Annotated in this window: 53 protein-coding genes and 1 pseudogene (1 of these 54 only partly in view); 16 read left to right on the top strand and 38 right to left on the bottom strand. The window is 44.9% G+C overall.

All coding sequences use genetic code 11. From position 1 onward, the window contains the following. The 6 genes and pseudogenes from ACX0G9_RS15555 to ACX0G9_RS15580 all read right to left on the bottom strand — a co-directional run. Positions 1-182, bottom strand: the 5' portion of a protein-coding gene (locus ACX0G9_RS15555; RefSeq protein ID WP_459065850.1) for a YeiH family protein. Its footprint begins 1,213 nt before the window's first position; 182 of the gene's 1,395 nt are visible here — the first part of the coding sequence; the start codon lies at positions 180-182; the stop codon falls past the left edge of the window. A 329-nt stretch (positions 183-511) separates the two neighbouring features. Further along, the gene (locus ACX0G9_RS15560) at positions 512-1,108 is read right to left on the bottom strand and encodes an energy transducer TonB (protein WP_459065851.1); all 597 of its coding nucleotides are present in this window, start codon (positions 1,106-1,108) and stop codon (positions 512-514) included. 130 nt (positions 1,109-1,238) lie between these two features. Beyond that, the gene (locus ACX0G9_RS15565) at positions 1,239-4,865 is read right to left on the bottom strand and encodes a gliding motility-associated C-terminal domain-containing protein (RefSeq protein WP_459065852.1); all 3,627 of its coding nucleotides are present in this window, start codon (positions 4,863-4,865) and stop codon (positions 1,239-1,241) included. A 382-nt stretch (positions 4,866-5,247) separates the two neighbouring features. Beyond that, positions 5,248-5,406, bottom strand: coding sequence for a hypothetical protein (locus ACX0G9_RS15570; RefSeq protein ID WP_459065853.1), 159 nt, complete (start codon positions 5,404-5,406; stop codon positions 5,248-5,250). Positions 5,407-5,418: 12 nt separating this feature from the next. Next, positions 5,419-6,306 (bottom strand): annotated as a pseudogene (locus ACX0G9_RS15575) (IS3 family transposase); the annotation flags it as partial. A 120-nt stretch (positions 6,307-6,426) separates the two neighbouring features. Next, positions 6,427-6,588 carry a transposase gene (locus tag ACX0G9_RS15580; RefSeq protein WP_459065854.1) on the bottom strand — a complete coding sequence of 54 codons (162 nt, stop codon included), beginning with the start codon at positions 6,586-6,588 and terminating at the stop codon, positions 6,427-6,429. A gap of 352 nt (positions 6,589-6,940) precedes the next feature. Here ACX0G9_RS15580 and ACX0G9_RS15585 point away from each other — a divergent pair, with 352 nt between their 5' ends. The 4 genes from ACX0G9_RS15585 to ACX0G9_RS15600 all read left to right on the top strand — a co-directional run bounded on the left by ACX0G9_RS15585 (position 6,941) and on the right by ACX0G9_RS15600 (position 14,216). Continuing rightward, positions 6,941-7,552, top strand: coding sequence for an RNA polymerase sigma factor (locus ACX0G9_RS15585; protein WP_459065855.1), 612 nt, complete (start codon positions 6,941-6,943; stop codon positions 7,550-7,552). A 162-nt stretch (positions 7,553-7,714) separates the two neighbouring features. Beyond that, a complete protein-coding gene (locus ACX0G9_RS15590) occupies positions 7,715-8,911 on the top strand; it encodes a FecR family protein (protein WP_459065856.1) in 1,197 nt (398 codons plus the stop codon). A 209-nt stretch (positions 8,912-9,120) separates the two neighbouring features. Then, positions 9,121-12,501, top strand: a complete 3,381-nt coding sequence (locus ACX0G9_RS15595) for a TonB-dependent receptor (RefSeq protein WP_459065857.1) — start codon at positions 9,121-9,123, stop codon at positions 12,499-12,501. A 14-nt stretch (positions 12,502-12,515) separates the two neighbouring features. Next, complete coding sequence (locus tag ACX0G9_RS15600) at positions 12,516-14,216, top strand: RagB/SusD family nutrient uptake outer membrane protein (protein ID WP_459065858.1); 1,701 nt, start codon at positions 12,516-12,518, stop codon at positions 14,214-14,216. Between the two features lie 98 nt (positions 14,217-14,314). Here the strand turns inward: ACX0G9_RS15600 and ACX0G9_RS15605 are convergent, their stop codons facing one another. The 3 genes from ACX0G9_RS15605 to ACX0G9_RS15615 form a co-directional block, all read right to left on the bottom strand. Next, entirely contained in the window at positions 14,315-14,524 is a 210-nt protein-coding gene (locus ACX0G9_RS15605; protein ID WP_459065859.1) for a hypothetical protein, read from the bottom strand. Positions 14,525-14,531: 7 nt separating this feature from the next. Next, a complete protein-coding gene (locus ACX0G9_RS15610; RefSeq protein WP_459065860.1) occupies positions 14,532-15,197 on the bottom strand; it encodes a peroxiredoxin in 666 nt (221 codons plus the stop codon). Between the two features lie 104 nt (positions 15,198-15,301). Beyond that, positions 15,302-15,946, bottom strand: a complete 645-nt coding sequence (locus ACX0G9_RS15615; RefSeq protein ID WP_459065861.1) for a Crp/Fnr family transcriptional regulator — start codon at positions 15,944-15,946, stop codon at positions 15,302-15,304. Positions 15,947-16,408: 462 nt separating this feature from the next. Here ACX0G9_RS15615 and ACX0G9_RS15620 point away from each other — a divergent pair, with 462 nt between their 5' ends. The 4 genes from ACX0G9_RS15620 to ACX0G9_RS15635 all read left to right on the top strand — a co-directional run bounded on the left by ACX0G9_RS15620 (position 16,409) and on the right by ACX0G9_RS15635 (position 21,888). Continuing rightward, on the top strand, positions 16,409-17,149 hold the full coding sequence (locus ACX0G9_RS15620) for a DUF6597 domain-containing transcriptional factor (protein ID WP_459065862.1): 741 nt from the start codon (positions 16,409-16,411) through the stop codon (positions 17,147-17,149). A 58-nt stretch (positions 17,150-17,207) separates the two neighbouring features. Further along, positions 17,208-17,714, top strand: a complete 507-nt coding sequence (locus ACX0G9_RS15625; protein WP_459065863.1) for a VOC family protein — start codon at positions 17,208-17,210, stop codon at positions 17,712-17,714. Between the two features lie 110 nt (positions 17,715-17,824). Then, on the top strand, positions 17,825-18,991 hold the full coding sequence (locus tag ACX0G9_RS15630) for a carboxypeptidase-like regulatory domain-containing protein (protein WP_459065864.1): 1,167 nt from the start codon (positions 17,825-17,827) through the stop codon (positions 18,989-18,991). Positions 18,992-19,515: 524 nt separating this feature from the next. Then, positions 19,516-21,888 (top strand): ABC transporter permease, encoded by a 2,373-nt coding sequence (locus tag ACX0G9_RS15635; protein ID WP_459065865.1) that lies wholly within the window; start codon positions 19,516-19,518, stop codon positions 21,886-21,888. A gap of 30 nt (positions 21,889-21,918) precedes the next feature. Here the strand turns inward: ACX0G9_RS15635 and ACX0G9_RS15640 are convergent, their stop codons facing one another. After that, the gene (locus tag ACX0G9_RS15640; protein WP_459065866.1) at positions 21,919-22,677 is read right to left on the bottom strand and encodes a T9SS type A sorting domain-containing protein; all 759 of its coding nucleotides are present in this window, start codon (positions 22,675-22,677) and stop codon (positions 21,919-21,921) included. A gap of 261 nt (positions 22,678-22,938) precedes the next feature. Here ACX0G9_RS15640 and ACX0G9_RS15645 point away from each other — a divergent pair, with 261 nt between their 5' ends. Beyond that, positions 22,939-23,466: a YcxB family protein gene (locus ACX0G9_RS15645; RefSeq protein ID WP_459065867.1), complete on the top strand. Its 528-nt coding sequence runs from the start codon at positions 22,939-22,941 to the stop codon at positions 23,464-23,466. 126 nt (positions 23,467-23,592) lie between these two features. Continuing rightward, positions 23,593-24,747, top strand: a complete 1,155-nt coding sequence (locus tag ACX0G9_RS15650) for a DUF1624 domain-containing protein (protein WP_459065868.1) — start codon at positions 23,593-23,595, stop codon at positions 24,745-24,747. Positions 24,748-24,800: 53 nt separating this feature from the next. On the opposite strand, the gene ACX0G9_RS15655 is transcribed toward ACX0G9_RS15650, so the two are convergent. Then, positions 24,801-25,178, bottom strand: a complete 378-nt coding sequence (locus ACX0G9_RS15655; RefSeq protein ID WP_459065869.1) for a winged helix-turn-helix transcriptional regulator — start codon at positions 25,176-25,178, stop codon at positions 24,801-24,803. 95 nt (positions 25,179-25,273) lie between these two features. Here ACX0G9_RS15655 and ACX0G9_RS15660 point away from each other — a divergent pair, with 95 nt between their 5' ends. The 5 genes from ACX0G9_RS15660 (at position 25,274) to ACX0G9_RS15680 (ending at position 28,774) form a co-directional block, all read left to right on the top strand. Further along, positions 25,274-26,284, top strand: a complete 1,011-nt coding sequence (locus ACX0G9_RS15660) for a zinc-binding dehydrogenase (RefSeq protein WP_459065870.1) — start codon at positions 25,274-25,276, stop codon at positions 26,282-26,284. A gap of 144 nt (positions 26,285-26,428) precedes the next feature. After that, positions 26,429-26,683 (top strand): VOC family protein, encoded by a 255-nt coding sequence (locus tag ACX0G9_RS15665; RefSeq protein ID WP_459065871.1) that lies wholly within the window; start codon positions 26,429-26,431, stop codon positions 26,681-26,683. A 239-nt stretch (positions 26,684-26,922) separates the two neighbouring features. Further along, complete coding sequence (locus ACX0G9_RS15670; RefSeq protein ID WP_459065872.1) at positions 26,923-27,186, top strand: hypothetical protein; 264 nt, start codon at positions 26,923-26,925, stop codon at positions 27,184-27,186. A 77-nt stretch (positions 27,187-27,263) separates the two neighbouring features. Next, positions 27,264-27,389 (top strand): hypothetical protein, encoded by a 126-nt coding sequence (locus ACX0G9_RS15675; RefSeq protein WP_459065873.1) that lies wholly within the window; start codon positions 27,264-27,266, stop codon positions 27,387-27,389. Positions 27,390-28,024: 635 nt separating this feature from the next. After that, the gene (locus ACX0G9_RS15680) at positions 28,025-28,774 is read left to right on the top strand and encodes a hypothetical protein (protein WP_459065874.1); all 750 of its coding nucleotides are present in this window, start codon (positions 28,025-28,027) and stop codon (positions 28,772-28,774) included. A 150-nt stretch (positions 28,775-28,924) separates the two neighbouring features. Here the strand turns inward: ACX0G9_RS15680 and rhuM are convergent, their stop codons facing one another. From rhuM to ACX0G9_RS15710, 6 genes are all read right to left on the bottom strand, one after another. Beyond that, complete coding sequence (gene rhuM / locus ACX0G9_RS15685) at positions 28,925-29,905, bottom strand: RhuM family protein (RefSeq protein ID WP_459065875.1); 981 nt, start codon at positions 29,903-29,905, stop codon at positions 28,925-28,927. 355 nt (positions 29,906-30,260) lie between these two features. Further along, positions 30,261-30,467: a hypothetical protein gene (locus ACX0G9_RS15690; RefSeq protein ID WP_459065876.1), complete on the bottom strand. Its 207-nt coding sequence runs from the start codon at positions 30,465-30,467 to the stop codon at positions 30,261-30,263. A 184-nt stretch (positions 30,468-30,651) separates the two neighbouring features. Then, complete coding sequence (locus ACX0G9_RS15695) at positions 30,652-32,295, bottom strand: hypothetical protein (RefSeq protein ID WP_459065877.1); 1,644 nt, start codon at positions 32,293-32,295, stop codon at positions 30,652-30,654. 392 nt (positions 32,296-32,687) lie between these two features. Further along, complete coding sequence (locus ACX0G9_RS15700; protein WP_459065878.1) at positions 32,688-32,990, bottom strand: type II toxin-antitoxin system RelE/ParE family toxin; 303 nt, start codon at positions 32,988-32,990, stop codon at positions 32,688-32,690. Beyond that, a complete protein-coding gene (locus ACX0G9_RS15705) occupies positions 32,987-33,253 on the bottom strand; it encodes a hypothetical protein (RefSeq protein WP_459065879.1) in 267 nt (88 codons plus the stop codon). The genes ACX0G9_RS15700 and ACX0G9_RS15705 overlap by 4 nt, the downstream gene beginning before the upstream one ends. A 338-nt stretch (positions 33,254-33,591) precedes the next feature. After that, on the bottom strand, positions 33,592-34,062 hold the full coding sequence (locus ACX0G9_RS15710; protein WP_459065880.1) for a hypothetical protein: 471 nt from the start codon (positions 34,060-34,062) through the stop codon (positions 33,592-33,594). 78 nt (positions 34,063-34,140) lie between these two features. Here ACX0G9_RS15710 and ACX0G9_RS15715 point away from each other — a divergent pair, with 78 nt between their 5' ends. Beyond that, positions 34,141-35,499, top strand: coding sequence for a hypothetical protein (locus tag ACX0G9_RS15715; RefSeq protein WP_459065881.1), 1,359 nt, complete (start codon positions 34,141-34,143; stop codon positions 35,497-35,499). Between the two features lie 27 nt (positions 35,500-35,526). On the opposite strand, the gene ACX0G9_RS15720 is transcribed toward ACX0G9_RS15715, so the two are convergent. From ACX0G9_RS15720 to ACX0G9_RS15820, 21 genes are all read right to left on the bottom strand, one after another. Further along, positions 35,527-35,904 carry a S26 family signal peptidase gene (locus tag ACX0G9_RS15720; protein ID WP_459065882.1) on the bottom strand — a complete coding sequence of 126 codons (378 nt, stop codon included), beginning with the start codon at positions 35,902-35,904 and terminating at the stop codon, positions 35,527-35,529. Positions 35,905-36,005: 101 nt separating this feature from the next. Next, positions 36,006-36,650 (bottom strand): S26 family signal peptidase, encoded by a 645-nt coding sequence (locus ACX0G9_RS15725; RefSeq protein ID WP_459065883.1) that lies wholly within the window; start codon positions 36,648-36,650, stop codon positions 36,006-36,008. Between the two features lie 91 nt (positions 36,651-36,741). Beyond that, positions 36,742-37,302 carry a plasmid pRiA4b ORF-3 family protein gene (locus tag ACX0G9_RS15730; RefSeq protein WP_459065884.1) on the bottom strand — a complete coding sequence of 187 codons (561 nt, stop codon included), beginning with the start codon at positions 37,300-37,302 and terminating at the stop codon, positions 36,742-36,744. A 78-nt stretch (positions 37,303-37,380) separates the two neighbouring features. After that, entirely contained in the window at positions 37,381-38,865 is a 1,485-nt protein-coding gene (gene mnmE, locus ACX0G9_RS15735; RefSeq protein ID WP_459065885.1) for a tRNA uridine-5-carboxymethylaminomethyl(34) synthesis GTPase MnmE, read from the bottom strand. Positions 38,866-38,926: 61 nt separating this feature from the next. Next, on the bottom strand, positions 38,927-39,751 hold the full coding sequence (locus ACX0G9_RS15740) for an energy transducer TonB (protein ID WP_459065886.1): 825 nt from the start codon (positions 39,749-39,751) through the stop codon (positions 38,927-38,929). A 285-nt stretch (positions 39,752-40,036) separates the two neighbouring features. After that, the gene (locus tag ACX0G9_RS15745; protein ID WP_459065887.1) at positions 40,037-40,861 is read right to left on the bottom strand and encodes an energy transducer TonB; all 825 of its coding nucleotides are present in this window, start codon (positions 40,859-40,861) and stop codon (positions 40,037-40,039) included. Positions 40,862-41,023: 162 nt separating this feature from the next. Next, positions 41,024-41,557, bottom strand: a complete 534-nt coding sequence (locus tag ACX0G9_RS15750; protein ID WP_459065888.1) for an ExbD/TolR family protein — start codon at positions 41,555-41,557, stop codon at positions 41,024-41,026. A gap of 83 nt (positions 41,558-41,640) precedes the next feature. Beyond that, the gene (locus ACX0G9_RS15755) at positions 41,641-42,312 is read right to left on the bottom strand and encodes an ExbD/TolR family protein (protein WP_459065889.1); all 672 of its coding nucleotides are present in this window, start codon (positions 42,310-42,312) and stop codon (positions 41,641-41,643) included. 189 nt (positions 42,313-42,501) lie between these two features. Continuing rightward, positions 42,502-43,365, bottom strand: a complete 864-nt coding sequence (locus ACX0G9_RS15760) for a MotA/TolQ/ExbB proton channel family protein (protein WP_459065890.1) — start codon at positions 43,363-43,365, stop codon at positions 42,502-42,504. Between the two features lie 856 nt (positions 43,366-44,221). Continuing rightward, the gene (locus tag ACX0G9_RS15765) at positions 44,222-45,499 is read right to left on the bottom strand and encodes an ABC transporter permease (RefSeq protein WP_459065891.1); all 1,278 of its coding nucleotides are present in this window, start codon (positions 45,497-45,499) and stop codon (positions 44,222-44,224) included. 558 nt (positions 45,500-46,057) lie between these two features. Then, a complete protein-coding gene (locus ACX0G9_RS15770; protein ID WP_459065892.1) occupies positions 46,058-47,452 on the bottom strand; it encodes an NADH-quinone oxidoreductase subunit N in 1,395 nt (464 codons plus the stop codon). Between the two features lie 145 nt (positions 47,453-47,597). Then, positions 47,598-49,067, bottom strand: a complete 1,470-nt coding sequence (locus tag ACX0G9_RS15775; protein ID WP_459065893.1) for a complex I subunit 4 family protein — start codon at positions 49,065-49,067, stop codon at positions 47,598-47,600. An 89-nt stretch (positions 49,068-49,156) separates the two neighbouring features. After that, positions 49,157-51,067 carry an NADH-quinone oxidoreductase subunit L gene (gene nuoL, locus ACX0G9_RS15780; RefSeq protein WP_459065894.1) on the bottom strand — a complete coding sequence of 637 codons (1,911 nt, stop codon included), beginning with the start codon at positions 51,065-51,067 and terminating at the stop codon, positions 49,157-49,159. 210 nt (positions 51,068-51,277) lie between these two features. Continuing rightward, on the bottom strand, positions 51,278-51,607 hold the full coding sequence (gene nuoK / locus ACX0G9_RS15785; RefSeq protein WP_459065895.1) for an NADH-quinone oxidoreductase subunit NuoK: 330 nt from the start codon (positions 51,605-51,607) through the stop codon (positions 51,278-51,280). A gap of 163 nt (positions 51,608-51,770) precedes the next feature. Further along, positions 51,771-52,283 (bottom strand): NADH-quinone oxidoreductase subunit J family protein, encoded by a 513-nt coding sequence (locus ACX0G9_RS15790; RefSeq protein ID WP_459065896.1) that lies wholly within the window; start codon positions 52,281-52,283, stop codon positions 51,771-51,773. A gap of 86 nt (positions 52,284-52,369) precedes the next feature. Beyond that, positions 52,370-52,915, bottom strand: coding sequence for a NuoI/complex I 23 kDa subunit family protein (locus tag ACX0G9_RS15795; RefSeq protein WP_459065897.1), 546 nt, complete (start codon positions 52,913-52,915; stop codon positions 52,370-52,372). A gap of 143 nt (positions 52,916-53,058) precedes the next feature. Then, positions 53,059-54,132 (bottom strand): NADH-quinone oxidoreductase subunit NuoH, encoded by a 1,074-nt coding sequence (gene nuoH / locus ACX0G9_RS15800; RefSeq protein WP_459065898.1) that lies wholly within the window; start codon positions 54,130-54,132, stop codon positions 53,059-53,061. 108 nt (positions 54,133-54,240) lie between these two features. Beyond that, positions 54,241-55,326: an NADH-quinone oxidoreductase subunit G gene (locus tag ACX0G9_RS15805; RefSeq protein ID WP_459065899.1), complete on the bottom strand. Its 1,086-nt coding sequence runs from the start codon at positions 55,324-55,326 to the stop codon at positions 54,241-54,243. 162 nt (positions 55,327-55,488) lie between these two features. Further along, entirely contained in the window at positions 55,489-56,841 is a 1,353-nt protein-coding gene (gene nuoF, locus ACX0G9_RS15810) for an NADH-quinone oxidoreductase subunit NuoF (protein ID WP_459065900.1), read from the bottom strand. Between the two features lie 39 nt (positions 56,842-56,880). Next, positions 56,881-57,096, bottom strand: coding sequence for a hypothetical protein (locus ACX0G9_RS15815; protein WP_459065901.1), 216 nt, complete (start codon positions 57,094-57,096; stop codon positions 56,881-56,883). Positions 57,097-57,117: 21 nt separating this feature from the next. Beyond that, on the bottom strand, positions 57,118-57,618 hold the full coding sequence (locus tag ACX0G9_RS15820; protein ID WP_459065902.1) for an NADH-quinone oxidoreductase subunit NuoE family protein: 501 nt from the start codon (positions 57,616-57,618) through the stop codon (positions 57,118-57,120). Between the last annotated feature and the right edge of the window lie 53 nt (positions 57,619-57,671).

A 57,671-nucleotide genomic window follows, 5' to 3' on the forward strand; every position in this document is an offset into this window, starting at 1 on the left:
GTTGACCATTTGGCCGGAGCCACCGCAATCCAGGAAATGCTGGAGCCGGCAAGATAAAAGACATAGGCCAAAATAATAATCCCCAGGCCAAACCAAACGGCCCACCAGTCTTCTTTCGACCAGAATTTCTGCCAGCCGGAGGGTTGATCTACGCTTGTTATTTCATCCTTATTTGTAATCATATGAGTGGTAAATTATGCTTTTTGCTTTGCAGAAGGAAAACTGATCCAATATAATAAATCATACCGGAACCGGGATTTACTTAAGGCGCAAAGTGAAAATAAAGCAATAAAATTAATCCACCAAGTAGGTAGACTTTAAAACAGGCTGGTTTTAGCGCTGGTTTTGGAGGAATTCGTAATAGAAAACTAACAGATTATTTCAAGCGAAAACGAATGGGCTGTAATTTGTAGGCTTTAACAATCCTACCGTTCTGAAAGGAGGGGATCCATTTTCCTGATTGCCGGATGATCCTAAGGGATTCTTCGTCCAAAGAATATTCAATAGATCGTTAATAAGGCTGTTCGACGCCGCCATCCTTATTAACGATAAACCATATCCGAACTTCGCCGTCAATATTCCAACTAATGGCTCTTTCCGGGTATTTTAAATTTTTATTTAAATACCGGAGCCATTTCCCTGCTCCTCCCGGATATTCAGATTCCTTTTCATCTTTATATCTGACTGCCGAATCTTTGTTGGGCTTGTTGCAATCCACCACTTCGATGAGCGAATCATCCCGGTACACGTACCTGGTTTGCCATTTCAAACTGTCTCCGCTCATCTTCACAAAATCACCATTTTTTTTACCTCTTTTATAGGATGAGGTAGAATCCAGCCACCCATTTTCATTGTAATGATAAGAAACTCCATCGAATTCCTTTGCGTCCTTATCCCGGTATTGTTCGGTTCTGAGCAAAGGGCCGCTAAAATTATAATAATCCCATCGCCAGCAGGTGTCATTCATTTGGTGAACATGGAGAAGGAAATGGGCAGAATCTATTTTTGTGGGTTTCCAATCGGCGTCGAAGACGTAAAAGGATTCTTGATTTTGCGCGATAGCCGATACCGATAAAGATAGCAGTAAAAATAGGAAAGGTGTTTTCATGAAGCCAAAATAGAAAAAATATTCAAAAAAGGAAGATAGTCGTGAAAATATATTTATATGATGTCTCAAAACTACAATGCCACCATTCCAGCTTTTGAATATATTATATTTTTGGGGCTTTCACACCTTCCTAGCGGATCAATAACACAGTTCCTTTCCCGGTCTCGTTAACATGGTGGCTGTCGGTGAGCGATATATACCAGATGTAAGTGCCGGCAGGTTGCGGAGCGCCTTTCAAGGTCCCATTCCACCCCTCATTGATATTTTGTGTATGAAAAACCTGTTGCCCCCAACGGTTGTAAATGATCATATTGAACTGACTGACTGTAAAAGGATATTTCACCCTGAACAGGTCATTCTTTCCATCCTGGTTTGGCGTAAAAGCAGAAGGCATTACCAACCTGCAAAGACCTGGCGCTACATATATGGCCGCGGTACCCTGACCGCAAATATTGGCTGCCGAAAGGCTATACCGGCCGGTGTCCCTGATGATAAAATAATCCTGGCTGCTGCCATCCTGCCACTTATAACTTACGGGGTAGGGAAATAAAGGATGAAGGACAAATTCCTGCCCTTCACACAGGACAGTATCCTTTCCAAAAGAAAATTCCGGTACTCCGGTATACTTAATAGAAATAGTATCGTTTCCCGTACAACCGTTTAGGGTCACGTCTACGAAATACATTCCTGCCCGTGAGACAATATAATCGGAAGATTTACTACCATCCTGCCAGCTATAGGTAGCATTTGCATTACTGTTGGAAGCCTCAAGCAATAAAGTCTTCCCTGTACACATCGTGGTGTCAGCGCCCAGGTTGAACTTTGGCGCCGGTTTAATGAACACCGTAATAGCGTGGCTGCTGCTGCAATTATATGGACTGACCACCGTCAATCCATAGGTTCCTGCCTGACCGATCATCCTCCCAGAGGACAGATTTCCATCACTCCATTGGTATTGGTTGCCATTGCGGGGAAAGTCATACATCAGGGGCTGGTTATCACAGATCGTAGTGTCCTGACCCTTTCCCAGGGAGAATTCCGGCAATGGGTACACGTCCGTAATTGTCAGGGTGTCATAGGATTTACATCCATTGGCAGCCGTGGCTTTTATGGTATAAATTCCTGGTTTTTCCGCGATGATCCATTCTGCTAACTGTCCGGTGCTCCATAAATAGGATTCAAAATTTCCCCCAGCATCCAATTTCTTGTATCCGCCAAAGCAGAAACTGGTATCCTTCCCAAGGTCTATACCCGGAGAATGGTCCACCTTTACCTGAACAGTGGAATGAACAAGGCAACCGACCCATTTTTCCGCCTGGACGTTGTAGTCGGTATTCTGATCAGGATTGACATGGACAATACTATCTGCCGGTCCTGTCTCATCAAAAGAAGATGATGACCATCGATAATTTGAAAAACCACCTGTAGCTTTCAACTCAACCGTATCATTATTGCATTTGGTAATTGTCGGGCCAAGGGTAAATGGAAAATCGGCCTTAACCACCCTGATGGAGGAATTAGACCTGTTTCCGCAATAATCGGTCGCGGTTACCGAATAGGTTGCCGCTGTACTGACTGTGTAATTGGAGTCCGTTGAGCCATCCTGCCAGAGGTAGGCAGCAAAAGCAGGGCCTGCATGCAATATGATAGAATTGCCTGTGCAAATGCTGGTGTCCGGGCCGAGATTGACTGCCTTCGGAACACTGATGATATGCATTCCAAGAGAATCCGATATAGGTGTCTGACAACTTCCTGCCTGCAGGTTCGCGTATAGTTTTCCCTGCCAGTTGATATTTTTGAAGGCTATGGATACTGTAGAATCGTTCACAACGGTCAGCTTACCAACAACGGCAGTATCGATATTCCATTGCACCGTTGCACCACATCCGGCATTTCTAATGGCTGTAAATAATTGAGGCTGGGTTATCCCGCATAATACCGGTTGACCCTGAATCTGAACCAGTTCGCAATAACTTTTTTCCAGGCAAGGATTGAACACGGCATGACCGATCCCCACTGTAGAGATCATATAACTCAGCGGTTCTACTTTTCCGGTAACCGGCTTGTCCAGGTAATAATAATCCGGTTTCTCTATCATTCGCAAGGGTAGTTTCATGGCGAATAAGGTATCCTTACCCAGGCAGTATGAAGAAGTATCCGTATCATGCATTTTCTTCATCGAAAAATAAGAACCCCTGGCAGGATCGTAATAACTATCGCCAAGGAAATAGGAACCATCGTCTAAGAAACAGACGCGGGTAAGGTAGCCGGTGCCAATGCCATTGCCAATATGTGCAACCCGCTGTCTTACGAATTGATCATTCCTGACAGAAGCAAAGAAGATATCCTCGGATGAAGGGCCAGCAGCATTTGGTATGGAAAAAAATCCGATAGCGTTTTTATCAAAATAAACCGTGTTATTATAATAAATAGTATGAAGCAGAGAGCTTATTGTATAAGAATTGACAAGCGAATAATTGGCATCGAATTCGAGCACCCCGATATAGTCTATTGTATCCGTGTTCATCATGAAAGCCGAAAAGAGAATGCCGTATACCAAAAAATGCCCGTTTGTCAGGCGAATAGCGGAACTGTTATAATAGGTAAATTCTTTACTGAACTGGTCGGCAGCGTTCGCATAATCGTTGGTAAAAAAACGCTTACCCAGAACATTTCCGGTAGCATAATCTAGCGTAATAAAATTAATGGCATTAGGTGCGGACAGGCTGCTACCATGCGAAACCCCGATGGCAATAATATTGTTACCGCCATCCAGGTATGCGTTCAGACCCTCAGCGCCTAAGTTGTAATTTCCATAATTCGTAAAATCTACGTCCCATAAATACTTACCGGTCGCATCCATCCGGATCACCGTTTCCGCTTGAGCTCCGGAATTCACCCCGATACTTGTACCTGAAAGGATAAGATCACCATTAAGCCCCTCATTTATTCCGTTGATATTGACATAAACCCACTGGCTGAAAGTCTGATTGGCCAGCAGGTTTGATTTCAGCTCACTATGCCATGTTATATTTCCCTGTGGGGTGAGATGATAAATGGTCGTAACCGGATGTTCACCGCCTTGTTGGGTCGTGTCCATATAAGCCGCAGCAATCAGGTCCCCGTTCTGAAGCTCCTTTATTTTGTAAATATTTATATAATAGATCCGATCGGCATTTTGATCTTCAAAAAGGGTGGACCAAAGTATATTGCCATCTTTATCCGACTTAACGAGAAATCCGTTATCATTCCAGCTGGGATGAGCACTTGTACTGTCATAAAACAGGCCTGAAATAAGTACCCCATCATCCGATGTCTGAGTAATACTACCCACATAGATTACACTGTTCGTAAGGCCCACAGTTTTAAAAAAGGACGTGTTACTGCAGCCAGTTGTAAGAGGTCCCGGATGACTGGATACAATCGCCCGTGGCTTCAATGAATTTGGATGTTTAAGCGTCGTCTCTCCCCCTGTTTTTATCTGTTGTCGTATGTAACCGGATAATTTTCCAGGATTCGCAAAGACAGCGGCATCCAGCCTGGTTCCATGCAGGGCTTGACTGCCAGGCAGGGTGCGTGTACCGGTAAGCGGTTTTTGATGTCCTGGATCAAGGGTAATGGTTTGAAGACGATTTCTTTTAATTATTTCATGTACATCAGGATTATTGGAGCCGGGCGGCGTTTTTGCTTCATTCTTTTGGGCCAGAGCAATGATAAAAAATAAATTATATATAATAAGCAGTAATAATACACGCATGAAAGCTTTTATAGGGGACAAATTAAACACTTCATCGAAATAATGCAAATGCAATGCAAAAATGAACTTTTATCGATGCGATCACCCTTCCCAAAATAATTTCATTTCTATTGGCATAGGCTGCCGGTTTGATCCTTTCCACTTCGATTAGGATAATTGAGGTGTGATGATCTTGCCGGACAGTGAAGTTGATAAGGGGATTAAATTATAGTTTATTACATGCATTGATGCAAATACCTCTGCAAACCTAATAAAAAAGATTCATGGGCGAAGCCCATTCCTTTGTTTCTTTTTTTGGTTCTTTTTTTCTTAAAAAATAACCCCAGACAAAATCTGCCACAGCCCTTTTCTGTACTGCATTTCATTGACTTGATCATTTGTTTTATTTGATCGGTTTCGCTACATTTGTTTTGCCGGAAAGAAGCGGAAGCAGGCTCTGCTGAGGAGCAACCTGCGAGGAATATTTCCGGCCATCGGTGCATGATGGTTCTTTGACATGTTTATGTTTCAGGCTCTTTGGAGGACTGTTCACTGTGTTCATATTACTATCGATTTATTTATTTTCAAAATCAGTTGGCGACATATATCCTATTGAGGAATGAAGCCGTTTGGTATTGTAGTACATCTCGATGTATTCGAATATTTCACTGCGGGCATCTTCTGCTGTCTGGAAAGCGCCACCTTCCAGCATTTCAGCTTTGAAGCGGGAAAAGAAGGATTCCATGTAAGCGTTGTCATAGGGGTTATCTGCATCGCTCATGCTCTGCAGAATATTATGCTTCGCCAGCTTTTTACGAAAGTCATTCCCTGCATATTGGCCTCCACGATCAGAATGTAGCAACAATCGCTGGATCAATCTTCGGACATGTAATGCCTTTTGAAGCGATTCGATCACCAGCGATTCTCGCATATGATCCTGGAGATCCCAGCCAACAATTTTCCGGGAATAAAGGTCCATCCACACCGACAGATACAAAAAGCTACCATTCACCATAGGGATATAAGTGATATCTCCAACCCACACCTCATTGCGGCTGCCTGGAGCTTTTCTTTCCTTCAAGAGGTTGGGGCTAATGCGATAGGTATGCCGGCTATCAGTCGTTTTGGGAACAAATGACCTTGGCTGGATCGCTCTTAACCCATTACGGGAAAGCAATTTCCTGGCTTTATATTGACCTATAGCAACCCCTCTGTGAGAAAGCTCCTTAACTATCCTCCTGGAACCATAGCGACGCTTATGCTCCTTAAAAACGGAGATCACTTCGTTTTCTATCACTTTGTCCGTATTTTTTATCTGATAGGTTTGGCCTGCTTTCCAGGCGTAATAACAGCTTCGCCGTATTCTTAATACCGAACAAAGCAATTGAATGGGATACTCAGTTCGCAGCTCATCTATGAAGCAATAGGTCGTCGTTAAGTCCCACGGCTGAAGACGACCAAGGCTTTTTTTAAGATATCACGCTCCTGCTCAGCTCGGCGAAGCTCCGCTCTGAGCCGGTCAATCTCTGCGGCAGCATCGGCATTATACCCACTTGGTAATCCGCTTCCAGTCAATGTACCCTTAATGGGCCTTCTTTTTCCAGGTATATATTAAATTTTCGCTGATACCTAAGGCCTCGGATACCTCAGACACCGGCCGGCCTGACATAATCATTTTCAAGACGTCCTCTTTAAACGAATCATCGTACTTGCGGCGTGTTTTTTTCGTACTCTTTCCAGTCATTGTTACTCAAATTTAAGCAACTTGACTGTCCGGATAAATTAATACATCTCAAATTTCCTAACTAACTAATAACCAGCTATTACGCTGATTCTTTTGCTTTGAACCATGGTTATTTTGTGCGGTTAACTATAAAATGACGCAACCGTTTGCGTACCATTTTTTGGCAATCATTTAATACCTTTTAACGAAATTTCATGTTGTTAATCCTGGCTCAAGTCATATTTTGAAGATAAAGTTATATCCCTGGGAGGGAATGGAAAAAAATATGATCGGAGCGAAACTCAGGTAGGGCCAATGTGCCGGGTTCATAAAGGACTCGGCCCGGTAATGAAGTAGAAAAAATTTGTTAGCCTTGGTTGACGCACTTATTAGGAACGAAAACGAACTGCTTATAGAGATCTCAAGGGGGAACGAACAATCCTTTAAGGACTTGTTCTATGCCTTTAAGAGTAAACTCTATACTTATGCATTAAGGCTAACCGAATCAAAAGAGGTGGCCGAAGATATCGTGCATGACGTTTTCTTCAAAGTATGGCTCAATAAAGAGAAACTTCCGGAAATTGATAATATAAATGCCTATTTGTTTAAAGCCACCCATAACCTGGCGCTCAACGGATTCCGGCGGAAAGCCAAAGAAACACTTGTCCTGGCAGAATTAGAAAAAAAACTCTCCATTCAAATAGATAATACAGATAATAAGCTCGTATTGCGGGAAGTTAAAGAGTTTATCCATTCGGCAATGGGACACTTAACACCGCAGCAAAGGCAGGTTTTTAAATTAAGCAGAGAAGAAGGCCTTAAACAGGAAGAAATAGCCCAACAGCTGAATATCTCCCTTTTTACCGTAAAGAAACATCTAACCAACGCCCTCAATTGTCTGCGAAGCGAAATGGTCAAATCCTATCAGGTTCAAGTCGTAATCGCCTTAATCGTGGTTGCTTCGATTCTTATTTTGCACTTATAAACAATCCTCCAATCTCTTTCACCAGGGGCCTATTAATTTATTTTTAAGAAATTTCACTTTTCTACTACTACCTTTTTCTTCCCCATGTGTCATACCTGCATACTTATCATTTAAGTTGGCCTTTAAGTTAGCTTATTGCAACATCAATGGAATCTTATAAATATGGATGGCAAGACCCCAAGATTGAGTTATTTATTGGACAGATATCTATCTAAAACATGTACCGAAGCGGAAAAACAAGAACTAGCCTACATAGCCCTGGATTCGAAACATAATGAGGAAATCAATATCCTCCTGGAAGACTATTATCACAGCCTTTTACCGTCTGATGATTTGTCTGATCAAAAATCATTGTCCATGCTGAGTTCTATATTGGATTCGAGCCAGCCCCTTGAAACCCGGGGAACCGAAACGGCTGCAAAACAACGACAATTGTTTGCCTGGAAATTTTTGGCAATCGCTGCGTCCGTTATTTTGATCCTGATCACGGGCGGTTATTTTATATTTTTTAAAAAAACCATAGAAGGAAGAATTAAGGAAGATTTTGCCAATGTACAAGACGTAAAGGCCCCTGAAATCAACAAAGCAATGATTGTCCTGGACAATGGGCAGAAGGTAGCTCTGGATAGTATGCAAAGGTCAACATTGTCCTTGCAGGGCAATGTAATCGTAACGCGGTCCAAAGACGGACAAGTGTCATACAAAGGGAATTCGGATAAATTGGTCTACAATACCCTTGTAAACCCAAGAGGAAGTAAAGTCGTCCATCTAACCCTGCAAGATGGGACCAGGGTTTGGCTCGATTGTGAAAGTTCATTAAAATATCCGATTTCATTCGGAGATAAGGACAGGAACGTGGAAGTCAAGGGGGAAGCTTATTTTGAAGTCGCGAAAAACCCTTTTCAAAAATTTACGGTTTTAGCGGGTGGCGTCAAAACCGAAGTCATAGGCACCCATTTTAATGTTGATGCCTATAATAAAGCCGGACACGTCAATGTAACGTTGCTGGAAGGTAGCGTCAAAATATCAAACAGCGCATCTTCTTCCGTTCTGAAGCCTGGTCAACAGGCACAATTAACTGCAGCAAGCGACATTAACATTGAGCAGGATATTGACGCCGGGGAGATTGTTGCCTGGAAGGACGGGGTATTCAATTTCAACAGTCTTTCCCTGCACAGCATCATGGATCAAATAGAAAGATGGTATGATGTTCAGGTCGTTTACGATGGTGTAAACACCGAAAAACATTTCTCGGGAATATTCAGCAGAACGGACAATGTCTCTGAAATCTTAAAAATGATAGAATTGGCAGGCGTAAAATTTGAAATAGAAGGAAAAAAGATTATCGTGAAAAAATAATAAATAAAAATAAATAAAAAGGGAAGCCCCCAAAGAAAAACCGCCCCGTGTACGAGACGAGACGGCAAAAATCTGGGCCAAACTTTATTGGAAAATGCTTTTTTGAACATTTATTCATTGACCCAAAACTAAGTAAAGTTATGGATTTAAATCCTCATTGCACCTATCCGTCAAGGATAAGGTCGAGAATCGCCAAACTACTGTTAATCATGAAGTTGACCTTCTTTTTATTTCTTGCTGCCGGTCTGCAGGTATCGGCAAGTGGACTTGGTCAAACAGTTACACTGACCGAAAAAAGTGCTTCGTTAAAGAAGATTTTCAAGTCCATTAACCAACAGACGGGATACAAATTCTTCTATGAAGATGAGTTGCTGAAAAAAGCCGGTAAGATTACGATCAATGTTAGGAATACACCTATGGAAGAGGCATTGAAAATTTGCTTCAGGAATCTCCCTTTTGGTTATACCATCTCCAAAAACACGATCGTTGTCACAGAAACGCCCGCTCCCGGCGCCGTCGGCGGTGCCAATGGGTCGGCAGCCGAAGCTCCGGCTCCGATTGTAATCAAAGGAAAAGTAGTAGACGAAGATGGGAGGCCCCTTCCCGGCGCGAGTGTCTTCATAAAAGGAACCCAAACGGGCACTACGACCGACGACAAAGGGGAATTTACGTTAAATGTCGAAGACAAAACCGGTTCCTTGACCATATCGTTCACGGGTATGGTAACCAAAGAAGTTTCCCTAAAAGGGATTACTTATGTGTCGGTAGGTTTAAAACCATCTTTCCAGGACAGCAAGGAAGTAGTCGTTGTCGCTTTTGGTTCCAAACTAAAATCAACCCTGATTGAGTCTGTCACCAAAGTGGATGACAATATCGTGAAGGGCAAACCAGTTAATAATGCCCTCTCCGCCCTGCAGGGACAGGTTGCCGGCGTAAACATCACTTCCAGTTCGGGTCAACCCGGTATCTCCCCCTCGATCAATATCCGTGGCGTAGGGTCCCTGCTTAGCGGGACGAGCCCGCTGATGATCATCGACGGAGTACCAGGGTCCATTAGTTTGGTCGATCCGAATGATATAGAATCCATATCCGTATTAAAGGACGCTGCGGCCTCATCCATCTATGGGGCGAGGGCGGCAAACGGCGTAATCATTTTAACGACCAAAAGAGCGAAGGCAGGTAAAATGGCGGTATCCTATTCCGGATATGTAGGCTGGCAGAAACCAACAGAATTATTTCAGGAGGCCGATGCCTACAACTATGCCAATGCTTTTAATCAGGCTACCATGTACGACCTGATCAAGACCTCCAACACGAACTTCGATTCTACTAAAATTATATTTACTCCCACTAAGCTTAACGGCTGGAAATCCGGCCAGGTAGCCAGCACGGATTGGAGAAAATCACTCTTTAATGGCAACAATGGCCTTACGCAATCCCATTATGTAAGCATGGCCGGCGGACTGAGCAACGGAGACGTTACGTTCAGAACCATCTTTTCATTCGGCTATTTACAGCAACACGGAAATGTTGCCAATACCAATTACCAGCGCTATTCCATCCGTTCCAATAACCAATTGAAATGGGGCAAGTTCGATGCGAATTTATCAGTAGGCCTGATCCACGACAGCAGACATGAGCCTTCTTCCAAGGCTGTAGGCGATCTGGGATCCATCATCAGCGCCATCAACAGACAACGGCCTGTCGATTCCATCCAGCGGTATGACGGCAGCTGGAATATCACCTCCACGAATGATACCCGAAATCCTGTTCGCCAGGCAGCAGAAGGCGGATACAATACCCCTGAGAACTACAATATCCTGCTCAATCTGAATCTCGCTTACAGCATTTTAAAAGACCTTACCATCAAATACACCACGGGTCTCAGCTACAATTTCAACAACGGCAACCTTTTCCAGAACACATTGGCCTGGTATAATGGTACGACAACCGGACCGAACTATTCCAGGATGTCCAACTCCCTGGATGCCCATAATATGCAGCAATTGGACCTCTCCTATTCCAAGGATATCCAACAGCATCATTTTAGTGCCATCGTAGGTGGCCAGCAGGAAATACACTCCTATACTGCTGATACAAGCTCGAGAAGCAATTTTATTAACAATAGTTCCAATAGTTTGCAATTGGGTGATCCTTCCTCCCAGACCAATACCAGCACCAACTATACATGGGCCTTGTTAGGTGTGTTTGGCCGGTTCAACTATGACTACGACCGGAAGTACCTGTTTGAATTCAACGCCAGGAAGGACGGTTCTTCCAGACTCAGCCCGAATAACAGATGGGGTTTCTTCCCCTCCGTTTCGGCCGGATGGCGTGCATCCGAAGAATCATTCTGGAAACCGTTGAAGAGCACCTTACCTGAATTCAAACTCAGGGCAAGCTATGGTACCCTCGGAAACTCGAATCTGCCAGGATCCGACAACAATACGCTCTACTACCGTGATAAATCCATTGTAGGCAATATTTATGCGCCGAATTTAGGTCTCAACTACGCGTCTGTTTTCGATGGCACCATATATAGTGCCCTTTCCATCATCCAAACGCCCAATAATATCACCACCTGGGAAAAAACGGCTATAACGGATGTGGCTATTGAAGGATCTGTGCTGGATCCACGCTTTACCTACAGCATCAATTATTTTAATAAGACGACCAGTAAAATGTTGATGACACAGCAAGTGTCAGACGTCAATGGCGGAGCGAACTATGTAGCCAATATCGGTAAATTAAGAAATCGTGGTATTGAGGTCTCACTGGGCTATTCGCATCAGAACAGCAAAGGCTTCTCCTATTCTGTGAATGGCAACTATACCTACCTCGTCAACAAAATTCTTGATTTAGGCGGTCAAAACCTACCCTCATTCAGTGGTGTGTACAAAAATACCGTGGGCTCTCCCTTGAATGCCTATTATCTTTATCTCAATGATGGGTTCCTGACCCAATCCGAGTATACTACTCAAAAATCGAAAGATCCTATCTTACCGGGTCAAAAATGGGGAGACCAAAGAATAAAGGATATCTCTGGTGATGGAGTAATCAAGGCTTCCGATGAGGTCACGATCAACAAAAGCAGCACACCTAAACAATTATTTGGTTTGAACCTGGACTTTAACTACAAAGGTTTTGGTATTGCAGGCTTCCTGCAAGGCGCCGCTAATTTCTACAAATATTTGGGGGCAAGCGTCGGATATGGTTTCAACAGCGGATATGGAATCACCAAATGGACGATTGACCATTCTTACAATCCGACAGTTGATCCCAACAATTATAACACCCGCCTGCCCCGAGTGTCCATCTCCAACACCATCAATAATACCTATCCATCCGACCTTTTCCTGTTTAACAGCTCCTATGTCCGGTTAAAAAACCTTCAATTTTATTATGACTTGCAAAGAGCCGCTGCCAGCAAATTACATGTGAAAAATCTGAGGGTATACGTATCAGGCCAAAATCTGTTTACACTTTCTGCCTTGCCAAAATCACTGGGCATCGATCCAGAGATCGGCAGTGCAACGGGCGGCTATCCTTTGCTGAAAATATACACGATGGGCATAAATGTTTCATTCTAAAAACTTCGAGAATAATGAAAAAGATATATATATACATTGGGTTGCTCACATTGATCGTATCTTCTTGTACCAAGAAGCTGGAGCAGAACCCTGTCGATGCTTATTCCTCCAAAACCTTCTTCACCTCCCAGGCAGCTGCCTTCAGCAACCTGTCAGCATGTTATGCCCTGACCAATATGGGCGGTCAGTTTGAAGGAGGTAATAATTTCTTTATCGATGACATTACGGACAATGCCTATTGCGGTTTCACCAACCAATTGACTTTTTTCATTGCCTTGGGTACCGCAACGCCTTCCTTAACCGGAAAATATGCGGATTTATATCGCAATTATTTCCCTTATAAGGCCATTCAAAGCTATAATTTTTTCCTGGCCAACATTGATAATGTCACTATGGACAATACGCTGAAAGCACAATGGAAAGCGGAAATCCGCTTCTTAAGAGCGTTTGACTATACCCGCAAATACATGTTCTGGGGCGGCGTTCCCCTCGTTACCACGGTACTCAATTATGGCGATGAGTTAAAAATCCCCAGAAGTTCCGGGGACTCCGTTGTCGCCTTTTGTCTGAGTGAATTGGCCGATGTTGCGAGTATTCTCCCCAACACCGTTGACAATACGGATGCAGCGCGTGCAACCAAGGGAGCAGCCTTATTGTTAAAAGCACGTTTGGAGCTATTTTATGCCAGTGTCAAATCTAACGGTTTGACAGACGGCGTCACCGAAAAAGGCGGTGCCGATGCAGGTGCTGCAGCGACCTACTACGGCGCCGCAGCCGCAGATGCACAGGCCATTATTACCGGTGGTCAATATGGGCTGTCACCTGACTACGAAGGTTTATTCTGGGAAAAAAACCAGGGAACCGCCAACAGGCAGAAGGAAGTAATGTTGGAAGTAGCCTATTCCTATCCCAATTATGGTTCCGATCTGAGCGCCCTATATACCCTGAATGAAGGCGGCTGGAACTCCGTGAGTCCTACACAGGACCTGGTAGACGAGTTTGAAACAACCAATGGTCTGATGATTAATAACGACCCCTCCTATGATCCGAACAACCCCTATGCCAACAGGGACCCCCGCTTATCCAATTCGATCATCTATCCGGGCATGAGCTGGAATGGCCGGTTTTTCAATTCCATTTCCTCCGCAGGCGGTGACGAATTCTATAATTCCAGCAATGGCAACAGATCCAAGACAGGCTATTGCCTGCGCAAATACTGCGCTCCGTTGGCCGACCTGCTGCATGATCCGGGAAGCGACGTGCAAGGCCTGAATTTTATAGTCATGCGCTATCCCGAGGTATTGCTTACCCGAGCAGAAGCGTTGATCGAATTAAACCAGAATTTAGGGGAAGCAGCCAGTCTGATCAACCAGGTAAGGCAAAGACCGGGCGTTAACATGCCTCCTATCACTGCCACGGACCAAACCACTATGCGTAACCAGGTTCGTCATGAACGCCGCGTTGAATTGGCTTTCGAAGGTCTCAGATGGTATGATTTGAAACGCTGGAAAACAACGGAAAACAAAATGAACGGCTCCGTATACGGTGTCCGCCCGGGAAGTGTTGATCCCAATACAGGTGCATTAACCTTCACAGGCAGCAATATCACCGTCGGCGACCTGCGCGTTTTCAAAGCCAACAGAGATTATTATTTCCCCATCCCTCAGAGCGATATCGACGTAAGCCCGATATTGAAGCAGAATTTGAACTGGTAGAAGGAAGAAAAGGTTAGACTTTTTAAAATTTGATAAAAAGGCTTGAGCTCGGTATTCCACCCGTCTCAAGCCTTTTAGTTTAAGTATTCTTAAGATTGTTATTTGAAGTCCTTCTTATTCTTACCTGGGAAAATTTTAAAAAGAAGCATTTGGCTTGGGCAAACCCCACTGATGCCTGCAAAGACAAGACCTGCGGCAGGCAAATAAACCAGCCAGTTTACCTTTGAAAAACCGGTAAAATAAATGCCTGCCCATAAAATGGCCCCCATAATGGCGAACCATAACCGCATTGATGCAGAGGCTTTCATAAATAATTTATTTTTTAGTGGGCTGAGGAATAAGGCGGAGATAAGGTTTGATTCTTTTCCAGCCTTCAGGGTATTTTTCTTTTGCCTCGGCATCAGAAACTGACGGGACAATAATTACCTCTTCACCATCCTTCCAATTCACGGGGGTAGCTACTTTATGAGCAGCAGTCAACTGAATAGAATCCAACACACGCAAAATTTCATGGAAGTTGCGGCCTGTGGTCATTGGATAAGTGAGTTGCAGTTTTATTTTTTTATCTGGGCCAACGACAAAAACAGAACGTACCGTTTGATTGGTAGCTGCAGTCCTCCCTTCGGAATTGCCGGGCTCTTCAGCTGGCAGCATATCATACAATTTCGCAATGGCTAAATTCGTATCACCGATCATAGGGTAGTTTACTGCGGCTCCCTGCGTTTCTTCAATGTCTTTTTCCCATTTCAGATGAGTTTCTACAGGGTCAACGCTTAGACCGATGATTTTACAGTTCCGTTTTGCAAACTCGGGTTCAATTCTTGCCATATACCCTAATTCAGTAGTGCAGACGGGTGTAAAATCTTTTGGATGTGAAAACAACATTGCCCATCCCTCCCTGATCCATTCATGAAAATGGATGAGGCCCTGGGTTGTTTCTGCCTGAAAATCCGGTGCGATGTCGTTTAAGCGGAGACTCATGATACTTGTAGTTTAAATGTTATAATAAATTATTTATACTACAAATATGCATCAGAATGGAGGGCAATTCCTGTAACAATAGTTACAAAGACTTGTAACTATTGTTACAAATCTTTGAGCAGCTTGATCTGCCTGTTGTAAATAAGCAATTTTTTATCATTCTCCAGCTTTTTCAGAAGTCTTGAGATCACCACCCGGTTGGTACCCAGTTCTTCGCCGATTTGCTGATGGGTAAGATTGACGACTGAGGATCCGGCAATCTTTGACTTCTCTTTGAGGTAGTTGATCAGTCTTTCGTCCATTTTTTTAAAAGCAACCTCATCTATACATTTTATCATTTCAGTAAATCGATTCAGTATCGTTGTCATTACATACTTTTTCCAGGATGCATATTTCATCATCCATTCATCCATCAGCGCCACAGGAATACAAAGCAAAACACTATCTTCTTCGGCAACTCCTTTTATTACACTTGTTTGGGACAGCATGCAACAGTTAAATGTCATAGCACAGCTTTCTCCTTCTTTCACATAATACAATAGTAATTCCTGGCCTTCGTCATTAATCCGGCTTACTTTAACAGTACCACTAACCAGGATTGGAACTGCCCTTATTACCTGTCCAATGTTGAGCATGGTATCGCCGCTTTTTACTTCCATGAGCATGGATTTTTCTTCCAATTCAGCAAGAAAAGAAGGTTCGAAAAAAGCAGAGAATTTATTTAAATAGTCCGGGGGTTGACTGATCATTTTTTGGGTATAAATAGGGGTGAAAGGATATACAATGTGGCAAAGGTACAAATGGTAGGATTGGAAACTCATTCCACTAAACAAAGTCTTTTATCAACTTCCCTGATACTGCAAAATTGGCTAATTCTTCAGGCCATTCAGGTTCGCTTAAGCAGGAAATTACATAAGTATTTGACATTCAATTACTTAAACTACTTAGATTCAAGATAGTTCAACTATCAAGGAATCCTTGACAGTTGGATTTTTTCCTCCGTACTTAGAATTTTGCCTGAGTAAGACTGTGAACTGTTCGGAAATTCCGAACAGTTCACCCGGGTTAACGCATTCTCGAATTGAACTGTTGCATTTTCTGCAACAGTTCAATTTTCAGTATGTGCATTTTTTGCACTATCTGAATTTATTCATAACTTACTGCATATAAACACATTATATTCAAAACTGAAGAAGTTAACTTCAAATAACATGCGATACCGGCAAGTTTTACCCCACCGCGATTTGGCACCATATATTGATGCTTACTGGACAATAACCGGAAAATCTACAATTGCTGCAGCAGAAAAAATTATGCCCGACGGATGTATTGATATTATTCTTAATCTGGGCGAAGATTTCAAGACGGACAACGGGAGCTTTTTGATGAAGAATCAGCAGGCTTATTTAGTGGGTACAATGACACGATACAAGGAAATTATACGGTCGGGGGATACAAACCTTATAGGTATCCGATTTAAACCAGGAGCCTTTTTATTTTTCTATAACCATTCTTTCCTGCATCAAATAGTAGATAAGACTGTTGAATTTGAAAAAAAAGCAGCTCCTGAAATCAATGAAGATAGCAGAGATTTGGCCAGTTGCTTAAATCGTTTTTTTTTAGACAAACTATCCCCATCCTATCCCATACAGTTGCTCAATGCAGTTGTTGCTGATATAAACAAATTAAAAGGCCTTGTAACAGTAGAGGCTTTGGCCAAAAAACATTTTATAAGCTTACGGCAGCTTGAAAGGAATTTCAAACTTTATATAGGTATCAGTCCAAAAGAATATATTAATTTCGTTCGGTATCAGTTCGTCCTTGAAAAAATCAGGAATAACCATCCAAAAAAAAGCTTGCAGGACATTGCCTGTGATAGCGGGTATTACGATCACGCCCATTTATCCAATGAAATCAGGAAACACACGGGTTCTACTCCATCCGAAATGTAAATTGTCGTTTTTTTCCAAAATAGGAATGAAAAGACATTTGTAGGTTTGTAATCAAAAAATGAACACAAAATTATTTTTTGGCTCATTAGCCTTGATTACAACATTATCATACAATTATTCTAATCATAAAACAAATAGTAGGATGAAACCACGTATAACCGTTCTGACCTTAGGTGTTGATGATTTAGAAAGGTCGTATAAATTTTATCATGATGGGCTGGGCTTACCAACCAAGGGAATTATCGGCAGAGAATTTGAACATGGGGCAGTCGCATTTTTTGATTTGCAACAAGGTATGAAACTCGCACTCTGGCCACGAAAAGATTTGGCTTGGGATGCTGGGATTTCCAAAACCGCTCCATGTCCGACCGAGCTTTCTATCGGCTATAATGTCAATAACAAAGAGGAAGTCGACTCGGTAATGGAATTAGCAAAATTGGCCGGCGCAAAAATATCCAAAAAGGCAAGGGAAACATTTTGGGGCGGCTATGCTGGTTATTTTCAGGATCCAGATGGGCATTTGTGGGAGGTGGCCTGGAATCCACAAATGATACCGATTGATTAATTTTAAGGGGCTAACATTACAATAACATTTGCTGGATGATCATGGCTTTTGAACCCTTCCAATAATCCGTTATCTTTGGCCGGATCATCTTTACCAGGTATTTAATGCGAATGAAAAAAGTATTGCCGCTCCTTATAACGCTATGGTTCTCTCTATCCTGTATTATTGCCGGGGCGCAAACCACTTTACTAACGGGGGTCATAAAGGACTCTTCCAATGGCAAACCTCTGGCAGGAGTCAGTGTATTTCTCAACGGCACCTCCAGAGGAACGGTAAGTCGAAACGACGGCAGTTTCGTTTTGCAGGGATTCCCTCAGGGGCGGTACCAACTCATCGTTTCTACTATCGGCTATGCTACCTATGTAACGGAGATTAACAGTCATAATCTTCCCCCTTCTTTAAAAATATCTCTGTATACGGCAGCTGACGAGTTAGCAGCGGTAACGGTAGAACCGTACCTGAAGGATGGGTGGAGTAAATATGGAAGGACTTTCCTTCAATATTTTATCGGTACGACCGGGAATGCCTCTTATTGTACGATAAAAAACAAGAACGTTTTACGATTTCATTTTTCACTCAAAAGTAACAGGCTTTCCGTGACTGCCATTGAGCCCCTGCTCATAGAAAACAAAGCCCTTGGTTATGAATTGGAATACCGGCTCGAACGCTTCGTCTGTGATTTTGCCTCCCAAATCGTTTCCTATTATGGCTATCCTCTTTTTAGGGATATGCGTGCGGATGATGATTTCAAAAAGAAAAAATGGGAGACTAATCGCCAACTAGCCTATTTGGGCTCCATGATGCATTTCATGCGCAGCCTCTATAATAGTAAACTAAGGGAAGATGGGTTTATTGTAAAATACAAGATTCCGGTGCCCAACCTCGAAAAGAAAAGAGTAAAAGAGATCTATCACCTCAATATTACCCCAACGGATTCTATTCCCATAGATACCCTTCATCATTATTGGGAAGTGTTGCGGGAACCCGATTATTACCTCCAAACCGTCAACGATCCGAACGGATTACTAACCATTCAGAAAGATCAGACCCGGGTAATGTTCTTTAACGAAGATTGCACCGTGATTTATGGAAATCCGAAAAGAGGAATTGCCTATATGGAGTCTTCTATCCGGTTAATGTATCAACAGGCCATTGCTATAGACGAAAATGGAAGTTATTATCCCCAAACCGAAGTCCTTTGTCTCCAAAACTGGAGTATAACCCAGAATATATCCAATCTCCTGCCCCGGGATTATAACATCAATGCGCAATTCTAGCGTCATTATCAAAGTAGAACTGTAGTAATTATCTTTAATGCCAACGAGGGAGCCCGAAAATATTTACTCTTCCTTAAAATCAGGCCGAAAGAGATATTGTAACTTCAGGCAATGAACCTCACCCTACTTGTCATCCGATCCGCAATACCAGAACAACTAGCCCAATTCTATACATTATTAGGCCTGTTATTCAGGAATTGAAGTTGCGCTCTGTCACCTTTTACCAGACTCCAGAGATCACGGAATGGGGCATTATGGCTATTGTTGCGGATCCGGAAGGACGAAAAATTGAACTTTACAAAAAATAGCCCATGCGGCCTTTTTACCATAAAATTCAATAGGGCAGCAACGCTTTATCGAGGATCCCCAACGAAGGATTGGGATTTTGCAACAAAAAGCCCGGACGAAAAGTAATTGGGAACTTTTGGAACCTATTTAAGGGCATTCATTCATGCGGTATTTTACATAAATTTAGTATTAGATAATGGCAGATTAACCGTTCAACCTTTCCTTAAAATCAGTTTATGTTTAGAAATTTTATACGTTCGGCCTGGCGGAACCTGTTAAAACACAAAACTAATACCTTTATAAATATTGCAGGCCTCGGCATAGGCATGTCCGTTGCCCTCCTGATAGGCCTTTGGATCTGGAATGAGTTGTCCTTCGACCATTACCATGAACGCTTTAAACGTATTGCTCAGGCCATGGATGTTCAAACGTTCAACGGAAACGCCAGCACCAGCGAAGCAATAGCCATTCCGCTGGCTGACGCCATACGGACCAGGTACCGCGATGATTTCAAACATGTCGCTCTTGCCTTCCCCACTTACACCCACTCACTAGCTGTCGGCGACAAACAGGTTTCGGCTCCCGGTACCTGGGCAGACCCCGAATTGCCAGAGATCCTGACTTTCAAAATGATCAGTGGTCAGCGGAATGCATTGAAAGATGCTTCGTCTGCACTGATCAGCCAATCCCTGGCAACAGCCCTTTTCGGGAAGGAAGATGCGACGAACAAGGCTATTACCCTGGACAATTCGGTCGTGCTCAAAGTGGGCGGGGTATTCGAAGACCTCCCCGAAAATACCACCTTTCACAATACAACAATCTTCCTCCCCTGGAATAAGGCACTGACCGTACTTCCCTGGCTAAAAGAGAATACGACACTATGGGATGCACGTTTCTGGAAATTGTTCGTTGAACTAAATGAGGGCGTCGACCTGGCTAAAGCCAATGCAAAGATCAGGGATATTGCCAAACCTTTTATTAAAGATGGCAACGAAGAGATCTTCTTGCACCCGATGAGCAGGTGGCACCTGTATAATGAGTTTCGGGAAGGTAAAGCTTATGGGGGTCGGCTTAAACTGGTATGGCTGTTTTCGATAATTGGAGTGTTTATACTAGTGCTTGCCTGCATTAACTTCATGAACCTGACTACCGCCAGCAGTACCATTAGAGCCAAAGAAGTAGGCATACGTAAAGCCATCGGTTCTACACGTTGGCAGTTAATGGCACAATTTTTCAGTGAAGCCATACTTACAAGTTTTATAGCATTCGTAATAGCCATAGGAATCGCCCAACTGTCCTTACCATTTTTCAATGAAATATCGCATAAACAGGTGTTAGTCCCTTATACAAGCCTCGTTTTCTGGGCATTGATCCTGCTGGCTTCCCTCCTTACCGGACTCTTCGCTGGCAGCTACCCCTCCTTTTACCTGTCAGCTTTCCAACCGATCAAAGTGTTAAAAGGGGGCTTTGCAGCCGGTCCCAGTTCCGCATTGCCCCGGAAGATATTGTTAGTGATCCAGTTTACAGTAACCATCGTGCTTATGATCGGGACGATCATCGTTTACCGTCAAATACAGTACGCGAAGGATAGACCCACAGGCTATCAACGAGATGGACTCCTTACCATAAATATGAATACACCTGAACTCAACAGCGCTCCATACAACAGGCTGCGGGATGAGCTGATACAGACGGGCATGGTGACAGAAATAGCTGAATCCTCATTCACTACTACTGAAAATATCAGGCTTGATAAGGATTTTTCGTGGAAAGGGAAAGATCCCAATGTGGCATCCCTCATCGGTACCGTAGGCGCAACACACGATTATGGCAAGGCTGTTGGGTGGCAATTAAAAGAGGGAAGGGATTTTTCAAGGGATTTTTCCTCGGACTCGTCCATGATCATTATCAATGAAGAAACAGCCAGACTCACCGGAATGCAACACCCCATCGGAGAATCGATTCGCTTCAGTGGGAAAGATCATAAGATCCTGGGCGTAGTGAAAGACATGATCACACAATCACCCTATACCCACCCGAATCCAACAATTTTTTACATGACCTATAAAGAGAACAATATTCTCTTAATAAAACTTCGGCCAACGGGCTCCTTGCATAATGCGATCGCCAGGCTCGAGCCCGTGATCAAACGGTTCAGTCCAGGCGCATTTGAATATCAGTTTGCAGATGAAGAATATGCCCGGAAATTCGATAATGAAGTGCAGATCGGCAAACTGGCCATGGTGTTCACCGTACTGGCGATCTTTATCTCCTGCCTGGGATTGTTCGGGCTGGCATCCTTCACTGCAGAACAGCGAAGAAAGGAGATCGGCGTTCGAAAAGTGTTGGGGGCATCCGTATTCAATCTATGGGGACTGTTGCTGAAAGATTTTGTTGTGCTGATAATAGTTTCTCTGCTAATCGCCTCGCCCATTGTATACCTTTTTATGTACAACTGGCTGCAAAATTATGAGTATCGTACCGCTATATCCTGGTGGATCTTCCTTGCCACCGGTATCGGTACTCTGGCTATAACTGTGACGACAGTAAGCTACCAATCAATTAAGGCTGCAACGGCTAATCCGAAGGACAGTTTAAATGACCAATGAGTAGCCGGCATTCTTTTCAATGCGGATGGCTTATAACTTGCTGACCTTTCGCACCGTAAGGCCTTCTGTTGTTCTTACTCCAATCAGATAAATTCCTGGCGGCAACGCGCCGATGAAAAGGGTAGCCTGATGACCATCAGGCGGTATTTGTCTTATTAGCTCCATTCCCGAGGTACTACTGACTGAAATGCTGAGAAGACGGGCGGGGCTGTTTATGTTGATCTGGCTGACGGCAGGATTTGGATAAACCAGCATTTCCTGGCGGGCAAGTATTCCTTCAAGCATTAATACTTTGCTGAACGAGAAGAAGCCGTCAATATCCACCAACTTTAATCGGTAATAGTTGTGGAGCCCCATGTAGGTACTTGTAAAGGTATAATCGCTTTTACCTGTGGCAGGCACCTTGCCCATATCGGTATAGCTGGCACCGTCGACGCCTTCTTCTATCGTATAATGGCTGAAGCTCACTTCATTCTCTACTTTCCAATGCAGCACCTGGCCAGAAGCGGTATTCTGCCCGGTAAAGCTGATAAGGTGCACTGGCAGGGGAAGAGAAGGAGCCGTCGTTGTTATATTGGTCAGATCAAAGCCCTGTGGTAAAGTAGTAGTCGCACGAATCTCATCGATATTATCATAATTACTGCCAAAGTTGGTAGAGGTTAATGCTGTTTCATGAGCAGGCGCCACGTAATTGATTGTTATTGTAGAACCCGTAACCATGGTTCCTGCTTTAAAGGCTGTCAGCGTCATCGTTTGTGAATTACCCGCATTACCCGGATAAATTGTCAAACCTGTTAATTTAAAGGTGGCCCCCGATGTACTTTTAAGAACACCCGTTGCTACCGAACCAACGGCCCCATTCCTGAAATACCTTAGATAAAAATGTGTTGTAGCAGTCACTTTAATAATTCCCAAGCTGGCAGGGGAGGCGACGGTTGTCCCGCTCCCGTTTATTGCCTTCCCAGTATATATCGGAATTAACCGCGCATCCTTCTTGCAAGAAGATAGAACATTTAGTAACTTGGGCCTCATATATCCAAACAGACTTATATGGCCCCAATCATTATCTCCTTCCGTCTTCGTCTCAACGAACTTTTCAGCGCTAATTATTATGTAGTCACCCGCCGGGTCATACGCAAATCTACGCTGCTGATCCCACTAATCGGAATCGGGGCAGCTATCGTGCTCGAATTAGTCCTCACTTCCGATAGGACCTTCGACTGGGCTTCCCTGTTAAATTATCTAATACCACTAGCTATATTCTTCTTCATCTTCCTGCTTGCGATCTATTTAGCCGCCGCCTTCAATTATTATATCCACCCCGCGAATTTCACTCATCTGGTTTATCAATTTAACTTCTGGGGGTTGACGATCTCCAATAATACCGGAGATAGCGCCCATCCCTGGCGGTCCTTGGATTGCCGTGAAACGAAAACTTGCTTCCTGTTCTTCTTAACGCGATATAAAGCCATAGTCCTACCGAAACGGGTCTTTGAAACAAAGGAAGAAGAAGAACGCTTCCTTAGCTTACTCGAGGAGCAACTTGGGTCGCCGACTCGTCCTACAGCCCGTCGATAATTATTGTAAGATCGCCTCCATACTAACTGCCGCAGAGTTTATTCCACCATTAGCCTTAATATCAATTGGAAAGGTCGCCGGTAAGTATTATTTTCAATAAGTATTATAATCAGATAAAAATGTCGGATGAAACGAATCTATTCTATTGACTTTACCCGGGGAATGGTGATGATCATTATGACACTTGACCATACAAGGGACTACTTGTATATCGATGCCACCACACATAACCCGACAGATCTGTCGACGACGACGCCAATCCTTTTTTTTACACGCTGGGTTACGCATCTATGTGCACCAATTTTTGTATTTCTGTCCGGATTGTCCGCTTGGCTCTCTTTAAAAAGCCGATCCGATACCCGGGAAAACAGGAACTTCTTATGTAAAAGGGGGGTATGGCTGATCATCCTGGAGCTCACCCTTGTCAACTTTGCCATTTGGATGGATATCCAATTCCGTACATTGATTTTCGAAGTAATAGGCACCATTGGGGTTGGCTTTATCATCCTCTCGCTCCTTAATAAATTCTCTCCCAGGATATTGGGGATAGCCGGGTTAATCATTATTTTCGGTCATGACCTTTTTTCGATGACCATGTTACCATCCAATCCCGTAATAAAATTTATTGGGTCCTTATTAATGGGATCTGGCGTTTTTAAGCTAAGTCCTCACCTGCTCTTCATTATCCGCTATCCCGTCTTGCCCTGGCTGGGAATAATGCTGGTTGGTTTTGCCTGCGGCCAGATTTTTGAATACCCGGTTGAGGTCCGGAAAAAAATATTCCTTCGTATAGGGATTACCTCAATCGCGCTTTTCATTTTACTTCGCTTAGCCAATATTTATGGGGACCCTTCCCCTTGGTTTGTCCAGAAAGATTCGGTTTTTACGTTTCTGTCTTTTATGAATATCAGCAAGTATCCTCCTTCCCTTCTATTTACCCTGGTAACGCTGGGTATTCTATTTCTGGTTTTATTTCTTTGTGAGGGGAAAAATAATAATTTCACACAAGTCGTATCGGTTTATGGAAAGACTCCACTTTTCTATTTCCTGTTACATTTATATATTATTCACTCCATCATGTTCCTCATGCTTTTTTTGCAGGGATTTCATCCAAAGGACCTGCTCTTTGGTATGGGTAAACCTGAGGAACCTGCAGGTATAGGATTACCAGCAGTTTACCTGGTATGGTTAGGTGTAGTAATGATGATGTACCCTTTGTGCCGGAGTTATGGACTTTATAAGACGAACCACCGGGATAACAAGTGGCTGCGGTATCTTTAGAATTACCCTATTTCCTCGAAATCGATTGTAGCAGAGCAATTTCCTATCGAAGATCAAAGCCCCTTAGTCAGGAGAGGATCAGCCTCCTTTTGGCTCGTGCGGTTCCTGTGCTGAAGCCCCCATTTCTTTATCTCTTCCATCATAGGAAGAATAGTCCATCCAAAATCGGTCAACTTATATTCTACGGTTGGTGGCACAGTTGCGAAGACCTCTCTGCTAACAAGTCCATCGGCTTCCAGTTCACGTAACTGCGTTGTCAGCATGGTGGGCGAAATACCGGTTACTTCTCTTTCCAGGACTTTAAACCGCTTAGGGCTTTCTTTGATCAGCGCATAAAGTATACGCCATTTGTATTTCCCGCTCAATAAACTCACCGCATATTCCACCGGACAAAGAATTTCTTTTCTTTTTTTATTTTTTATATCATTCATTTTCAAATTACTATAGTTTTTTTAACTAATACAGTTTCTTTATACTACTTGTAAATTTATAGTATTGGATTTAGTTTTGAAAGAAAATCAACAAAATGGCTGAATTAATGAATGCAATTTGCATTACCCCAAACGAAGGGGTCAGACTGGAGAAAGTGCAACGTCCTGAAACAGCGGCGCCGGAACATTTGATCGTCAAAATGACTGCTTCGGCTATAAACCCCGGTGACAAGGCTTTCATAAGCCGCCCGCTTCCCCCGGGTTCTGTAACAAGTTTGTACAATGTATATGGTGTATCCGGTGCAGGCAAGGTCATAGCAACCGGCGATGGAGTTCCTACACACTTTATCGGAAAAAATGTAATGATGTACCGTTCCTTGAAATTCAGCGAACATATGATCGGCACGTGGTGTGAATACGCTCATGTGCCCTTCCTGGATTGTGTGATCCTCCCGGATAATGTAAACCCCGAAGAATATTCCGGCTCCATGGTCAATAGCATTACGCCATACGCCTTCCTGAAACTTTCCGAAGCCGATGGACACAAGGGCATAATCAGCACTGCAGGAAGCTCGGCTACCGGCATTGCGATGGTAGGGATGTCGCTTGCTTACCAATTCCCACTGATCTCCATCGTAAGAAACCAGGAAGGAAAAAAGAAACTAGGAGAATTGGGCGCCAAACATGTTGTCGCCCAGGATGACGCCGATTTTACCGAACGATTAAACGCACTATCCGAATCGCTGCAGGCAACCGGCGTATTCGACGGTGTAGGCGGAGAAATATTAAATAAGATAATACCAGTGTTGCCGCCCAATTCTACCATTTATTCTTACGGCTACCTTGGGGATGCTATTCCTCTGACCGTCCATACCCTTACACTAGCGGCAAAGAGTATATCCATACGCCCCTTCGGGAACATCAGAACGCCAACTGTCCAGGACCCCGAAAACCTGGCAAATGCATTGCAGGAAATTGCTAAGATCATACACATGCCCCATTTTAAAACCATCGTGGGAAAGAAGTTCGGGTTCGCTGCGATAAACGATGCCCTGTCATTTGTTGGGAAGGATGGGGAGAAGGCCATATTGGTGGCGTTGCATTGAAAGCAAATCTCCTCATTTTGAGGCATTCTTCCTACCTTGTCAAAAACTGAGTTATACCTACAGATCATACCAAAACATTCATCGTTGTTCAAACCTTTGAACATTGGTCTGCTCTTTTTTAAGGATAGCCCCGGCTAATTAATAATGAATCAAAGGATCGCACATATTACACTGCTCGTTCTTGATTATGATAAAGCAATTGATTTCTATACCAAAAAGCTAAACTTTACCTTAATCGAAGACACCTTATTAAATGAGACAAAGCGGTGGGTTTTGGTAGAGCCTAAAGGCGCTGGCGAATGTTGTCTGCTATTAGCCAAAGCAGCCAATGAAGAACAGTACAGCAGAGTGGGTAATCAAACCGGGGGAAGAGTATTTTTATTTTTGCAATACGGATGACTTTGAGCGGGATTTTCAAAATCTCCTGGACCAGGGGGTCAAAATCATGCGGGAACCTGTAAAGGAGCTTTAAGGGATGGTAGCCGTTTTCTCGGACCTATATGGTAATCTCTGGGATTTGATTGGACCTTCAATAAAATAATATCGAATTATACAGGGTATACAAAGAAAAGATGGTAACTGCTCAATAACATCCAAAAGCCTGGCTCTACCAACTATATTCGCGCAAAACTCAGGCTATGATCCGGAAACTATTGACTTCAATCTCCATAATCGGAACCACATTATCTATGAACAGTTGCGGCAAGCCCAATAATATGCCGCCTCCTGCAACGCCTTCGAATAAATGTTTCCTGGTTTCTGAAACCGTAAACGGCGGGCCTGGTTATGGCACCTCATGGGTATATCAATATGATGCAGATGGGCACCTGTTAAAAGGAACCAATCCTCCGATTGGGGTTATACAGCAGACGGCCTGCTTGCCGTTAATGGAAACCAGATAGGAATAGGCTTCGGTAAGTTGATATTTGCATATTCCTACGCGGGCGATCTGAAAGCTGGCATCCCAAGTAGTGGTTACATGGATTTTACCAGCGATGGCGTCGGCAATCCCAAATGGGAGGAATATATATTTGGCTACGACGGAAAAAAAACGGATGACTTCGGCATCAATCAAGGCTGGTACGATCAACATCAGATACGATGACAACGACCAACTATTACCATTGAAGGCTACGATGACAAGCCTTCACCTTATGCTGCAGACCCGAAGATCTGGATATTTACGCAACAAATGCGCAATTGGAGCTACTTTAATGAATACCGTATCATAGCTGCCCTGAGTAAAAATAACCCTGGCAAAATCACCACTGATTATGCAGATGATCCAACGTCCAAGAGTGTAGATACCATACTTTATCAATATAGTGACAAGAACATGCCTGCTTCGGTAACAGTGCAAAGAACGTATCGGGGTAGCAAAACAAGTTACCAGTCGAATTATTATGGCTACGACTGCAAATAGCTTATGAAGGTCTACCAAGGGGGATCCGGCGGCTCACGGGGATTATTGTAAATTTTCCCTGTGAGCCATAACAACCGTAAGTCCCAAAAGCCCCAACTACTTCCCTAGTTCTTTTCTTTTCGATACCTCCCATAAGCCTGAATGGCAAAAGTTCCATGAATTAGTGGTTCCACAGACTAAATAAAAATTCGGCGTCATATTTAAAATAACTACATTTATTATCTCTTATCCCTGGTACCAATCTTTGCCCTTCCCCTACCCTCTCCCTTACCCTTTTCCCGGCCCTTCTATTTATTAATCTTTAAAACTCAAAACCAATGAAGCATTCCAGATTTAGCGGCTCGCTATTTTGTGCAGCCATGGTATTTTTTTTAATCTCATGCGGGGGAAGTGGCAATGAAAAGACGACTGCCACCGACTCTACCGCTGCCGCAGACTCTGCCGCCAAAGCAACCGCAGTAGTGCCGGAAAAAACTACAATCGTCACCACACCCCAAAACCTGATGGTAATAACACACAAAGTGGCCAATTTTGAGAAATGGCTTGTCGCCTATGAAGGACATGATTCCGCAAGACTGGCCAGTGGCATACACAGCTACGTAATAGGCCGTGGTTTAGAGGATACCAATATGGTGATGATCGCTACAAAAATAGACGACCTGGTGAAGGCAAAAGCATTTAGTAAGGACCCCAGCCTTAAAAAGGCAATGCAAAAAGGTGGCGTAATTAGCGCCCCCATGGTCTCCCTTACTACAGCAACCTGGCAGGATACTGTTACTTTGGCTACAAAACTTCGGTCGAGAACGGTGTTTATGGTTAAAGACTGGGATGCCTGGCAAAAAGCATTTCAGGAGGGTAAGCAGGAAAGAATGGATAATGGCATCCTTGACAGGATAATCAGCCATGATGCAGACGACAATAAAAAAGTAGCGCTGGTAACGGCTTTAACTGATACGACCAAAGCCTTCGCTTATTATAAATCAGATGCACTGAAAAAAAGAAGGGCAGCCAGCGGTGCGATCGGCGAACCTGTGCGGTTTTTGTTCAGGATTGTGAAACGGTATTGATAGTAAATATATATCTCCTGTCTCCGCTGCTTTAGCTTACGCCTCAGACGTAATAGCTAACGAAGCGGTAATTTAAAATAGTCGGGGTATAACCAGGGAATCCAAACATATTCCCAAATCATACCCTGACTAAATCCAATTCATTACTTATCAATTCTTCAGGTTAATCAGGTTAACGACTACCTTGATCATCATATCCTTTTCCTCCGGCTTACTTTCCGCGATCATTAGGGTAAGCGCAACCAGGGCATTATCCGCAATTTTTTTAGAGCCATCTGGTTTGTATAAGATTGCGTTCTTCTCCAGGAACCAAACAAACAAGAAAGCGGCTATTCGTTTATTACCATCCGAGAAGGAATGATTTTTTATCACAAAATAAAGGAGATTAGCCGCCTTCTCTTCTACGCTGGGATAAAGATCCGTTCCTCCGAAGGTTTGGTAAATAGCCGCAAGGGACCCTTGAAAAGACTCATCTTTTTCATTCCCAAAAAGGCTGCTACCCCCGAATTTATCCTTTAGCCCCTTAATCGCATCCATTGCCGCCGGATAGGTAATCTGGAATAGTTCCTTCCGCGTAGTGGCGTCAATTTCCAATATCTGGTGGTCATACTGATCCAAAACATCCAAAGCATAGGCATAATCAGTAACTACTTTTAATAATCCGGTAGCTTCATCAGAATTCAAAGCCTTGCTTTCGATCACGTTACCCAGGAGTTTTACCGTCTGTTTTAGCTCATCCAACTGGCGGGATTGCTCTTTAAATCGCTTTTGATCGATTGCATAACCCTTTGTAAGATAATCCTTTAGGATTTTATTAGCCCAGATCCTGAATTGTGTTCCTTGAGGAGATTTCACCCGATATCCGACTGAAATGATGACATCTAAGGAATAATAATTAATAGGCTTTTTAGCAAATTCGGGATTTCCGAATTTATTCATAGTCAATTCAATATCAAGCTCTTTTTCAGAATAAATATTCTTAATATGTTCGTTGATCGTTGATCTTGCCTTCTGAAATAGCTCGGACATTTGATCCTGAGTTAGCCAGACTGTTTCATTTTCAAGCTTAACCTCTACTTGAGTATTATTAGCTCCGCCTTCATAAAAAATCACATCCCCTTTCTTTTCCATAATTCTTAATTTAATCAGTTAAAATAAATTGTTTCAATCCGGGTTTTACCCGTCATACAATTAGCGTTAAGCGCCAAAGGAGGTGAACAGCAGATTTATAAGAAAGGATGTAGAATTCAAAAGTAATAATTTTCTAAGATCGACAATAAATAATTATATAAAACTATTGTTTTGCACCCCGTAAGGGCTAAATTGAAGGAGAAAAAACGAGTTGTTGCATAAAATGCAACAACTCGTTTTTTTGCCAAACTTCGATATTTGATTTACTATAATAAAATTATTTAATAAGGTAAATTGGCTAAACATGAGGTATGTGCATTTTTTGCACGAACTGGGTCTAGTAACTACTGAAAGATTATTCCAGTATGCATACAGCGTCATCCGTAATTTCATCCAGGTTGCCAACTCGGAATGCTTCATCCCCTATGGCTCGTATCGTATGAAATTGCACCAGGCATTCTCCCCAGTATAGATCAACCTCCTTACCGATATAGTCTGCCGCATTAAAAGTAAGCACGATGCGGAAAGGCCCGTCCCCTGTCGCCTGCAATCGTTGATACAACTGTTTGCTGAATGCTAGCCCTGCCTGTAGATACGCGAATGGTATGGAATTAAATCTGTGGAGTCTTATTCAAAGCCGTCCGGGTTTAAATTGCCTTTAACCGAGGACAATGACTACGGCATCCTGAATTCCGAATTTATTATCAAGCATAAAATTGGAACACAGATCATACCATCCCTTACCCCTACTTTATGTCCAAAAAGCACCAATTCGTAAAATACGTCTTCAACCCATTAAACCCCTGCCCTTCCTTTCCAATGGGAAATACAATAGTGGATGAATTAGCTGTGGGAATCGAATTCCCTAAATAAAAGGTGGCCCTGCCTTTCTTGGTCTCGCTGATCAGCTTTCGGTATTCAAGTTTCTTATCTTTATTCACCAGTGCCTCGGCCAATTCCAGATCTCCGGCCGATTTGGATACCGTCATCTTTTCATCGGCCCCTTTGGAAAGGTTCTTAACATTGTCATTATAGATGATAACAATATCCTGTCCCAACTTTGTTGCTAAAAACCCGGCTGTAACAGTCGACATTCTTGGGGCGGATACGACCTGGATAGTTCCTGATCCGCTTGACTGACCTTTCGTTAGAATAATTTCCCTGGGAATTATCACCTGATCATATGTCTTCCCGTTATTGTCGGGAAAAAGGACAATCACCGGTCCTACGGTCAAGGTTGTAGTGGCTACCATATGGGTTTTGTTTTGCATATTGGGAACAGACTGGGAAAAATCCCTATCGATCCTTTCAGGACTACCAATTATGGCAATATCTCCATTATCCAACTGCAACATTTTCGGAGAAAAATTAGACATAAAATAGTCGCCCTTATGCTTTATCCCCCCGGCTTTTTCACTCACCGTCTTAATGAACTCCGGTGTGAGCGCATAGGTAAGGGGCTTGGACATCTTAAAAGTGGCTGGATCTAATCGCGCAACCATAAATCCATTGCACCACGAATCCGACGTCCCCGATTCAGTCGTCGTGGAATAGATAAAAATGGTACTACCATCATTGGCCAGTTTGGCACGGGTGATATATGGGGCGAAATTGCCCACGGCATTATAGCGGATCTCAGTCTTTTTTCCATCCGGACCTATACAAAGTATGCGGGTACCATCCTTAGCGTCAAGGATAAGACAGGCCTTGTTGTCATCCGTTAATACAGCCGAAGGGATTTCAAATGATTCGAGATTCACCGGAACCAGATTCTGCTTAATAGTTTGCAGCTTATTATCAAAGAGGGCGGTTTGCACCTTGTTGGGCGCGGCCTTGCACACAGCCAAAAGCCTCGTATTATCGGGAGATACGACAAAATACACCAGCCCCGCTGAGATCACGGATTCAATTTGCATCACCCCCACATTATCCTGTGGGATGGAACAAATCAGTTTGGGCTCCCCAAAAGAAAGGGTATTCTCATCAAGCGCAGCCAGGTAAACGCTAAAAGAGGTTTTGTTGGCGGCTTTAAAATAGGCCAGGTACAATTTATCGTTGAAAGAGATCAGCTTGGGGATCAACGGACCGAAATTTTTTTCTCCATTTTCCAGGACGACCTCCTTGATCTTATTCATATCCTTGTCGAATTGCGACACGGTAATCGAAAATTTCACATCATATAATTTCGTGAAAAGCCATTTCCCCGCGCTAATGGCAGAATTCGTCACGGTATAGAAATTGTTATTGTAGTAAACGGAGTTGGTTACTGTTTCATTTTTATAAAGACCCTCTGCGACCTTGAAATCATTGGAAAAAGTGAGGGTTCCATGTTGACAGAAAAGTTTCGAAGAACAAAAAAGGAAAAAGAGCAAAGCAACCAGGTATTTCATGTATTCGTGTTTAGAGTTAACAAATGTAGCCGACAGATATAATAATTCAGCCAAGAGTAGCAAAAATTACTCTTATTTTAAAGATAATAACGATTTTTTCACGCAATTACCCTGTCACGTCCTGTCATGACAACCCTACCCCTCATTTGTTACCGAAACCCATTTTCCCTGGCCCCAGTAACATCTGAGTAACATTTTTGCAGAAAAGAAGGGTAACTAAAGGAAAACATCCGATATTGAGTACCGTTGAAAATCAAACATATACCACCGTCGGACAGCATCGGCAACCACCCCAACTTTCCAATATAGAAAGTAATAAACATACCCAACCGAGAATAAAAAACTGGAGATTTATCTATAAATAATAGCCGTAAAACAATTCTTTCTGTTAATTATTTACGGTATTTCTTTCGCGGGTGCTTTTTCATATGGTGAATCGAGACTACTAAGATTTTCTTTGATTGCTTGTAGATCCGGTATATAATTAAATATGGGAATATATCCACTTTAACTTCCCGGTAGCCCCTACCTGTCCTTTCTCCATTATGTTCCGGATTCTCTGCTATTTGATCCACTTTATTACGGACAAATAAAAGGAACCGCTCTCCTAGTCCTTTTTTTTGATCCTCATACCACGCATAGGCTTCATTATAGTCACCTTCAACCTCAGAATGGAACTCACATTTATAGGTCATCGTTTGCCTTTCACTTTAGCTTTATATAACTTCCTGGCTTTTGCTTCTAATTGATCAAGCGTTAAGACTTTAGCCTTACCACTTTCATATTCTGCGGTCCTTCGGTCCAGCTCGGCAATAAATGCCTTGTCTTCCCAGGGCTCGTCCTCATTCCGATTCTCCACAAAGGTTTTTACAACACTTAGAACAGCTTGCTTCTCTTTTGGGTTCAATTGCCCCAGATAGTTATTTATTTGCTTATCAATGGTGGCGGCGGATCTCATAAATTCTATCGTTTGTTACAAATTTAACTGTTTAATTCTTGATTTTGAAATTGACAATAAGCCTTGACCATTTTGGTTTAAAATTTCAAAAAAGAGATCGTTAGGCCTATGTTTATGAAATTTAGCTTATTTGCTCGACTCAAACAGCCCTGCCGATCACCTGCCCCTCTTCATTTTTCTGCAAGTACAACTTTGAGCCATTTGAAAAACCACCCCTACTTTCCAATACAGAAAATGAAAACGCCCGGTTTCAGGGCATTTGAGAAGATTTCGTAACAAATTAGTGACAAAAATTAACGTTTCCCGGAAACTCAGGGCAATATTTAACAATCAGGCCATTACATCTCATATTTAGGTACTTTATAATACCTATAAGCATTCCAGGCAATCGGTACCCCAAACAAGATCCCAAAACATACCCAATTGATATAAGCCCTCGGAAGGCTGAACGGAAATCTCGGTATTATTAAAGGTAGTATCACCTGCTCAAACACCAGATTGACGAAGATCCCATATAGTATGCCGATAAGGTACTTATTAAAATGGAGGAACCTAACCCTGGGAAAGACCCAAAAGAAAAACAGGGTGAACGCAAAGGCGATAAAATAATGAAAGAATAAGCCTAAGAAAGCTATCCATTCGTTACCTGGAAAGGCGTTATTCCGACCTACAGCCACCGATGCGATGCCCTTCAACATCCCTTCGGCAAGTTTTCCAGAAGACATCCATTGCAGGATAAAGGCATAAAGCAAATCTGTCGTTCCAACAAAAAGCCCCGTCAAGAGCGCGGCCTTAAAAAATCTGTTCATAGTATTTTATATTTGCTATCAAAACTATCCGCCCTCCATTGGAACTAACCATCAAAAACCGTCTAAAACTGGTTCAAAATGCAGTCAAATTCACATAATGAACATAAACTGGTCAAAATATGCCTTTCCGAGTTATGTACCCGGTTCGGTCTCCCCGGCCCCGCGGACCTCGTACAAAGAGATATGATTGAGTTGTGCGATACTATCGAATCGAACACGGGCGTCGTGATCAGTCTATCAACCATCAAGCGCCTCCTCAATGGACAGTTTGCCCGCATTCCTCAAATAGCTACCCTGAACGCCATTGCCCTGTCCGCAGGATATAAGGATTGGCGGGATTTCACGCAGGCAAAAGCTCTCCTGGAGCGTGCCCGCCCAGAAGACAAACAAAACCTTCACTTGCCGGAACAAAGCCCCGGCAGCCAACAAAACTCCGGCGACCTCCAACAAAGCCCTACCAGCCCCCGACCAGGGCCAAAGCCTCCTTCAAGGCCCCGCATGCTCTTTGCCGGAGCGGCCCTCCTCCTGATCTTCCTGGCAACCCTCGCCATCGTGATGTCTCATAAGCCCGGCCCGGCCAACATCGGGAAAGCTCATTTTTCCGCCACAAAAGCGACAGGCAACGACATCCCAAATACGGTCATATTCAAATACAATGTGGACTCGGTATCGGCAGACAGCTTTTTTATCCAGCAATCCTGGGATCGCAACCGCAGGGTACAAGTCTATAAACATAATTATACCCTGACAGATATCTATTACGAGCCGGGCTATCATACTGCCAAACTTATAGCCGGTGACAAGATCATCAGGACACTGCCGGTCAGCATCCCTACAGACCGCTGGCTGTTTTATGCGATAGAGCACAAACCGGGCAGTCGGCCAAAATATATCACACACCTGGATACAGGCATATTAAAGCTATCTACCGGCGAACTGCTGGCGAGTAACATCGATCTGCAAAAAGACAATATCTATTGCAACACTTGGTTTCCTTCCGACATCGCCAATAGCAGCGATAACTTCACCCTAACATGCAGGGTCAGAATAAAGCCGGTGAACAATGAATCCTGTCCCCAGCTGATGTGCGAGGTCTATTGCCAGAAGTATTTCATGTACTTCAGGAGCACCTTAAAAGGTTGCACCGGCTTGTTAACTGCACAATTTGGAGAGAACGAGCTCAACGGCCGGACCAATGATCTTTCAGGACTGGGCACCGATCTTCGGGAATGGCAGGAGATGGAATTCACGGTGCGGGATAAAAAAGTGAGGATCGCTATCAACGGTAAGCAGACCTACTCAAACACTTATTCCCAATCCGCCGGTCTGATCACAGGAATTGGTTTTATATCCAACGGGATATCCGAAGTGCAGTTCGTGGATCTGAAAACAGCCGATGGGAGGATGATATATAGCAGGGAAAAGAATAGCCGCTAATTTGCGCCGCGTGCGATGGGAATTCCGTCACCTGGCCACAAAAGCTTTTCCGATAAAATGGTCCTCCGGCACAAAGCCCCAGTAGCGGGAATCCTGGGACCCATGAAGATTGTCGCCCATCACCCAGTAGTAATTCATTTTGAAGGTATAGCTGCTTTCTTCGTGACCATTGATATAGATCCGGCCACCGCGCATTTCCAGTTGATTGCTTTCATAGGTGCGGATGATGCGTTCATAGATCGGATAGTTCAGCGGCGTCAACTCGACCGACGCGCCCTTTTTCGGGATCCAGAGCGGGCCATAATTGTCCCTCGTCCAATGATGTACTTCATCATTTGGAAATACGCCTACGGTCGACAAATCTATATCCGGGGTGATCCGCCGGGTGAAACCATCTTGTAACATTTTTTCACGGACTTTCCAGGTGAGCAGCATATCGTATGAACCCGCGCTGTCGAGCGAGCGAATTTCATCCGCGTTCGCCATATCCAGTCCGTACTTCACCTTCATATCCGCTTGGTCGAGGGGCTGGCCACCCGTGACGACTGAAAATACGTTTCTGCCTCCTGCGGCCAGGCATGCGGTCGCCCGTCGATATATACTAGCTCATCCCGCATCTCGAGTGTGTCGCCAGGAATAGCAATACAGCGTTTTAGGTAGTTCTCCCGCTTATACACCGGGCGGATGGTCAAGGGATAGGCATTCGGGTCAGCCAGCACGATCTGTCTGCCGGCATCCGGGTTTCCGTGCCCCATTTCGCGGATCACGTCATAGTAGGGCCGCATGGATTGGTAATCCGGCAAGTCTATGACAGTGTCTCCCTCGGGGAAATGGAACACGAGGATATCTCCCCTCAAGATCGGGAGATAGTTTAACTTGTTCACCAATACTTTACCCCCGAGGTGGATGCTTTTCTCCATTGACCTGGTGGGTATGTTATAGGCTGCGATTACGTATGTTCTTGTGAGAAACCAAACGCCAAAAAGAATGACCGCAATACTGATACCTATCAAAACGGCCAGTGACCACTTGCGGGAAAACGCTTTATTCATTGACAATGTATTAAATGAGTGAAGGGGTTGTACTTTTTGTTCCGCTCGGTCTAAAAATATCAAAAAAAAGCGGAATTGCAGTAGGACAATACGTTTCATGATTTCAACGGACCTCTGGTCCGGCTGGCCTCCTGGAAGGAAGTAAAAACGTCCAATTTTATATTTAGCCTTTCTTGTAAAGCCGGCAAACTCAGCCTAATAAACAAAGTCTTTTATTTACTTCCCGTATGCTGCAAAAATGGGCATCCCATTTCTCGCCCTCAACCAGACAAAGCCACTTTCTATACTCATTCTTTTCTTTGCTACCGGGCTTGTCAAATACCTGAAGCATTTCATGATAGCCATGCATTCCTCCTACATCTTCAGGGGGGCAAGTCCCTTCTCCACCCAGGCAATACGGACTACCTATATCCTTTGCCTCTATTTTCTCACACCTAATCAGATGTCTCCAATAATCACCGAAGTCATAAATATAATAGTATTGCTGTCCAAGCGTCTTAAAGACTTTAATCATTTTAGTTTTCTTCGCATCGAAGATTTCCGTATCAGAGTCAAAATCGTCTGGAATGCCATAACCAATCGGATCAGACAAATCCTTTTCGCAAAACTGAAACAAATGACTATTCTCCCACCCAAAAGCTCCTTGCAATGCCATGTGCAACTGATACAAATTGTAATTCGCAGGAACCACTATCCTACGCCACACTAACGGGTTACTTTCCTCTAATTCAATATAAAACTGATAAATCATGATTTAATATATGGAAATATCTAGTTGGCCTGTAATAAAATCGGTTGAGATTGCAAATTTTGTCGGCAGTATATTCTATCACTTTCCAATACAAAACTTCGAGAAAATATAATCCAGTTGATCTTCCGAAGTAATCTCCCCCGTTATCTCCCCGAGATAATGCAAACAGGTTCGTATATCCAGCGACAGCAAATCCCCCGGCAACCGGTCATCCAATCCCTGATGGATAGTCGCCAGCGATAAAGCGACCTGTTGGAGAGCATGATAGTGTCTTGCGTTGGTAATCAGCGTTCCTTCAGAAGAAGTATTTCCCTGGAGTACCTGGTCGACCAGGCGTTGTTTGAGAATATCTATATGCCGGTGCTGTTTAGCGGAAATAAATATAATATCCGGAATATGGTTGAACTTCCGACGGGCAGTATCCTCAAGGCCGTGAAGATCCGAAGAAGTACCCGACGTTGCCGCCACAGTATCCAACTTATTGGCTACCCATAAAAATTTAGTCGAATGTCGTCCTGCATCTCCGGCGACGGCAACGCGTTCATTTTCTTCATGTCCTTCCGCCGAAGCCCCTGCCCTTTCCAGCTCCCGCTTCCCTACAACTACATCCTCAACCGGATCAGCCACATCGAAGAGGTAAATTACAATATCCGCCTGTTCGATCTTTTCCAGGCTCCGTTCAACGCCGATGCTTTCGATCAGATCGGTGGTATGGCGGCGAATTCCCGCCGTATCGATAAGACGGAAAAGAATGCCATCGATATTCAAAACTTCTTCGATCGTATCGCGGGTAGTACCGGCGATTTCGCTGACGATCGCCCGGTTTTCGTTTAGTAAGGTATTCAGAAGAGTGGACTTCCCCGCATTGGGTTTACCAACAATGGCAACCTGGACTCCGTTACGAATCACATTGCCGAGGCGGAAAGACTGTAAGAGGGTTCCTGTAAGCTCCTGGGCATCCCCGATAAGCTGGTAAAACTGGGTCCGGTCGGCAAATTCCACATCTTCCTGCGAAAAATCCAGTTCCAGTTCGATCAATGCTGAAAAGCTCAGTAATTGGACCCGAAGTTCCTTCAAAGCCTTTGAGAAACCTCCCTTGATGGTATGGAGGGCCGTACGGGCCGATGCTGCCGTATTGCTGGCGATGAGATCGGCTACGGCCTCTGCCTGGGTAAGATCCAATTTGCCGTTCAGGAAGGCCCGCTGAGTGAATTCTCCCGCCTTGGCCAACCGTGCACCCTGCCCCAGAAAAGCCTGGATCACCCTTTCCTGGACATATGGAGAACCATGGCAGGAAACCTCCACTACATCTTCTCCTGTATACGAACGGGGGCCTTTAAACAGGGAGATGACTACCTCATCCAACTCCTCCCCCCCTTCCTTTAGCAGTCCAACATGAATGGTATGGGTAGGCTGCTGCTCCAGGTCTTTGGAGGGAAATAGTTGATTAACAATACCAAAACTGGCGGGTCCGCTCAAGCGAATGACCCCGATGGCCCCGATTCCCGGCGGCGTCGCCAGGGCCACAATCGTATCGTCCCAGCCTGTCAATTTTCCTAACATGCCGCAAAGATATAGAAAGGCTTGCGGGGCCATGCCCTGGCCTGAAAAAATCCTCCTGCCCCTATTCCGTAACCATGGAAAATCCTATCGGCTGATTCTTATAGGATTTTACCGTATGGCCATTTTGAATGGCTGCAGTCCATTTTCCGCTCTTTTTGATTACCCGGACCGCTTCCTCCCGCAATCCTCCCTTTTCCGGCCCGGAAATCGCCTTGACCTCACTCACATTCCCTTCTTTGTCCACGATAAACTGGACGACCACCGGTCCTTGAATCTCATTGTTCTGCGCTTCCTCGGGGTATCGTAGTTCCTTATGAAGAAATCGCGACCATGCTCCGACACCGCCAGGATAACTCGATTCAACTTCCACCTTGATAAAGGTCTTATCATAGTCTTCTTCTTTGGGGGCCTCCACCACGCCTCTGTTTCCATCTGTCACCGGAGGAGCCGTAATGCCTTCATCCTTTACCCCTTCCTGGTTTATGGTTCCGATCTTGGTGTCATCCAACTTATCCTGTTCCGGGGGTTTCTCATCTGCCTTTACCTGGTCATCCTTGACGATCTTGGGAGGCGTAAATTGTTTCATCTCCACTTTTGGCGGATCGATCTTTGGGGGAATAATCACCGGAGGCTCGATCTTCTTCTCCGTTTCGACGCTCGCCAGGTCTATATCTTTAATATTCATGGCCACCTTACTCGAACCGGCCTGCAAATTGGACAGAAAATAACCCAGCAAAAGTAACGTCAATACCGAGCCGGTTATTAATAGCGACTTATACATACGTCGGTTATACGACTTACGCAGGTCATAGGCGCCATATGCTTTGTTCTTTCCATCGAATAGGATATCCAGGATATCCGCAGATAAAATTTTATTAACTTCCATGATGTATGTTTAATACTAAGACCCAATAGAAGCCAATTTCCATAAGGGTTTGATAGAATTATAGCCTTCCCAAAGAATAAAAATCCGAAGTAATAAACGAAGCCGTATACAGAGCAAAAACCTGATCAGATCACAATGATGTCGAGGCAATATTTAAAAACAAAAATATAACGTCAATGTATAATTGCTAGTCACATTCAAACAAAAAAAATCCCCTCTGTTGCCAGAGAGGATCTTCTATTTAATAACTTATTTTCCTTTCTCCCCTTTCAAAGGGTTCGGGGATTACTGTGCTTCCAATTTGAAGACGATCGGCTGCTTCTTGTAAGATTTCACCTGACGGCCATTCTGAACGGCAGGGGTCCACTTACCACTTTTCTTGATTACACGGGCCGCTTCTTCGCGAAGACCACCGGATTCTGGTCCGGAGATAGCCTGTACATCACTCACGTTTCCTTCCTTGTCCACGATGAACTGTACCACTACGGTACCCTGAATTTCATTGTTCACCGCTTCGTCGGGATAACGGAAGCTTTTGTTCAGGTAACGAAGCCAGGCTGCAGGTCCGCCGGGATATTCGGACTCGATTTCCACCTTGGTAAAGGTTTTGTCGTAATCTTCTTCCTTGGGTGCTTCTACCACACCTTTACCGGCATCCGATACAGGAGGGGCAGTGATACCTTCATCCTTTACACCTTCCTGGTTAACGGTACCGATCTTGGTATCTTCCAGTTTTTCCTGTTCAGGTGGCTTTTCTTCTTCCTTAACCTCTTCGTCTTTTACGATTTTGGGAGGCGTGAATTTAGCCATTTCCACCTTGGGTGGCTCTACCTTGGGAGGCGGAGGAGGGGGTGGCTCATTTTTCTTTTCTTCTTTAACTTCTTCTAACTGAACGTCTTGCACCACCATGGCCGCTTTTTTGTTGCCGCCATTCAGGTTGGAGACGAAATAACCTATGAACAGCAGCAGGATCACTGCAGCCGTACCCATAAGAGCCGTAATCAGGCGCTTATTGTAGGTCTTGCGTAGATCATAGGCACCGTATTCCTTGTTCTTACCCTCGAAGAGGATATCCAGGAAATCGGCGGTTAATATTTTGTTTACTTCCATTTTGAGTGATTTAATAATTATTGGGGCAAAGGTTTTCAGAGAAAACTAACCTTTAACCCAAAATTTTTAATGTTGGGCCTTCGGCCAGTGGACGGTGTCCACTTATGAGATGCAAACCAGATCAAATTCCATATGGATTGGTCCGGTTATTCTCCCGGTCCGTCATTTAATTCCATTTGCCTGCTCCGTTAAAACGACGATCTTATACTCATCCGGCGAAATATCCACAAGGGCATAACGCTTGACGTCATCGATCTTCATTTCATCCAGCATATCCACCGTATTTTTATAGGTAGCATCCTGGGTTGGTTTGATGATGACCATGAAGTCCTTAGGATCCGTTCTTCTCTTCTTATCCAGGATCACGTCCCGGATAGTTTTGAAGGTGGAGGTCTGTATTTTCGTAGGGTCAAGACCCTCGTAATAATACACCTGGTTCTGCTTGGCAGGCATTACCGTTAAAGCCGCAGATTCTTTTAATTTATTCTGCTCATCGGGCTTATCGGTATCCTTGGGCAGATTCAGCTTCATAGCCGTCGGCTGGCTCATGGTAGTGGTAAAGATAAAAAAGGTGATCAGGAGAAATCCCAAATCCACCATGGGGGTCAGATCCACGCGTGTAGACAGTTTCTTAGACTTCTTGACGCCCGGGCCCTTTTTATGACCACCGCCGCTCGAGGTATCCATTTCTGCCATATACTAAGCTTTTTTTAAAGTTACAAAATTCAAAACCCAAATCCTAGTGATTTAATCCAATAACCACTCTGGTTCCAGATCCCCTATTCGATTAGCTTGCTACCACTACCCTGTTGTACCTTGTAGAGTTCCGATCCAATCGGAGCGGCTACCGGGCTGGTTACCATCTGGAATTTAAGTTGATCATTTTTCTTAAATGCAATAATTACGCCTTGGAAAGAAGGATATTTTGAAGCATCATCCCCTTTTACCAACAGATTCATTTTTGATCCCTGGAAGGCTCCTACGGCAGCTCTTACCCAGTCAATGAGTTCATTATCAGTACTATCCTTAACCGGAATACCTGCTAATTGTACTCCTTTCAGTTCCTCGGGCGTTTTTGAGAGATACGATTTCAGCTGGCTGAAAGGCGACCCGATATAGGCATTGTTATTCTTGACGAAATTGTTCTTTTCAGCGTCGCTCAGGCCCAGATTCTTGGAAGTATTGATCGTATTGATAATATCCTGTTTCTGGGCAGAATTCCCGTCCGATATGGAGAGGTATACCTTAGCGTCCTTGTCGATCGTTATCAGTACCACATCTTTATCGGGAGCTATCTTGGAGGAGACCGAACTTGGGGTCGTCACCGTCAATGCTTCAACCGGTTTGAACTTGGTAGCCAATATGAAAAAGGACAACAGCAGGAATGCCACATCGCACATCGCAGTCATGTCGATATTTGTGCTTTTACGCGGTATTTTAGCTCTTGGCATTTTAAAATTATTTTTTTGTTATGAAGCGAATCTTTTGAAGATTCATTTGTACCCTGATTCCATAAAGAACTGGCTGAAATCCTTAAAAACAAACCGTTTTTATCAGACCGGAGCCGGTTTCTGGCTTCCATGGCTATTAAACGGAACCACCGGAAGACATTCTTTAAGGGTAAGGATACAAACGGTTCCTTATTTGTACAAAGAAGCAAAGCTCTGTGTCAAAGTGAAACCGCTTTCATCGATGCCGTAAGTGATACCGTCGATCTTAGTAGTAAAGATGTTGTACATGATGATGGAAACGGCGGAAGTACCGATACCCAATGCTGTATTGTACAAGGCTTCAGAGATACCCTGAGAAAGACGCTGAGCAGCTTCACCACCACCTGCATCACCTAATGCGGAGAAAGAACGGATCATCCCGATAACCGTTCCGAGCAGTCCCATCAGGGTTGCAACCGAAGCGATAGTAGAAAGGAATACCAGATTTTTTTCCAGCATAGGCAGTTCAAGAGAGGTAGCTTCTTCTACTTCTTTCTGAATAGCCAGTACTTTTTGTTCAGTGTCCAGTTCAGGCGCAGTGATCATTTCTTTGTACTTGCGCAGACCAGCTTTCATTACATTACCTACACTGCCTTTTTGTTTGTCGCATTCTGCAATGGCGGCATCCACATTTTTATTAGCCAGGTGATATTGTACTTTACGGATGAACTCAGCAATATTACCATTACCAGTAGCCTTACCGATAGTCAGGAAACGCTCGATCACGAAAGTAAGAACGGTCAGTAACGCTCCGATCAGGATCGGAACGATGATTCCTCCCTGGTACATTTTAGCAAATCCGCCCTTAGCACCTTCCTGAGTGGGCCAAAAACCACCGGCTGGATCGGGTTTCGTGAAGTTACTATCTGCACCGATAATAAATCTCCAGAGCAGGTAACCAGCGATGACACACACCAAAGGTGCTACCCAAGAAATAGAATTTCCCTTCTTTTTTGGTTGAACGGATGTAGAACTTTTAGCTGCTGTCGCTGCAGTGGGTTTTGTTTCAGCCATGATCGTTTGTTTTTAGTGTTTTTTTTAAAATTGAAGTATGTAATAGAAAATGAATGTACAAGTCTATGAAAAAAAGCTTTTCAACAGACGATATTGGATAACAAATATTTTTTAATAAAGGCCTCACAAGATAAGGAATTTCCCTAAAGTACAAATTTCAATTATTGTTGCCACACCAACCTCCCCTGATAGCCCGCCAGGGCAGGTTCTAAGCCCCCCGACGACCCCATGACTTCCCGTCCCGGCCTCTCGTAAATCTACGGATTTTTGAATGCCGTGCGAACAGAAATGCGCACTAATTAACAAATGTTGTTTACTTTTTTAAACAGTTCGTCCGCTAAAGCCTGTCATTTTTTCAATGACGGCACCCCTTCCTTCAATGGCCTGTCCCGTTGAGGGGAAAGCAGGAGCAAAGGTCGGGCCACGGTTCTGGTTAGGAGAATCCCTGATAGCAGGAGATAAATTCCTATCCTTTACAAAGAGTACCCAATAGTGGAAGAATGTAATAAGAGCCGGACTAAGGATTAGCCCGGACTCACCCCGGGCCCTCCGTTAGGTACGGGTTGTTTAACGATTAATTGCCACATGGATAAAGCCCGGACCTCTTCTGAAGATGGGAAAGAACCTGGGGAGAGGTAACCGTTAGTTTGGCTTTGGCTACCGGATACCGGCTAAGATTAAACCGTTTCAGGTTTGTCGTTGATTATTCATAACCTGCACGATCTTATAATAATAAGGAGGCATTAAGGCGATTACCGCGATTACCGCAAGTACCAAAAGGCCACAATAATGGGGAAAGACTGGGGAAAAATCATAAAGGGAAAAACACGAACCCGGGCAAAACCGTAAGGAAATGTTATTCGTACCGTAAAGCTTCGATCGGGTTGAGGCGGGATGCCTTCAGGGAGGGATAAAGCCCTGCCAGCAATCCTACCACAGAACAAATAAGGATACCCAGAACCAGCCATCCCCAGGGAATTACAAAACCGGTACTGAGGACCACTGAAAACACGTTACCGACGATAACCCCGAGGATAACCCCAAAAACGGCTCCTATAAGGCTGATAATGATGGATTCGAAGAGAAATTGCTGGCGGACATTCCGCTGCCGGCCCCCGATGGCCTTGATCAATCCGATCTCCTTGGTCCTTTCGGTCACCGAAACCAGCATAATATTCATCAACCCGATAGCTGCCCCGAGCAGCGTAATCGCCCCGATCAGAAGAGCGCTCCAGGTAATAAAGCTCAAATTGCGCATCAGCATGGCCACCGCGCTATCGCTTTTGTCGATATAAAAATTATTGCCTTCCATGACCGACAACTGGCGTATCGGCCGAAGGATCCCTTCAGCCTGGTCTATGGCCCCTTCGATCATCTTAACATCAGCCACTTTTACCATGATGCCGAAGGAGGCATTGGGATTGGAATTAAAGAACCGGCGCACATTATTATAGGAAGTAAGGGCCATTTTATCCCAGCTCATCCCCAGGGTTGATCCCTTGGATTCCAATACGCCCACCACCCTGAAGGGCAGATTATTGATCCGGATGATCTTTTCCAGGGCTTTTTGCGGGTCCTTGCCATAGAATTTCTCGGAAATCTCACTGCCAATAATACAGACATTTCGCCCGGAATGTACATCCAGGGCATTCAGGTTCCGGCCTGCAGCAAGCCCGTAACCATTTAATTCCGAAAAGTTCTCATCCCCCCCGTAAAGCCTTACCGTAGGAGTCGTTTTTTTATCCCCCAGCGAAATCACCGCATCCTGGGATCCAAACATGGTAATACCGATCTTGGCCGGAAATTGGAACCGTTCCCGGAAGGTCTCCGCCTGGTCCTTGGTGATCGGTTTGCCCGCACTGGATTTTCTTATCTTTTTCTGCCCTTTTTTCTGTTTTTTAACGTCCGATCCGCCATCAAATCCCATTCGCCATTCCCGGTAATGAATGGTGAACCCATTGGCGCCCATGGCCGAAAAGCTCTCGGTGAACTTCTGTTTCATGGCTTCGATAGCCGTATTGATCCCCACCAGGGCCATGATCCCGAAGGCAATAATGGCCACCGTAATACCGGTGCGCAATTTGTTGCTTTTTACTGTATTAAAAGATAATGCAAACGTATCGCGGATCCTCATAGTGGTGTTATGAATGCCACTAAATTAAACATTCTATGTTAACGGTGGGGAATTGTTCCATAAACGGTGGGGGCCGTTTGTCTCTTTTGATGGTGGGGGCTCCGTAGATTTTGGCAGCTTTATAGGCTTTGGGCAGGGATGGACAAAAAAATTGACTGATTTTTCTCATCAACTAATAAATAGCCCAATAGTTAGCAAAACTTCAGCCCAACCAATACCGACAGAAGAATGGGCTCGACCCTGTGATGGCAATACTACTTTTCATTTTAATTTGAAGAAAACCAATGGCACCTTATAGTAATTATAAGAATGAAAAAAAAGTGCCAGCACCCATAACCTGCTTACAGGCACGGTAGGCGTATCGCAAATGGCGCATTGTTATATTTAAATACCATTAAAAAGACAAATAATTATTTAAATAGAACTGGCGACAGGTGTGATACCCTACCTGCAAAACCGCAGAATGATACACTTTAAAATAGCATTATGCTAACGACACGATAGTACACGTTAAAAAATATCAATAAATGTCCCAATCCTAAATCAAAGGAGCAAAATCTACCACGTATAAATCAACGTCGACAACTTATCCACCAAAGTCTGCGGGAAGATCCCGAGCAGGATGATAAGCGCAGCCACAACTACCAGCAGCCCCTTAAATATAGGAGTAACCTCGATAGCCTGATCATCCCCATCCTTGAAATACATGGCCTGGATAACCCGGAAATAATAGTAGACGCTGACCACCGCGCATAAAACCGCGAAGATCACCAGCCAGAGGAATTTGCCGGTCTGCAGGACAGCCGACAGCATATAATATTTAGCAAAGAAGCCGGCAGTGAGCGGGATGCCCGCCAGCGATAAAAGGAAAATAGTACAGGTGGCGGCCAGCAAAGGCTGATGTTTGGCCAGACCGTTAAACCCATCAAAGGTAAAATCCTTCATTTTCACCAGGATGGAAAATATCCCGATCGTGGCCAGGCTGTAAGCAGCCGCGTACAAAATGATCCCTTCTTTGGCAACCCCGTTTTGAGCGAGCACACCAAATAACATAAAACCAGCCTGGGCGATGGAGGAATAAGCCAGCATTCTTTTGACGCTTTGCTGGAAAACGGCCGTCAGGTTACCGACGAACAAGGTAGCCGCAGTGATGATGGCGACGAATAACTGCCATTTCAGCTTACTTTCTCCGAATCCTTCGTCGAAAAGACGTACAAACCCGATAAAAACAGCAGCCTTTACGATCGTGGCCATAAATGAGGTAAATACGGTTGGTGCGCCGTCATAGACGTCCGGTGTCCAGAAATGAAAGGGAGCTGCCGAGACTTTGAAGGACATAGATACCAGCAAGAGAAGCAGACCCGCCATGTACAAGGGAGAGAGGGTCGCCTTACCGATACCCAGATCATCGATGATGAAGGTGCCGTTCTGGCTGGCTCCGTATAAAAAGGCGATACCCAACAGCATCAGACCCGTTGAGAATGCTCCCATCAGGAAGTATTTCAGGGCGGCCTCATTGCTTTTCAGATTGCGTTTATCGCTGCCGGTAAGAATATATAAAGGAATAGAGATGATCTCGATTCCAAGGAATAACATCAATAAGGTATTAAAGGTGGTGACTAATCCTACCCCGCAAAGCACAAAGAAGATCAGTGCAAAATATTCAGCCACATTGGCCCCTACTTTTTCAAAGTCTCGTCCGGACAACAGAAAAAAGATCAGGGTGCTGCCAAAAAGGATACAATTGGCCAGCAGACCGAATGTATCGAAGAACAGCATCTTGTGCGTATCGATAGAGAACAGGTGATGGCCGGTAAGATCCGCGTAATTCACCAGTAACAGCAACAGGATGCCGACGATGGCGATAATGCGGACAGTGGATTTGTTCTCCGTGATAATTCCGCTGAACATCAGGACAATTCCCCAGATAGCTGAAATAATTATTGCGTTCATATCTTTTTTAAGCTACAAGCCGCGAGCTACAAGCTGCAGGCTAATTTTTATCTTATTTCCTTTTTATTCAAACGTCTTCTCCGTCTCCTACCCTTCCCTCACACTTGAAGCTTGCAGCTTATAGCCTGAAGCTTCCTTCTTTTTCCTACATCTTATAATTCATCTTCGTGATAATCGTATCGACCGTCTCTTTCGTCAATTCCAGCATCGGCTTTGGATAAACCCCGATGACCAGGATCATGAGGACCAGAACAGCCAGTACGATCTTCTCATTGGAGTGAATATCTCTCGCTTTTTCTGTCAGCGCGTTGGTATTACCGAAGAAAACCCGCTGGATCATATTGAGCGTATACACCGCGGACAGGATGATACTGAGACCCGCTACGACGGTAAATACTACATTATAATGAGTGGCGGTGGAACTGTAAACACCGGTGAATAAGAGAAATTCCCCGATAAAGGCATTGGTAAGGGGCAGGGCCACATTGGCCAGGGCCACGATCACCAGGAGAATGGCCAGGACTGGCGCTTTTTGGGCAAGCCCTCCCAATTCTGATATTTTACGGGTATGGAACTGGCGTTCGATCAGTTCGACGACGATCCACATCCCTAAGATATTGATACCGTGATTGAACATTTGGATCATTACTCCCTGCATACCGGTGGTCGTAGTGGCAAAGATGGCCAGGGCCATCAGACCGATATGGGCAATGGAAGAGTAGGCGATAAGGCGTTTCAGGTCGTCCTGCTGAATAGCGACCAGTGATGCATAGATCATTCCGATGATACAAAGGGCGGAAGCAGTATCTCCCCATGCCCAGGTTCCCACGGGAAGGACAGGAGCCAGCCACCGGATGATTCCGAACAGTCCCATTTTCACCATCACTCCGCTAAGTACCATGGTTACGGCAGTGGGCGATTGCTCATAGGTATCCGGCTGCCAGGTATGCAAGGGCCATATGGGCATTTTTATACCAAAGGCGATAAAGAACAACCAGAACAACCACATCTGATCCGAACTGCTGATCACTTTTCTCAGGTTATAAAATGAAGCCAGGGAGAAAGAATGATCGGGTGTATGGCTGTATAACCAGATGATCCCAACCAGCATCAGAATGGAACCGGTGAATGTATAGATAAAAAATTTAAAGGTAGCTTGAATTCTTTTTTCTCCACCCCAGATCGAGCAGAGGAAATAAACCGGGATCAGCGCCAGTTCCCAGAAGAAATAGAACAGGAGCGCATCCATGGACAGGAAAACACCCATCAAACCGGCCTGTGACAGCAGCATCAGGGCGAAAAAGTTGCCGGAACGTTTGTACTGATCTCTCCAGGTAGCGACAAAAATGATCGGGAAGGAAATGGCGGTCAGTAGGGTAAGGATCTGTCCCATACCATCCAAACCGACGGCAAAACGGCTGCCCAGGGAAGGAACCCATGCCACGTCTGTGCTCAGGCTTCCGGATCCTTTGGCAAGGGTCAGCCCCCATAAGGAGATCACCAGGGTGACCAGGGATGATAACAGGGACCAGGTCCGGGCGCTATTCTCTTTTTTTACGAAGAAACCGAGCAGCCCGCACACCAACGGAACGACTATCAGTAGAACAGGGATCATGAGTATCTATTATTATTCAAATTCACTTTATCAATACAGTTGAAATCTACAGGGCTCCAAACTTGCAGCTTGAAGCTTTCGGCTTGTAGCTATTTCTTCACAAACAATTCCACCAGGAACAGGACAATGATCCCCACCACCATCAGCAGGACATAACCGCCTACCTGGCCGCTCTGTACGAGACGGATCTGACGGCTGCCGTATTGAACCAGCCGACCCACACCATTGACAATCCAGTCGATAACATTTTTCTCAAAAAAGCTAAAGAACTTACCCAGGCCATCCAGCGGTCTGACGATGATGGCATCGTAGAATTCATCCACATACCATTTATTGGCCAGCACTTTTCCAAAACCAGTAGGTTCATCCAGTTCAGGTTTGCGGGTGAAACGCGAAATGGCGGCAAAGGTCCCGATCAGGGCGACAGCTATGGAAATACCCATCAGTACCATTTCCATACTCGCGGGAGTATGTCCACCGGCTTCTGCCTGCAGGGCTGCCGATCCGGCAAATACCGGTTCCAGGAAATGTTCCAGCCAGTGTGCATGTTGTGCAAAGACCTCGGGAATACCCAGGAATCCGGACACCGCGGCCAGAATGGCCAGCACGATGAGCGGAATAGTCATGGCCGAAGGGCTTTCATGCAGATGATGCGCCTGCTCGTTTGTTCCTCGGAATTTACCGAGAAAGGTCATGGCATATAGACGGAACATATAAAAGGCAGTAAGCAAGGCAGTGATCACACCGATGATAAAATAAACCGGGCTTTTGCCATAGGCTGCGGCCAGGATTTCGTCTTTGGAGAAGAAACCGGAGAACGGTGGAATACCTGCAATCGCGATACAGCCAATCAGAAAGGTGGCATGGGTTATTTTAAGATGGGATCTTAATCCTCCCATTTTACGGATATCCTGTTCATGATGCATGGCGTGAATGACGGAGCCGGCCCCAAGGAACAACAGCGCCTTGAAGAAGGCATGTGTCATTACATGGAAGACTGCACCGGTATAGGCGCCAACGCCCAGACCCAGGAACATATAACCAAGCTGGCTGACCGTAGAATAGGCCAGCACTTTTTTAATATCGTTTTGTTTGAGCGCAATCGTGGCGGCGAATAAAGCAGTAGCCAACCCGATCCCGGCAACCACCGTTTGGGTGATGGGGGTCAGGGTGTAAAGGATGTTGCTGCGGGCTATCATATAAATACCGGCCGTCACCATCGTTGCCGCATGGATAAGGGCCGATACCGGCGTGGGGCCTGCCATCGCATCGGGCAGCCAGGTATATAGCGGGATCTGGGCCGATTTGCCCGTAGCCCCTACGAATAATAATAAGGTGATCGCTGTCAGCACCGGAATAGGAGTAGTCTGCACTTTGGCAAATACTTCCCCGAACGTAACGGAACCGAAATTGCTGATCATCATGAACACGGCGATCAGGAAACCAAGATCCCCGATACGGTTCATAATAAATGCTTTTTTGGCGGCGTTGCCGAAATCAATATTCTTGAACCAATACCCGATCAGCAAATAGGAACAAAGCCCCACTCCTTCCCAACCGATGAACATGATCACATAGTTGGCGCCGAGTATCAATAACAACATGGAAAAAACGAAGAGATTCAGGTAGGCGAAGTAACGGGCATAGTGCGGAGGTTCTTCCTCATGCATATAGGCCGTAGAATACAAATGGATCAGGAAGCCTACCCCGGTAATGATGAGGAGGAACAGGATCGACAATTGATCAACCTGGAAAGCGAAGGGGATCTTCAGACTGCCTACGTTGATAAAATCAAAAAGGTTGATTATGGCTGGCTGGAATCCTTCCTGGCGTACCTGGCCGAAAATAAGCAGGCTCAATATAAAGGAGGCCAGGATCACCCCGCTTCCGATAATTCCGGAAAGGGATTTTGACAAGCTATTGCGCAGCAGACCGTTAATTAAGAAACCGGCCAATGGAAGCAAGGGAACCAACCAAACTAAACTAATTATATTGTTCATACTACCTTTTGAATCTTTTTCCGTTTACCGTTTGGGACCTTTCAAAAACTCCGCTGATTTTCAATATACCAGCCGTTTTGTTAAAACCTCCTCCCGGTAACCAAAGACTTTTTAACTCCTTATTTTTTATTGTTCTTATCCCCCTCTCCGTTGAGGTCAGGATTTTTTTCCGTTTTTCTGTGTCCCGCTTTCCGTTTCGGACAGTGTACGTTAATGTTTCAGCCGGTTCAAAAAGTTCACATCCGTCGAATGTGTATTACGATACATCATCACAATGATGGCCAGGCCAACGCTTACTTCTGCGGCGGCAACGACCATGATAAAAAACACAAAGATCTGCCCGTCGATCCCGGCATTCGGATTGATGGCGGCCAGCGCATGGCTGTGCATCTTGGAAAAAGCGACCATCAGTAAATTCACCGCATTCAGCATCAGCTCCACACACATGAAGATAATGATCGCATTGCGCCGGGTCAGTACACCCGCCACCCCAATACAAAATAATGCTACGGCCAGAAATATGTAATAGTTTATCGGCATAAGACCCCCTTCCCCCTAAAGGGGATATTTAGTAAAACGTTGCTCTTTTTATTTCTTCTAATTTTCATTTCAATTATTTACTCAAAACTTCACCCGGATTATTACTCCCCCTTTAGGTAACCGAGTTCCGTTCAAAGAACGGGACAAAGGTTACGAGCGTAGCTCATAGGGGGGCCGACTCTTTTTTTCCGATCACTACTACACCGACCATCGCACTGAGGAACAGGATACTGCTGATCTCAAAAGGCACCACATATTCCTTGAACAGCGTCATACCCAGATTATGAATGAGCCCGATGCTTCCGTTATTCATTTCCGCCAACTGGTTCTTCATATCTGCTTTCTTAAGGGCAGCCACCAGGACCAGTAACAGGGATCCCCCTGCCACTACGCCGGCGATCTTTAACCACTTATTTTTCTGGGGTTCCGTATCCGCGTTCAGGTTCATCAACATAAATACAAAAAGGAAAAGGACCATGATCGCTCCCGCATATACGATCAGGTTAACGATAGCCAGAAATTGGGCATTCATAAGCAGATAATGCCCGGAAATGGAAAAAAACACGAGAATGAGCCACAATACGCTGTGAACGGGATTCTTACTGACCACTACCAGGATAGCGCTCAGCAGCGCCAATACGCTTAAAAACCAGAACAGAATTTGTGTGATACCCATTGAACCGTTGGTTATTTTATAAAACTTATTGAACTATTCTTTTTATTTAGCCGCATTATTTACCGACAAACCTAGTTTTCTTTTAATCAGACCCTAGGTGCCCTTTCGCCACGTGCCTTCGCAAATTCTTCGGGTTGGGTAACGGGATCGGGAATCAACAGCTCGTTTTTTCCATAAATAAACCCTTTCCGTGTATAATTCGCCGGTGCAAAGGTTTCGGACAGATAGATCGCATCCTTCGGACAGGCCTCTTCGCAAAGACCGCAGAAAATGCAGCGGAGCATGTTGATCTCGTATTTGGCCGCATATTTCTCTTCCCGGTACAGATTCTCTTCCCCGGGCAGACGTTCAGCTCCTTCCATCGTAATAGCTTCGGCGGGGCAGGCAACGGCACATAAACCGCAGGCCGTACAGCGCTCGCGGCCCTCTTCATCCCGGTTCAGGACATGGAGCCCTCTGAAAACGGCACTGAAAGGCCTCGTCTTCTCCGGATAGTTCACCGTCGGTCTTTTTTTGAACATATGACCGAATGTAATGCTCATCCCTTTAGCGATCGCAGGCAGATACAACTTTTCCCACACCGTCATTGGTTTACGGTCCACCGTTTTAGCCCTGCTCGTTAATGCTTGCATATGAGTTCAGTTTTGCCAGTTATTGTTTTGAGCGTTCGCAAAAATATTTTTATCCCTTCATTTTGCCAAACCAGGTTTGACAATTTCTACCCTCCCAAACCCCTGATCCTGGATAAACCAGGGATCCTGAATTGCCGGGTCCCTTAGAAATGCCAGTGATTCTGGCGTAATAATATGATAAAACCCGTCACTACCATATTGATCAGGGACAGAGGTATCAATACCTTCCAGCCCAGATTCATCAACTGATCATAGCGGAAACGGGGAACCGTCCACCGTACCCACATAAAAAAGAAGATAAAGGCTACGACCTTGAGGAACAGGGCCACCGCCTGAAGGATGGCTACCGGATTCTGCCCCCAATGCTGCGCAAGCGCCGCATCGTTCACAAAGGGTATATCATATCCGCCAAAATACAGCGTAGACATTACCGCACTGCTGATAAAAACATTTATATATTCTGCAAACAGATAAAAACCCAGTTTCATGGAAGAATATTCCTGGTGAAAACCCATGTTCAGTTCGCTGTCCGCTTCGGACAAATCGAATGGGGTACGGTTACACTCGGCAAAGGCACAAACCAGAAAGATCAGGAATCCCAGCGGCTGATACAACACATAATAATGACTGGCCTGCTGTTGTTCGACGATCGTCTTCAGACTCAGACTGCCGGAGATCATCAAAAGGGCGATAATAGCCAGCCCCATGGCCAGTTCATAGGAGATGATCTGCGAAGCGCCCCGGATGGCGGCCATCAGGGAGAATTTATTATTCGATGCCCATCCTCCGATCATGACTCCGTAAACGCCCATACTCACTACGCCGAAGATGTACAGTATACCAATATTGATATCTGCTATCTGCATATCGATATGCCGTCCGAAAAGCTCGAAATGGCTGCTCCAGGGAATGACCGCGCTGGTCATCATCGCCGTCATCATGGCCAGGGCAGGTCCAAGGATAAATAAGAAACGGCTGGAAGAAGAAGGAATGATCTCTTCCTTCATAAAAAGTTTGAGTCCATCCGCCAAAGGCTGCAAGATCCCGAAAGGGCCAGCCCGGCTGGGGCCGCGGCGATCCTGCATGAAGGCCGCCACCTTGCGTTCCATATAGGTCTCATACATGGCGATCACCAATGAAACGCTGATAATGATCAGGATCAGTAATGCTTTCTCGGCCAGTAAAATCCAATCAATGTTTAGTAACAAAAGATGCATTCTTCTTATCGTTTATTTAATCAACTCTTTATCGTTTTTCACCCTCCGATGTTGCCGCCTGGCTATCCGGATTTGCCCGGCTGCTGCAAGAAGCAGCCTATCTGCGATCTAATCGAAATCCGTCGAATGGGCAGGACGATTGATCCTGGACAGATCGATCTCCGGTTTGTTCACCTCGCTCACGCTGTGAATATCCATCAATAATTTGGGTTTCCGTCCATCCATCACCTCATACAATACTTCCTGAGGTTGGGTTACCCCAACATAATGTCCTTGGGAAATAACTGAATGACGACTCACCTTGGTCGGTCCTTCGATCTCCCAATCACTGGTCTTTTTCTTTTCAAAACGGCATTCGTTACAGATCCAGTCCTCTACTTCACCCCATTGGTCCTTGCGGGCCGTTACGCGGAAAACCTCATCGCCCCGGTACCAGAGCGTTACTTTTCCGGAGCATTTAGCGTGGTTGCAATTACGATGGGCCTCTACAGGCTTCAGGAACCAGACACGGTTCTTGAAACGGAAAGTCTTATCTGTCAGAGCCCCAACCGGGCACACGTCAATGATATTTCCGATAAAATCGTTATCCAAAGATTTTTGGATATAGGTGGCGATCTCGGAATGATCTCCCCTGTCCAATACGCCATGTACCCTTTTTTCCGTCAGCTGATCTGCCGTGAATACACAGCGATAGCAAAGGATACAACGGGTCATATGCAATTGGATATAAGGACCGAGGTCATGTTTTTCAAAAGTTCTCCGCTGGAATTCGTAGCGGGTGCCTTCCTTGCCATGTTCATAACTAAGATCCTGAAGATGGCATTCCCCGGCCTGGTCGCAGATGGGACAGTCCAGCGGGTGATTGATCAGCAGGAACTCCACAACGCCGTTACGGGCATCGATCACTTTTTCACTGGTGATGTTCTTCACGACCATCCCGTCCATGACATTTGTGCGGCAGCTGGCCACCAGTTTGGGCATCGGTCTCGGGTCAGCGGTTGATCCCGCCGCTACCTCTACCAGGCAGGTACGGCACTTTCCGCCGCTGCCTTTCAGCTTGGTATAATAACACATGGCAGGTGGCGCCACATCGCCGCCGATCTTACGGGCCGCCTGTAAAATACTGGTTCCCGCTTCCACTTCGATAGTGATATTATCGATTGTAACTTTAAATAATTTAGGTGCGTCAGCCATTTGTCAAACTGATTTATATCTGCGTTATCTATACTCTTTTTTTGTCAGGCCGCCAGCGGCCTTTTCTGCGACCGCTGAAGCGGTCGGGGTCCGTGATCGTGCCCGGCTGCTGTAAACAGCAGCCTTTCCGCGCTCTCATGTCTGCGCCTTCGGCGCGGCAAATTACACCGCCACCTGAAGTGGGTCGGCGTAATTTGCCAGCCCATAATTCCTTGTCAAACACTCCACAGGATTGTTCACATGCCATTCGAATTCGTCGCGGAAATGCCGGATGGCTGCCGCTACCGGCCAGGCCGCCGCATCACCTAACGGACAAATGGTATTGCCTTCGATCTTGCGCTGGATATCCCATAACAGATCGATATCACTGCTCTTTCCTTTTCCGGTCTCGATATTCTTCAGAATCTTTTCCATCCAGCCCGTTCCTTCGCGGCAGGGCGAACATTGACCGCAGCTTTCATGACGATAGAACCGGGCAAGGGTCAGGGTATGTTTTACCACGCACTGATCTTCATCCAACACGATAAAACCACCGGAGCCCATCATCGATCCCTTAGGAAAACCTCCGTCGGCCAGGCTTTCATAGTTCATCATCCTGGTCTCGCCTTTCACCGTTTTCAGCAAAAGGTTCGCAGGTAGAATGGGAACCGATGAACCTCCGGGAATACAGGCCTTCAGGCGTTTGCCATTGGCTATTCCGCCACAGTATTCGTCCGAGTATATAAATTCTTCGACCGATATGGTCATATCGATCTCATAAACACCAGGTTTGTTGATATTGCCACAGGCAGAGAGGAGTTTGGTACCGGTGGATTTGCCGACTCCGATCTTGGCATACTCTTCGCCGCCGATATTGATAATAGGCCCGATTGCCGCAAGGGTCTCTACATTATTGACCACAGTCGGAGAATCCCAAAGCCCTTTGATAGCGGGGAACGGCGGTTTGATACGGGGGTTTCCTCTTTTGCCTTCCAAAGATTCCAGCAGGGCCGTTTCTTCACCACAGATATAGGCTCCCGCTCCGCGGTGCACATAAATCTCCAGATCGTAATTTTTACCCAGGATATTTTTACCCAGCCATCCGTTGGCCTTGGCTTCATCGATCGCCTTTTCTAAAATATCGGGGATCCAGGCGTATTCGCCGCGGATATAAATATAGGTGCGGTTAGCGCCAAGGGCATAAGAAGAAATGATCAGCCCTTCGATCAGCAGATGCGGCAGGAATTCCATCAGGTAACGGTCCTTGAAGGTACCCGGCTCGGATTCATCCGCATTACAGACCAGGTAACGGGGAACGCCTTCCGGTTTGGCCAGAAAGCTCCATTTCATACCCGTGGGAAAACCTGCTCCACCACGACCTCTCAGTCCACTTTTCTTCACCTCATCGGTAACCTGGTCGGGGGTCATGTTGTTCAGCGCTTTTTCCACGCTCTGGTAGCCGCCTTCCCGGCGATAAACCTCATAACCGACGATCCCCGGAACATGCGCTTTTTCTAATAATAATTTTCTACCCATGCTATTTTTGCGTTTAGCCTTATGCTTGTACGTTAATACTCAATCATAATCTTCTCTCGAAGGTCTTTCCTTAAACCAATCTCCCTTGTTATAATAAAGGAACAAGGTGATGGCGAGACCGATCAATTCCGCCAGGGCCAGATATCTAAGGACCATGGCAGCGGGGTCTCTGATCAAAAAACTGATGACCAACATCAGCACGGCGGCGCATGCCATAACAACCACCACCGTCATGACGTTTTTTTTCTTATTCATAACATTCGGTTTAATCAACCTTTAGTTATTCATAGCGGCCGTCTGTCTGCATTCTTCAATGATCTGGTCCACCTTCTCTTTGGTCAGGTGTTCACGAAAATGTTTGCCCAATTGCATCATGGGCGCATACCCACAGGCGCCAAGGCATTCCACCGTCTTCAGGCTGAACATGCCGTCCGCCGTCGTCTCTCCCACTTTTATATTCAGTTTCTCTTTTATATATTCGATAATCTCATCGCAACCCCGCAGCATACATGGCCCGGTCTGGCAAACCTCGAACAAATAACGTCCTACCGGTTTCAGGTTGTACATGGAGTAGAAGGTCGCTACTTCATACACTTCGATCGGATCCAGCTTCAGTAAAGTCGCCACATAATCCATCGACTCCGGACTGAGCCAGTTTCCGAATTCTTCCTGCGCAATATGCAGGACAGGCAACAAAGCACTCTTCTGCTTACCGTCCGGATACCGGGCGATAATCTCTTCCACCTTCTTTAATTTCTCGTCTGAAAATTTGATCATATCTAAAAATGTGATATTTCCATTAATCGGCTTCCTTTCTTTGTTCAGCAATG

This window comes from Flavitalea flava (assembly GCF_054461575.1).

Bases quoted from the DNA above. Each gene is read 5' to 3' on its own strand.
- ACX0G9_RS15560 (WP_459065851.1), bottom strand. From the start codon at position 1,108: ATGAAAACACCTTTCCTATTTTTACTGCTATCTTTATCGGTATCGGCT.
- ACX0G9_RS15565 (WP_459065852.1), bottom strand. From the start codon at position 4,865: ATGCGTGTATTATTACTGCTTATTATATATAATTTATTTTTTATCATT.
- ACX0G9_RS15570 (WP_459065853.1), bottom strand. From the start codon at position 5,406: ATGAACACAGTGAACAGTCCTCCAAAGAGCCTGAAACATAAACATGTC.
- ACX0G9_RS15580 (WP_459065854.1), bottom strand. From the start codon at position 6,588: ATGACTGGAAAGAGTACGAAAAAAACACGCCGCAAGTACGATGATTCG.
- ACX0G9_RS15590 (WP_459065856.1), top strand. From the start codon at position 7,715: ATGGATGGCAAGACCCCAAGATTGAGTTATTTATTGGACAGATATCTA.
- ACX0G9_RS15595 (WP_459065857.1), top strand. From the start codon at position 9,121: ATGAAGTTGACCTTCTTTTTATTTCTTGCTGCCGGTCTGCAGGTATCG.
- ACX0G9_RS15600 (WP_459065858.1), top strand. From the start codon at position 12,516: ATGAAAAAGATATATATATACATTGGGTTGCTCACATTGATCGTATCT.
- ACX0G9_RS15605 (WP_459065859.1), bottom strand. From the start codon at position 14,524: ATGAAAGCCTCTGCATCAATGCGGTTATGGTTCGCCATTATGGGGGCC.
- ACX0G9_RS15610 (WP_459065860.1), bottom strand. From the start codon at position 15,197: ATGAGTCTCCGCTTAAACGACATCGCACCGGATTTTCAGGCAGAAACA.
- ACX0G9_RS15615 (WP_459065861.1), bottom strand. From the start codon at position 15,946: ATGATCAGTCAACCCCCGGACTATTTAAATAAATTCTCTGCTTTTTTC.
- ACX0G9_RS15620 (WP_459065862.1), top strand. From the start codon at position 16,409: ATGCGATACCGGCAAGTTTTACCCCACCGCGATTTGGCACCATATATT.
- ACX0G9_RS15625 (WP_459065863.1), top strand. From the start codon at position 17,208: ATGAACACAAAATTATTTTTTGGCTCATTAGCCTTGATTACAACATTA.
- ACX0G9_RS15630 (WP_459065864.1), top strand. From the start codon at position 17,825: ATGAAAAAAGTATTGCCGCTCCTTATAACGCTATGGTTCTCTCTATCC.
- ACX0G9_RS15635 (WP_459065865.1), top strand. From the start codon at position 19,516: ATGTTTAGAAATTTTATACGTTCGGCCTGGCGGAACCTGTTAAAACAC.
- ACX0G9_RS15645 (WP_459065867.1), top strand. From the start codon at position 22,939: ATGGCCCCAATCATTATCTCCTTCCGTCTTCGTCTCAACGAACTTTTC.
- ACX0G9_RS15650 (WP_459065868.1), top strand. From the start codon at position 23,593: ATGAAACGAATCTATTCTATTGACTTTACCCGGGGAATGGTGATGATC.
- ACX0G9_RS15655 (WP_459065869.1), bottom strand. From the start codon at position 25,178: ATGAATGATATAAAAAATAAAAAAAGAAAAGAAATTCTTTGTCCGGTG.
- ACX0G9_RS15660 (WP_459065870.1), top strand. From the start codon at position 25,274: ATGGCTGAATTAATGAATGCAATTTGCATTACCCCAAACGAAGGGGTC.
- ACX0G9_RS15665 (WP_459065871.1), top strand. From the start codon at position 26,429: ATGAATCAAAGGATCGCACATATTACACTGCTCGTTCTTGATTATGAT.
- ACX0G9_RS15670 (WP_459065872.1), top strand. From the start codon at position 26,923: ATGATCCGGAAACTATTGACTTCAATCTCCATAATCGGAACCACATTA.
- ACX0G9_RS15675 (WP_459065873.1), top strand. From the start codon at position 27,264: ATGGATTTTACCAGCGATGGCGTCGGCAATCCCAAATGGGAGGAATAT.
- ACX0G9_RS15680 (WP_459065874.1), top strand. From the start codon at position 28,025: ATGAAGCATTCCAGATTTAGCGGCTCGCTATTTTGTGCAGCCATGGTA.
- rhuM (WP_459065875.1), bottom strand. From the start codon at position 29,905: ATGGAAAAGAAAGGGGATGTGATTTTTTATGAAGGCGGAGCTAATAAT.
- ACX0G9_RS15695 (WP_459065877.1), bottom strand. From the start codon at position 32,295: ATGAAATACCTGGTTGCTTTGCTCTTTTTCCTTTTTTGTTCTTCGAAA.
- ACX0G9_RS15700 (WP_459065878.1), bottom strand. From the start codon at position 32,990: ATGACCTATAAATGTGAGTTCCATTCTGAGGTTGAAGGTGACTATAAT.
- ACX0G9_RS15705 (WP_459065879.1), bottom strand. From the start codon at position 33,253: ATGAGATCCGCCGCCACCATTGATAAGCAAATAAATAACTATCTGGGG.
- ACX0G9_RS15710 (WP_459065880.1), bottom strand. From the start codon at position 34,062: ATGAACAGATTTTTTAAGGCCGCGCTCTTGACGGGGCTTTTTGTTGGA.
- ACX0G9_RS15715 (WP_459065881.1), top strand. From the start codon at position 34,141: ATGCAGTCAAATTCACATAATGAACATAAACTGGTCAAAATATGCCTT.
- ACX0G9_RS15720 (WP_459065882.1), bottom strand. From the start codon at position 35,904: ATGTTACAAGATGGTTTCACCCGGCGGATCACCCCGGATATAGATTTG.
- ACX0G9_RS15725 (WP_459065883.1), bottom strand. From the start codon at position 36,650: ATGAAACGTATTGTCCTACTGCAATTCCGCTTTTTTTTGATATTTTTA.
- ACX0G9_RS15730 (WP_459065884.1), bottom strand. From the start codon at position 37,302: ATGATTTATCAGTTTTATATTGAATTAGAGGAAAGTAACCCGTTAGTG.
- mnmE (WP_459065885.1), bottom strand. From the start codon at position 38,865: ATGTTAGGAAAATTGACAGGCTGGGACGATACGATTGTGGCCCTGGCG.
- ACX0G9_RS15740 (WP_459065886.1), bottom strand. From the start codon at position 39,751: ATGGAAGTTAATAAAATTTTATCTGCGGATATCCTGGATATCCTATTC.
- ACX0G9_RS15745 (WP_459065887.1), bottom strand. From the start codon at position 40,861: ATGGAAGTAAACAAAATATTAACCGCCGATTTCCTGGATATCCTCTTC.
- ACX0G9_RS15750 (WP_459065888.1), bottom strand. From the start codon at position 41,557: ATGGCAGAAATGGATACCTCGAGCGGCGGTGGTCATAAAAAGGGCCCG.
- ACX0G9_RS15755 (WP_459065889.1), bottom strand. From the start codon at position 42,312: ATGCCAAGAGCTAAAATACCGCGTAAAAGCACAAATATCGACATGACT.
- ACX0G9_RS15760 (WP_459065890.1), bottom strand. From the start codon at position 43,365: ATGGCTGAAACAAAACCCACTGCAGCGACAGCAGCTAAAAGTTCTACA.
- ACX0G9_RS15765 (WP_459065891.1), bottom strand. From the start codon at position 45,499: ATGAGGATCCGCGATACGTTTGCATTATCTTTTAATACAGTAAAAAGC.
- ACX0G9_RS15770 (WP_459065892.1), bottom strand. From the start codon at position 47,452: ATGAACGCAATAATTATTTCAGCTATCTGGGGAATTGTCCTGATGTTC.
- ACX0G9_RS15775 (WP_459065893.1), bottom strand. From the start codon at position 49,067: ATGATCCCTGTTCTACTGATAGTCGTTCCGTTGGTGTGCGGGCTGCTC.
- nuoL (WP_459065894.1), bottom strand. From the start codon at position 51,067: ATGAACAATATAATTAGTTTAGTTTGGTTGGTTCCCTTGCTTCCATTG.
- nuoK (WP_459065895.1), bottom strand. From the start codon at position 51,607: ATGCCGATAAACTATTACATATTTCTGGCCGTAGCATTATTTTGTATT.
- ACX0G9_RS15790 (WP_459065896.1), bottom strand. From the start codon at position 52,283: ATGGGTATCACACAAATTCTGTTCTGGTTTTTAAGCGTATTGGCGCTG.
- ACX0G9_RS15795 (WP_459065897.1), bottom strand. From the start codon at position 52,915: ATGCAAGCATTAACGAGCAGGGCTAAAACGGTGGACCGTAAACCAATG.
- nuoH (WP_459065898.1), bottom strand. From the start codon at position 54,132: ATGCATCTTTTGTTACTAAACATTGATTGGATTTTACTGGCCGAGAAA.
- ACX0G9_RS15805 (WP_459065899.1), bottom strand. From the start codon at position 55,326: ATGGCTGACGCACCTAAATTATTTAAAGTTACAATCGATAATATCACT.
- nuoF (WP_459065900.1), bottom strand. From the start codon at position 56,841: ATGGGTAGAAAATTATTATTAGAAAAAGCGCATGTTCCGGGGATCGTC.
- ACX0G9_RS15815 (WP_459065901.1), bottom strand. From the start codon at position 57,096: ATGAATAAGAAAAAAAACGTCATGACGGTGGTGGTTGTTATGGCATGC.
- ACX0G9_RS15820 (WP_459065902.1), bottom strand. From the start codon at position 57,618: ATGATCAAATTTTCAGACGAGAAATTAAAGAAGGTGGAAGAGATTATC.